The following is a 54,943-nucleotide window of genomic DNA, read 5'->3' on the forward strand; positions in this document are numbered from 1 at the left end:
CGCGCGTTCACGTACCTCAGGGGAAAACTTATTGTTCTTGCTCATGGCTCCATTCTCTCAAGAAATGAAGCCTCCTCAAAACCCGGTGTGATTCAACTATATTACTTGCCACAACACTTAACTCAGGCACACGAACCATGATTTACTTTGTCCAGGGCGAGCAAACTCGACGTATAAAAATCGGTTTTACGACGGGTTTCCTCCATAGTCGAATAAGAGCTCTTCAAACTGGGTCGCCAGACAGGTTGGTATTTATTGGCGCATGTCCCGGAAATAAAAAGACCGAAAATGAACTGCAATTCATGTTCAGAAAGTATCACTCCCACGGCGAATGGTTTCACGATTCTCCAGAGCTGAGTAACCATATCAAGAAATATTGTGTTCATGATATGGATGTAGCGCACGACATCGACTCGCTCGTTTCTAATGAGGGAGAAGCCTATGAATTTCTGCTGACCCTTGATTACCAAGAAATAAAGAATCGGCACATATGCTACCTGGTTAAAAAGCTTGAACAAAGTGATCTTTCTCGTCGCCAAGTAGCAACCCTCAAGCGCATGGGCAAGAACTGAAGTCGCGCTAAAGGCCGAACGGTTTCCGAATAGAGCTACGTTCCAAAACAGCTTCAGCGAAGCTGACCGCTTTCTGACTATTGCGACGCTCCCCCTTGCATCACAAAGCAGTTGATATGCCGACAGTCCTGTCCACCACTTCAGGCAATCCGGTTCCAAAAGAGCCGACGCGGCACGCTGCCGCGCAGCCTCGGCTATCTGTGTGCCAGCTCTTCGCGGTCAACGCCCCCTCATCGGGTTGGGAAGATGCCCTAAGCCAGCTTACGGCTCCCTGCTCGTTTTTATTCATTGGGACGTTGGTCTCTATCGTACCGCCCATGGATTGAGAATCGTCACCCCAGATGATTGAAAATCAGCCACGTTTCGCGTTACTAAAATCATGCCATGAACGAGTGCTGTTGCGGCAATCAAGCTATCCATAGCTGGACCTGGGTCTGGTACATGAAGCGCTGCGCAACGCTGCGCGACTGCCGTATCAACCGGCAGGATGCGACCGGCGAAGGCTGGCAAAACATGGCTCTCGAGCCAGGTCCGAAAAATAGCACCTTGTGCGGAGTCGCGACGCTCAACCAGTAATACGCCGAGTTCTAGCTCCTGCACGGTGATTGCCGACAAGTAGAGATCTACGGCATCAACACTGTCGGCCCACTGCGCCACATTTTTATCGGCTCGGCCAAGGCGAATTTTGCGCAGCTCCGAGACCACATTGGTATCAAGAAGGAACATCAGGAGAAGTCCACGGGTTTCGCAAGGTCACGCGAGCGAGGTGTCTCAAAATCAGCGTCAGCGATACCCGGCATTGCCAGCAAATCAGCAATCTTCTTGTGGCTTCCGGTAATACGCTGGTAAAGCTCGATGCTCATAAGCACATGAGCCGGCCGACCTCGATCAGTGATGAACACCGGCCCATTATTAGCGGCTCGCTTTGCCTCACTCGCCCCTTGGTTGAACTCGCGGCTTGATATGGTCGTGACAGTCATAGCGGCACCTCGGCGAACACGGAAAATGTAGACATGTTACTACATTAAGTGCACCAGGCGCAAGCTCAGCAGCACCTTTCCGGTGGAGAATTGATGGTGAAAGCGCGTCACAAACACCGCATTAAATGCGGCGAATATGTTTGATAATCGCCGTATCGTCTAGATAATCAAGACGATACTTACCTTTCCAGCCACTTCCCAGCCACAGAGTTCATCATGCATATAAATGTTATGCGCCGATGTAATACTGACCCACTGAGGATGCGGATATCGTGCATCACCCTAGCAGAGCTTTTGACGACCGTTAATCAGGAGACTCGTTAATAAACTGGCTTAACTAATGACACATACGAATTCACCAACAACACGATAACGGTACCCGAGCGTTGTCGTGGCAGTCTGGACCTGAGCTAGGCTCAGCGTATGGTTATGCTCGCCCAGTCGCGCGACTTGACAACCAACACCAAATAGAACATCATAAGTTACATGAAACGTGATAGCCGTCTTTCATCCGTCCTGCACGCTTTGCTCCATATGGCCGAGCAAGATGGGGCCATGACCTCCGACGCCTTGGCCCAGTGTCTAGGCACCAACCCGGTCGTCGTTCGACGCACGATGGCGTATTTACGAAAGGCGGGGCTGGTGACATCGGATCGCGGCCATGCCGGCGGATGGCGCATCAACGCGGACCTGTCAACCATTACCCTTCGCCAGTTGCACGAGGCCCTAGGCGAACCAGCCATCTTTGCCATTGGCAACCGCAACGAGTCACCGGGCTGCCTGGTGGAGCAGTCCGTGAATGCAGCACTTGAAAATGCATTTGCCGACGCCGAGGCTCTGTTGCTGGCGCGGTTCTCGGAGATCACCCTCGCCGATCTGGCCGCTGATTTTGCACGGCGGCATGAGCAGAGCCGAAACGCAAAAAGGAATTGACCATGTTCTATGATGTAATCGTTATCGAAGGCAGCTATGCGGGAATGGCCGCGGCCCTGCTGCTTGTCAGGGCCCGATGTCGGTCCACCAAGCCAGGCTGCCCGCCGAATGGGGCGATGGCCGGCATGCAACTGCACCGTTCGCTGGTGTGGCCTGACGCAAGCGTGTGACGGGAAACCAGAATGTCGCCCTTCTCTGATCCAAAGACCATCGATTCCTACGCGAAAATGGCGGAACGCAATGTGCCCGGCCTGCACGATCTCCATCGGATGGTGGGTTTACTGCTTGCGGAGAAGGTGCCGGCCGATGGCCGCGTGCTCGTTTTGGGCGCTGGCGGCGGACTGGAACTGCGTGCCCTAGCCGGAATGCATCCAGGCTGGCACTTCGACGGCGTTGATCCTTCCACGCAGATGCTCGATCAAGCACGCATCACCGCGAGCGACTTCGCAGACCGCATCAGGCTTCACGAAGGCTATATCGAAGACGCGCCCGAAGGTCCTTTCGATGGTGCGACCTGCCTTCTGACGCTGCACTTCCTTGCGCAGGAAGAGCGGGCTCGCACTTTGAAAGAGTTATATCGGCGGCTCAAACCCGGCGCTCCTCTCGTGACCGTCCACCACAGCTTCCCAAACGATGACGCGGGCAAAGACAAGTGGCTCGCGCGCTTCGCTGCCTATGCCGCAGCGTTTGAGATCGGCGGCGTGCAGCCCGGTCTGAATATCCAGGCCATGAAGGAGCGATTGCCTGTCCTTTCGCCCGAGCAGGACGTCTCGGCCCTGCACGAGGCGGGGTTCTCTCAGGTGGAACTTTACTACGCCGCCTTTACATTCAAAGGCTGGGTGGCATACAGGAATTAGCGGCACCACGCCAAATCAAAGCCCTACCCCATTAATGTGCCGCGGGCTTTGCCGGCTGTTCCAGAACAATTTCCACACGCCGATTGCTTGCTCGGCCTTGCTCGGTGTTGTTACTGGCCAGAGCCCGGGTATCGGCATAGCCAATGGCGCTCAGGCGCGTGCTCTGTACGCCGTTGGCCACCAGGTATCGAACCACTCTGCCGGCCCGGGCGCCCGACAGCTCCCAATTGGAAGGATATTGCCCTCTGCGTATAGGCAAGGCGTCGGTATGGCCTTCGACGGTAATGGAATACTCGGTGCTTTTAAGTACGGGAAGGAGCTTCTGCAGAACTGCAAGGCCTTCCAGGCTAAGGTCGGCTTTGGCGGAGCTGTACAGGATCTCGCTGTTGATCCGAAAGCTGATGGATTCCTTCTTGCGGATGATCTCGATGTCGTCGCCTAGTTCGGGCAATGCCAGCAAGTCCATACCTTCCGTCGCCGGCTCGGGTGCGGCGGGCGTCGAAGCGATGGGTGCCGGCGCGCTTCCCGCAACTTCTATGACCTGCGACAAGACGGCATCTGAGTCTGTCGCGGCCAGGAAGTAAGAGGGTGGATCGACGAAAGGAGTGGCTTGCTGGACATCTGGGTCGGCCAAGCTAGGCGCCGAGGTCGGCGGTCCCAACTCGGTATTCGCAACTACGGCCGGCAATGAGTCGTCTTCAAAGGACGCCGGGGTCAGTGAATCGATGGCAGGCGTAGCGTGCACCGGCGTCTCGGGCGCTGGAATAGCCTGAAGAACGTCGGGTGCGGGCTCGCCCGGCAATGAACCGTCATGAGCCGGTAGCTGGCTGGATGTCGCCAATGCAGGTGGCTGTTTGGTCGCCTGCCCCGATAAAGCCAGCATAACCACAAGCAGCACCAGCAACAAGGTAATCAAATCCAGGTAGTTTAATAACCAACCTTCGGTTTCTTCATCGGGCACCGGCTCGACATACCACTTGTTCTGATGCAGCACGCTCATGCTTGCCTGGTCTGCGACTTGGCCTTGGGCTTCGATCGGAGCCCTGCCCGCGCCATTCTTGCCGGCTGGGTCTGTTGCTGTTTGGCCCGCCTGCCCTGGTGGTCGTTGATGTCGTCTTCATGCTCTTCCATGAAGGAGTTCAGGGTCGCGCGCATTAAGGAAGGGCTACGTTTTTTGCACATCATGGAAATGCCTTGCATGATCATGCTCATGACGATCACGCGCTGTTCGGTGCGCCGTTCTAGCTTGACCGCCACAGGCTTCAGAAGCAAGTTGGCGAACAAAATACCGTAGAAGGTCGTCATCAAGGCCAGCGCCATCTGCTGGCCGATGGCGGCCATATCGCCGTCCCCCAGCAGGAAAAGCAGATTCACCAGCCCCACCAGCGTTCCCAGCATGCCGAACGCTGGCGCAAAGCCGGCCATTGTCCGAAACAGTTGCGCTTCCGCGCGCTCCCGGGCACGCAGCCGAGATACGCGCCATTGCATAAGATCAACGATGTCTTGTTCGGGCGCATTGTCGATAACCAACTGCACGCCGGTTTTAAGGAAGGGATTGGAAACGTTTTCCAATGCGCTCTCGACCTTGCGGATGTCGTCATTCATCCATAGCCGGGAAATGGAAATGAGGTCGTCGATATCCTGCTCGGTATGCAGACGTTCGTTGCGCAGCACGGTTCCAATCAAGCGGAAGACGCGCAGCACTTCCCTAAGCGGATAACTGATGAAGGTTGCCGCCAGGGTGCCAATCACCACAATGCCCAGGCTGGGCATGTCGACGAACGTGCTGGCGTCCTCGGCGGAAAAGACCAGCACCGCACCCAGCAGGAGCACGCTTGCGACGATACCAATAAGGGTAGAAGGATTCATAGGCCAGCATTATACGTGCCATCGTCCTGCGGCAAGGTAGTCGTTATCTGGCCTCGGTGAGGGGGTTGATATGCGCTTCTCGCAGGTATGTGTGCAGCGCTACGGGCGCGCTATGGCGGTCCCACCATATACGGACGCGGCGTCGATCTTGACGTCTATTACCAATGGCCGCTTGCGGTCGCGCGCGGCCACAGCGGCCATCGCGGCCTGCAGTTCGGCGCTGCTGGTCACGGTCAACGCATTGCAGCCGAAAGCCTCGGCGATGCGTGCGAAATCACGCGACGGCAGCAGCGATATGCCCGGGTCCATGTTGTGCATGGTCAGGGCAATGTGCTCTGCGCCGTAGCTGCCATCGTTGGCGACGATCACCACCAGGTCCAGCTGCTCGGCCACGGCAGTGGCCAGTTCGCTAAGGCCGCTAAGCATGAAGCCGCCATCACCGGTTACAAGCAGGGTCGGCCGGTCTCCGGCCGCTCTGGCGGCGCCCATGGCAGTGGCCTCGCCAAGACCGATGGAGGAGAAGCCGTTGCCGTCGACATAAGAGCGCGGATTCGGCACCGAAATCACGTTCCAGAACGCGAACATGAAACGCCCGGAGCCGGTGACGAACACACGGTCCTTCGGCAGCGCCTCTTCCAGTGCGAAGGCCACCTCGTAAAGGTCGACGGTTCCGGCTGGCGTCGAACGCACGAGTTTCTTCTGCGCGTTCTTGTGATAGGTCTTGAGTTCCTCGAGCAGGTGATCGCTGCGCGCGCCAGAGCCAGGGATCTCGGCTTCGTCCAACCACTTGACCATGGCATCGGCCGTCAAGCCAGGATCACCGACCAGGCCGACGGTCACTGGCGTCCAGCGTCCGAGTTCGCTCGCCAGCGGGTTGATCTGGATAATGCGCTTGCCGCGGGTCAGGCCCCGCTCTCCCGATGTGTATTTGTTCAGGCTGGCGCCAAACGCGATCAAGCAGTCGCTGCGGCCAATGACGTCCAGTGCCACCTCATGGGCAACGGTTCCGGAGATACCGAGGTGGAATGGATCATCGTTAAAAAGACCTTTTCCACGCGCCGAGGTTGCCACTGGCGCCTCGATGCGACGCGCAAAACGCAATACTGCAGCCTCGGCTTCCGGGTCGTTCACCCCGCGCCCGGCGATAACGACCGGCAGGTGCGACGAGGCGATGATGCCGATGGCGTCGTCCATGTCCTTGCTGCTTGCAATGGCGCTGCGCGTCTCGGGCAGACGCAGGTAGGGTTTCTGGTATTCGACTTCCTGCCATTGGAACTCCACCGGCATGTTGAACACGATTGGTCGATGCTCGCAGTGCGCGCGATAAAACGCACGCGCCAAATCCTCGGCCACGGTTTCTGGGCCGCGCAGCATCTCGAAGCCTGCGCCCGTCTCTGCCACCAGCCCCGGCTGGTTTACGTTCTGGGCGTGTTCGCGGTCGATCACCGGGGTATCACCGACAAGCAGCACCATGGAGGTGCCTGCCTTGACGCCTTCGACCAGCGCCGTGATGGTGTTCGTCAACCCGGGACCGTGGGTAACCGCAGCCACACCAACCTTCCCGGCCACACGCGCCCAACCTTGTGCCATCAACACGGCACCGCCCTCATGAACTGCCGCTACATAATGCCCGTTGCAGTCACGGCGAAAGCTGTCGATGACGTACACACAACCGTCTCCAAGCACTCCAAACAGCTCCGTACAACCCAGGTCCGACAATCCGCGGGCAATGGCTTCATAGACTTTCATAATTGCTCCTCAATTATTCAAATTCAACCGAATCTGTTGGCGTCGCTCTACCTTGGTTAAAGTCTAAACCCCCTGCGGGATATTGTTACTATTGACCTTGCAGAGAACGTAAGTTCCCGTGCGAACGCGGAAGGTAGGCAAAGTGTGATATCCGAAATTCTGGCAGGCCGCAGAATGCCCAACACACGTCAGATTGCCGCCTTGGTCGAGCGCTTTCATATTAGCGCTGATGCGTTCATAGAACGTCGCGGCGCACATTAACCAATGTCATGAACACCACACAAGAAACCATTGCCCTGTTCTTGCAACGCTGGACCAGCGAGAAAATGCACTTGCCGATTGATGGCGCCGTAAGAGAGGCAATCGACAAACACCTTGAGACACTTCCGATTCTTTCATTGAAATCATGCTGAACACCCTTGACAACGACGGCGTGCGCACGCTGCATTTTGGCTCGGCTGCCGTACAGGGCGCCATGCGCATCGACCAGCCGGACGATATTGAACTGGAGTATGTCCAGCAAATGATGATGTGGCTGCTGTTTCGCGGCGAAGCCGCGCATATTGCGCAACTGGGCCTGGGCGCGGCGGCGCTGACGAAGTTCTGCTACCGCCGCCTGGCGCCGGCCAAGGTCACCGCGGTCGAGCTTGATGCCGAAGTCGTCGACGTCTGCCGCAGCCACTTCGCGCTGCCGCCTGATGATGAGCGCCTAAGCGTGCTGAACATGAATGCCCTGGATTATGTAATGGACTTCTCGCGGCGGCGTTCAATCGACGTTCTGCAAGTTGATTTGTACGATGCGCAGGCCAAAGGCCCCTTGCTAAGCACCGACGCGTTCTATGCCGCCTGCGCCAACTGCCTGACCGCCAAGGGGATGATGACGGTGAATTTGTATTGCGACTGGCCGGATCATCTGCATCATATCCAGATGATGGCGAATGCCTTCGACGCGGTGGCGTGGCTGCCTGAAGTGCATGACGGCAACATGGTGGCCATTGCATTCAAGCAGTCGCCGTCGGTGGATTTTGACGACTTGTATGCGCGCGCCGCGGAAATACGCGCAACGCTGGGCCTTCCCGCGGAAACTTGGGTCGAAGGCCTGCATAGCTGGATGAGTCACGACACGGAAAGCTTTTGAAGGTCTGGATTTCGCCGGCGGCGCAGCTTTGCTTCGAACCGGGTCTGCACTGCGTACTCAAGCAAACCCGCCATTGGCGCGGACCACCTGGGCATTGACCCACGCGCCATCGTCGCTTAGCAGGAACGACACGACGCGGGCGATATCGTCGGGCTGCCCCAGGCGCTCCAGCGGGACCATGTTTGCCATCTGCAAGATCTGCTCTTCGGTTTTGCCTTCCAGAAACAACTCCGTGGCAACCGGGCCCGGCGCTACCGCATTGACAGTGATGTCCCGGCCCCGCAGTTCGTTGGCCAACACGCGCACTAGGCCCTCTACACCAGCCTTGGAGGCGATATAGGCCCCGTACTGAGGAAAGGATTTGGCGATCACGCTTGTCGAAATGGCGACGATCCGTCCGCCCGCCGCCACGTGCCGTCCGGCATGGCCCAACACCAGGAATGCACCACGCAAATTGGTAGCAATGCTGCGGTCGAAGGCTTCGATGCTTTCAGGCGCTATCGGCGCCAAGGGCATTATGCCGGCGCTGTGCACGACGGCATTGATGGTTCCGAAGGCGTCGAGCGCCGTCGAAAATAGCCGTTGCACGTCTTCGGTTTTGGACACGTCCGCCTGCACCGCAATGGCCTGCCCGCCCTCGGCATGGATGGCAGCAACAACCTCCTGGGCCTTGGCGGAATTGCCGGAATAATTCACAACGACTTTGAAGCCGTCAGCGGCCAGGCGTAGCGAAATGGCGCGGCCGATACCTCTGGCGGCTCCGGTGACGATGGCGGTCGGCACAGATGACGGTATCGAAGAAGGATTGCGAGCGTTCATGTTGACTCCTATAGAGAAGAGATGACAGGAAGATATGATGACACTTGACGATTTATGAATAAATGATGTGAAATTGGCTTCTTAATTCAATAATCATCAACAATTGGGTTGCCATGGACCGTTTCGATGCTTTGCAGCTCTTTACCCGCATCGTCGAGCTTGGCAGCTTTACCCAAGCGGCAAGTGTGCTGAATGTTCCGCGCGCAACGGCAACGCATGCCATCAAGCAGTTAGAGAAACGGCTGGGGGCTCGCCTATTGGATCGCACCACGCGCCAGGTCAAGCCCACGCTGGACGGACAGGCGTTCTACGAACGCAGCAAGCGGGTCTTGGCGGAACTGGAAGACGCGGAGACATCCTTAAGCACCCATGTCGCCAGTCCCCGCGGGACGCTGCGGCTGGATTTACATGGAGCCCACGCAACTGCAATCATTCTGCCGCGCATCGGCGAATTCAGGAAGAACTACCCGCAAATCGATGTCGTTATCAGCAGCGGTGACCGCCTGGTCGACTTGATCAAAGAAGATGTCGATTGTGTGGTTCGCGCCGGCCAACCGCGTGATTCATCGCTTATCGTCAAAAAATTGGCCAACATGCCGCAAATCATATGCGCCAGTCCCGAATACCTGGCGCGCTACGGAACGCCGCAGCATCCGCGCGACCTGGAGCGGCATCAGGGCATCGGCTTTTTTTCTCGCGGCAGCGATTACCGCTATCCGTTTTCAGTCACGGTAGACGGAAGCGTTCAGGAGTTCAAGGCCAGCGGCTGGATGTCCGTCAATGATGCCGAATGCTATACAAGCGCTGCCCTGGCTGGCTGTGGGCTGATCCAGGTGCCGCGTTTCCGGTTGGAAGAGCACCTGGCAGCTGGCAGGCTGGTCCGGGTTTTGACAGAATGGGCTTGCCCCGATTTACCCGTCTGCGCCCTCTATCCGTTCCATCGCCAACTCTCGCCGCGCGTTCGCGTCTTCATCGACTGGGCCCGCGATATATATGTCCAGAAATTCGGCGCGTTGAACCATTAGCGGCCGATGGCCAAGCTGTAAATGGCGGCCTGCACAGCAGGATGAGTCACGACACGAAAAGCTTTTGAAGGTCGCGATAAAAATAAAACAATAGCCCCGTAATCACCAGCACGGTGCCGATGATGATATTGATGCGGAATGGTTCGTCGTTAAGCAAGATGCCAAAGCCTATGGCAAGCATGGGCGTCAGCACGGTTGCAAGCGAAAGCGTGGTGGCCGAGACGTTTTGCATAAGCTTGAAGTAGCAGAACATGCCCACCACCGAAGAGGCCAGCACCAGGTAGCCGATGGCCAGCATCGATCTTGGCCCGGGCATGGCATGGGGAATGTCCGCCCAGATGAACGGCAGAAAGCACAGGGCTATGGTCGCCGACACGAATATCGAACCCGAGGCTTGCGCGATGGGCGCGATGCGGGCGTTGATATGCTTCACCCAGAAGATGGATGCGGCATAGGTCAAGATGGCGCAAAACATCAGTACCAGTCCAATAAGGTCCGGCCTGGCTTGCCCGTCGGCCATGGTGTTCATGTACAGGCCCAGAATGGCTATCGCCATTCCCAGCCACTGGATGCCCGAAAGCCTTTGCCTGTACAGGATGTAGGCTATCAGGCCGGCCACGACAGGCGCAAAGCCGAACATCAGCGCTATCATGCCCGACGAAAGATAGCTGGTAGCCTGGTAGGTAAAGGTTTGCGAAACGATAAGGCTGAAGGAGCCCGCCAGGTAGCTGTGCAAGGCTGTTGGGGTAAGGGGCAGCTTGACTCTAAGTGTCGCCAAGACGACGGCGATAATTGGCGCGGCCAAGCAGAAGCGCAGCACTAGCGACCAGAACTTGGGGATCTCCGCAACGCTCCAGACAATGGCCAGAGGGGTCAGCGCCCAGATCATGACAAGCGATGCGTATACCGGTACTACAGTCCTTATCCTTGAATCCATGAAGCGTGGCTTGCCCGTTGCGGTCGAAACTGTGAGTGTACGACACAGCGAATTTAGCCTGACCGCGGTCAACTGATGGACGCAGCGTCATGCACTTGATATAATTAGGATACTAACTATATTGAGGCAAACCCAATGTCCCGCACCCGACGCCCTTCCCCTGCCCGCGAACGTTTCGGTGTTCAATTCGTTGAACTGGCCCGGCGCTGGCGGCGGGCGCTGGACTACAGCCTGGCGCGGACCGGCCTGACCGACGCCACCTGGGCGCCTTTGGTTCGCCTGCATGACGCCGGCGACGGCATTCAGCAAAAAGACCTGGCTTTGCGGCTGGGGCTGCGTGAACCAAGCCTGGTGCGGCTGCTGGATATCCTGCAGGAAGGCGGGTTGATCGAAAGGCGCTCCGACGAAACGGACCGCCGCGCCAAGCTGATTTTTCTTACGGACGCGGGGCGCGCATCGGTGGCGCAGATCCGCAAGATCCTGGTCCGAGTCGAGACCGAGATTCTGGCCGATCTTGGCGATGGCGACATCGAGTCCATACTGAAGGCCTTTGACCTTATCGGCAAGCGCATTCAGCCTATCCTCGACGGCAAGGACGGCAAGCCATGAAGCTTGCGCCATTGCTTGCCAGATGGGGGTTCGACACCGCGCGGCTGCAATTTACGTTGCGTACCGCGCTGGCCTGCTGCCTGGCGGTGCTGGTGGCATGGCTGCTGGGGCTGGAGCATCCGCATTGGGCGGGGATGACGGTATGGGCGGCCTCGATGCCTGTGCGCGACCACATGATGGAGAAGAGCTTTTTCCGTATTCTCGGAACCATCGTCGGCACGCTTGTGGGCGTGCTGCTGGTTGCCCTGGTGGGCCAGCAGCCTTGGTGGCTGGTCATTGGCCTGGCTGTCTGGCTGGGGCTTTGTTCGGGCCTGGGGAATTTACAGCGCAGCTTCGTGTCCTACGGCACGATGCTGGCGGGTTACTCGGCCGTCATGGTGGCAATGCTGGGCACACCCAGCCCCGACCATCTGTTCAGCCTGGGCGCAGACCGCTTGCTGACGGCCCTGCTTGGGGTCGTGGCGGCCCTGGCTGTGGGCTGGTTCTATGCGCAATGGCAAACAACTGTGCCCGTTGCCGAAAGACTGCGGCAGCTTTCGGGCGATATTCTCGACCATATGGCAAAAAGGCTTAGCGGCGAACCAGCACAGCCGGCGCATGCAACCGAGGCCATGCTGTCGGAAATTGCCGACATCGACGAGTCGCTGGACCCGCTGGGCACGGGCTCGGTGCGGGCGCGCCAGTCAATACGCCCGTTACGCGCGATGCTGTCGTCGCAGGTCTCGGCGCTGCTTTGGCTGAAACGCAACCAGACCGTTCAGCCCGACGAAGTCCTGGCGGCCCAATTGAAGCGGGCCGCGCTTGCGCTGCGCTCGTCCGATCCTTTGCCGTCGACGCCTTCGGCCATGGCGCGGGCGATCGAGCTCTCGGCCGGCCAGACCTCATTGAACGATGCGCTACGCAATTTGCAGGCGGCGCTGGAAGGCTTGTTCAGCGCCCCCGATACGCAAACACCGGTCCGCCCCCGTGCCGCCGTGCTGCACCTGGACTGGGTTGGTGCCGCGCAAGCCATGCTGCGTGCGGCCGTCACCATTCTTATCATCGGCTTGATCTGGGTGACGACAGGCTGGAGCGGCGGCCCTTACATGATGATCGGCGCCTCGGTGATGATCTCGATCTTCTCGGCCTTCGACAATCCCGCAAAGATGATGCGTACCGTGGTCCTTAGGGGCCAGGTGCTGGGCGTGATTGCCGCCCTGGCTTGCCACTGGCTGGTCTGGCCTTTCGCTCAAAGCGAGCTTGGCATGGTCTTGCTGATGATGCCCTTCATTCTTTCCGGCGGTCTGGTGGCCGGGTACCGGCGCACGATGGCAAGCAGCTATGACTACAACATGATCATGCTGATTCTGCTGCAGCCGGTTTACCCTTTAAGCGGCACATTCGCGGGCTCGCTGGGCAATGCCATCGCGGTCTTGCTTGCGCCGGTGGTGGCCTATGTGGCCTTCCGGCTTATCTACCCGCCCACCGCCAGAAACCGCATGAACACGCTCATAGGCGTGATGCTGCGTGAACTGCAAGGCATGGCTTCCGACCATATCGCGCCGGCCCGCCAGGAGGTCTTGCGCAGAAGGCTTTACCACCGCCTGCTGAAGCTGGTGCGCTGGATCGATAAAGCCGGCGAACACAGGATCTCGGCATTGGGCGGCAGCCTGGCCGTATTGGACCTGGGCGACGTCGCCTTGCGAGCGCAGCAGTTGCTGCACGAACCCGACATAACGCCCGCGACGGCCCGGCGCCTTCAAGCCACGCTGCGGCGCATAAGCAATGTCCGGCAAGAACCGCAACGTGTCGTGCGGGCTCTTGAACTGGCGGCCACGCAGCTTGCCCGCGAGTCGCGCCAGGAAGCGGCATTGCTGCGCGTAGCGGCCAGGTCCATGGCCGACAACCAGGCGTTTTTCGAGCGCCCGCAAAATGCAGCGGCCTCGTTAGGCTGAAGACTACCGCCCGGCGCACGAGATGTGCGGGTCGAGCAATACAATCAAGCCAGTGTGCTTTTGTATATCTTGCCGTCTTTCATGATCAAGCGAAGATTCGCGTCCGGATCGGTCAGAAAATCAAGGTTCACCGCAGGATCCCCGTCGGCTATCAGGATATCGGCCAGCGAACCGGCAGCAATGGTGCCCAATGCGCCCTCATACGGATTGCGCAATCCCGACATCATCAGCAACTGGCCATTCTGGCCGGTGGCCATCCGCAATAAATCAAGCGGTTGGTAAAAACGTGTCAGCTTGGCCAGCATGCGCCCCTGATGCGGCAGGTTCTGGGGAGTAAACAGAATATCGGTGCCCCAGGCAGTCTGCACGTTGAACTTCTGGGCCATTTCATAGGCCCTCACCGTTCCTTCGGCCACTCGCACTTGATTCGCCCTGGCTGCCGGATCAGCCAGCTTGTTCGCGTCCTCATCCGCCAGGAAGGGCTGCAAGCTCCACCAGATGCCTTTGTCCGCCATCATACGGACGACTTCTTCGTCGGCCAGTTGCCCATGTTCGATGGACTGCACGCCGGCCCGAACCGCCCGCTCAATGCCTTTGGCGGTATAGACGTGCACCATCACATAGGTGCCCCAGTCGCTTGCCGCGGCCACGCCTGCGCGCAGTTCCGCCTCGGTGAATTGCACGCTGTCCAGAGGATCATAGGGCGAGGTCACGCCTCCTCCCCCCATCAACTTTATCTGGGACGCCCCCAGCATCAGTTCTTCACGCGCCCGGCGCAGCACTTCGGATTCGCCGTCGGCTATCGACGACATGCCGGCGCGCATGGTATGCGTGATGTCGCCATCAGCGCGCGGAATCTCGTAGCGCATCCGGAAATCGCCATGGCCCGAGGTTTGCGTGATCATGGCGCCCGACGGATAGATGCGCGGCCCGTGGGCGATGCCTTCATCGATCGCCCGCTTCAGCGCAAAGCTGGGACCGCCCGCGTCGCGCGTGGTGGTGAATCCGCGCATCAAGGTGCGCTGCGCTTCGTGTGCGGCCAACAAATGAATATAGGGCACGTCCGCCGTCATCGCCTGCATTTGCGACAGACCGCACAAGGTTGAATGCCAATGCGCGTCTATCAGCCCCGGCATGGCCAGCCGCCCGCCGCAGTCGATGATCTCCACGTCGCCCGGGAGCTCGCCCGCTGCTGGAAGATCGACGACTTTGTTGCCCTCTATCCGAATATTCCTGCCCTTCTGCACGACGCTTGTGATTCCGTCGAATAAGCGCAGGTTGGTCAGAAGTATTGGGCGCTTAGATTCTTTTGCCTGCTGCGCAAACGCGCTGTCTGATTTAAAGCCCAGGAATGGCAATACCGCGGCCGCCATGCCACCAAGAAACATACGGCGCGTCAGATCAGCAGACACGCGCCGATGCAGCGCCCGGACCACGGGGCTTGCACACTGGCAGCCGCAAGTGGCTGAGTGCACATGCCTGAATGGTGCATACCGTGAAGGCTGCCCGCTATCCGATTCGAGTCGTTGCATACCGCTTCCTATGTAAAAGATATGTGAACCTTGCCAGGATGATGGCTGCCGCTTCCATAGATATCGCTCCGGGCCAACGGAGTACCTGGGACCCCGTCGCGCTTGGAGCCCCGCTGCAATTTAGCATAGGCTGGCGCCACCGCGCCGGCATCGAGCCCAAAGCGACGATACCGCCCTACCGCTGTTCAGCGGATCTGCTTGAGTTACTTGCATCACATCTGTACTATTTGCGGTATGCGTTGCGCACGGCAACGCATCCTGCCACGCAGGACTGCACTGATCAACGCTTTTTTCCACTTGTCAGCCGGTTGTACTTTACGGAGCGGTGTATGAAAAACTTAGCAAGCAGTGACCCCGCCTTACCCAAACCCCATAGCCCCGAAGCCCTGCAAGAGCAGGAACGCCAATTTCTGGAGGCAGAACAGCGCGACCCCGCTTCGCCCTACTATCGGGGCTCGGAACCGCAAGCTCAGGCGCAGGCCGCGCCCGCCCGCAGGCGGTTCATGCTGGGCGCCATGGCGGCCGTTGGCACCGCCGGCGTGCCTGGCATGGCCGCCGCGGCGACCCCCGGCGCCAAGGAACGTACGGTTCCGCCCGACGCCACCAAGGTCCAGGGGGTTGGCGTGGCGGTCGACGATGGCGGCTACGGCTTGCGCTCCCAGTTCGAAACCGAAGTACGTACGCGCTACCCCACCAAGACCACCGAATCCTCCTGGAGCTTCACCCCCCTGCAAAACAGCATAGGCATGGTCACGCCCTCGGGCCTGCACTACGAACGGCATCATGGCGGCATAGCCACCATCGACCCGTCCAAGCACATGCTATATGTGCACGGCATGGTCAAGCAGGCCAAGAAGTTCTCCATGGCCGACCTCAAGCGCTTTCCGGCGCTGTCGCGGCTGATGTTCCTGGAGTGCTCGGGCAACGGCCTTACCGAATGGGCAAAGCCCACGCTTAAAACGGTGCAGGGCACTCATGGCCTTACATCCACTTCTGAATGGGTCGGCGTACCCTTGTCCACCATCCTTAATGAGGCGGGGCTGAAGCCCGGGGCCAAATGGCTGCTGGCTGAAGGCGGCGACGCGGCCGTCATGACGCGCAGCATTCCCATTGAAAAAGCCATGAAGGACTGCTTGCTGGCCTATGGCCAGAACGGCGAAGCGATCCGGCCGGAACAAGGCTATCCAATACGCCTGTTCGTGTCGGGGTATGAAGGCAATATGTCGATCAAGTGGCTGCGCCGCCTGGAGGTTTCCGACATGCCTTTCATGACGCGCGAAGAAACCTCGAAATACACGGACCTGATGCCGGACGGCACCGCGCTGCAGTTTTCCTTCCTGATGGAGGCCAAGTCGGTCATTACCTACCCATCCGGCGAAATGCTGCTGCAAAAGCCCGGCTTCTACGAGATCTCCGGCCTGGCCTGGTCGGGGCGCGGCTCGATAAAGCGCGTCGAGGTATCAGTCGACGGCGGAAAGAGTTGGCGCGATGCGACGCTGCACGGGCCGGTATTGCCTATTTGCCACACCCGCTTCACCCTGCCCTGGGAATGGGACGGCAAAGAAGCCATATTGCAAAGCCGCTGCACTGATGACACGGGCTATGTCCAGCCCACCATCAAGGCGCTGGTCGACGAGCGCGGCCTGTCGTCGGTTTACCACCTGAACGGTATTCAAAGTTGGAAAGTCGCTGCCAGCGGGGAGGTGTCAAATGTCCATCATTACTAAGCAAACGCTTGTTGCCCTGGCGGCGGGCCTGGCCTGTGCGGGCGGCGCCGCTTGGGCGCAAACCTCCGGCGCGCCCTCGGCATCCGCCGCAACGGAATCCCCCCATCATTATGGGTTCGGCAGCAACGCCAGTGCAGACGATCTCAAGCAATTCGTTTCGCCCTTGCCCGACGGCCGCGGCTTGCCCAAGGGCTCGGGCACAGTGATGCAAGGCGAAAAAATCTACATGCAGCAGTGCCTTGCCTGCCACGGAGCCAAACTGGAGGGCGGCATAGGCGACCGGCTTATCGGCGGGCGCGGCACGCTGGCCAAGAAGACCGACTCCGGACCAGCCATTAAAACAGTGGAAAGCTACTGGCCCTACGCAACAACCTTGTTCGACTATATCAAGCGGGCCATGCCGTTCACCTCGCCCAACAGCATGTCCAACGACGACGTTTACGCGGTTACGGCGTATATATTGTCCAAGGCGAATATTGTTCCGCAAGACGCCACCCTGGACCAGGACTCGCTGGCCAAGGTAGAAATGCCCAACCGCAACGGCTTCAAGCCAGCCGACCGCTAGCGTAGCCGCACGGCAGCAAGCCCGGCCGCAAGAATCCAAGTTTGCGGCCGGGCTTTTTTGCTTCTTGCTTCTTGCCTTGGGCGCAGCCGCGCGGAGGCCGCGTGCCCTTCAAGCCGGATAATGACGCTGGTATAGTTGCGCGCCCATGGCCTCGATCTGCTGTTCGACAAGAACTTCGAACGGCTTCAGCACCGGCTCGAAATCATGCTCGGGCTCCAGTATGGACAATGTACGGACTATGGCCTCTATGGTGGACACCGCGGCCGGTTCGCGCGCTTTGCGCACACGGTATCGGGAAGGTTCACCCGCGGGCAGGCTGATATGCGGCAAAGCGCCGAGCACGGGGTTCGCATAAACGATCTTGCGCGCCTTGCGCCAGGTGCCGTCTGGCACGATAAGCAGTGCCGGCATGCCCTGCGGGGTGGCGGCCAGCGGCTGCAACTGGGCCCCATCCTTGGCCGGGAACAACAGGCTGGCGGAGCCAGCCGCCGCAATAATCCCGCTTAGTTGCGGAAAATGTTCGCCAACCAGCAATTCGGCGCGCTGCAATCCCAACACGGCCAGCCGTGCTGTATTCAGGGGGTGCTTTTTTTCGTCCGGATGCTGCAGTATCAAGATACGAGTGCGGTTCGGCACCACGGTAATATAGGCGCACAGACAATGCGACGCCGGCCTTGCACAGCGGGCACAACGGGGTCTGGCTGGCGGTTCGTGTTCTGGCATGGCTGCGATAATACTACCGGCAGCGTGCAATGGGGGAACCTATTGCCGGCGCCATGGTCTGCAATACATGTCGTGAACGCAGCCGGTACGGCCCTGCGGTTTACATTATGTAATTACTTTACTCAAGGTCTTATCTATGTCCATTCAGCAGTTATTGCAACAAGTCCTTCAATCCGGCCAGGGCCTGGTCCAGGGCGCCGCTTCCGGCGTCAAGCAAAACGACGGCTTGGCTTCCAAGCTAGGAGGCTTTGGCGGCGGCGCATTGGCGGGCGGCGCATTGGGGCTGTTGCTGGGCAATAAGAAAATGCGCAAAATGGGCGGCAAGTTTGCCGCCTACGGCGGTGCGGCGGCGCTGGGCGCTTTGGCGCTCAAGACTTATCAGGACTGGCAACAACAGTCTTCCGGCCAACCGGCTGCAGCGGCGGGGCAAAATGCGGCGGCCGCTCCGGCCAATTCACCACCCGCCCTGCCGGCAAGCCAACTGGAAGAACATTCACGCATTATCCTTGCAGCCATGATTGCCGCCTCGAAAGCCGACGGACATATTGGCGTGGAAGAACGGCAACTGCTGGACGCAGAGATCGCCAAGCTCAGCAGCCACCCGCAAGACCTGGCGTGGTTCGAAGCCCAGTTGGCCAAGCCCGTAGACCCGGCCGATGCCGCTGCGCTTGCCAGCACTCCTGAAATCGCCGCCGAGGTCTATCTGGCCAGCCTGCTTGTCATCGACGAGCAAAGCTATATGGAACGAGCCTATCTGGACGAGCTTGCACGCCGCCTGCCCATGCCCGAAGGCCTGAAGGCCGAACTCGAGGCGAAGGTCCGCAGCCTGGCCTGAGGCGCATATGGTCAATCCAGAGTCTATCTTCCAAACCGCGCCACACGCCCGCCGCCGCCACGCGCTGGCCTGGATATTCGAGGCTCTGGAGCGCGATTCGAGCTATATCGAAACCCGGATGTTCGGCTGCAATGCCGCCTACATCGACGGCCTGCTGTGCCTGGTCATCGCCGACCGCGGCGCACCCTGGAGCGGCCTGCTGGTATGCACGTCGCACGAACGCCACGCGCCGCTTATAGAAGAGATGCCGGCCCTAGGCCCGCACCCCGTGCTGGGCAAGTGGCTTTACATTGCGCAAGAGCATCCAGACTTTGAAGCCATTGCCGAAAGAATGACGGCCCTGGTGCTGGCGCGCGACCCTCGCGTGGGCGTCGAACCCAAGCCGCGCAAACGGCGTTGACCTGTATCCAGGCAAGAATTGGACGCGGCCGTTTATGCGGCCTTCAATATCTGACGGGCACGGCACAACCTGCATCACAAAAAAGCATCGGCTGAAAAAGGCGCTTCACTTTTTCTTTTCGGCCAGCGCGGCCAGCATGTCGAGCAGTTCGTTCATTGGAACCGGCTTGTACAACTGCTCGGTGAAACCTGCCGCCGCCGCTTTCTCGCTTCTTCCGTATCCGGACAATGCTACGGCCGGGATGTCCGCGTTGCGTGCGCTTTTGCGCAGCCTCTTTAACAACTCATATCCGTCCATGGCGGGCATGCCGATATCCGAAATAAGAATGTCGAAATCCTTTTCTGCCAGCAGGTCAAGCGCCGCCTGCCCATGCAGGGCGGTAGCCACATCGACGCCTTCCATTTCGCACAAGGTGCCAAGCATTTCCAGAATTTCTTCGGAGTCGTCAACAAGCAACACCCGTAGCCCTTGTAGCCTTTTCATAGACATTTGCATGGATTCTTTAGAGTCCTCTTGATCGGCGCCGTCTGCCAAAGGCAGCCAAAGGCTGAACGTCGATCCATGGCCTTCGCCTTTGGAAGCGGCCGATACCCGGCCGCCATGCGCCCGGGCCAGTTGGTCGACCAGCGCCAGGCCTATGCCCAGCCCATGTTGGCGGCGCCGGCCGACTTGCCGCTCGATCTGGCCGAACATAGTGAATACTTTTTCCAGCGAGTCGGCGGCTATGCCGATGCCGGTGTCGGTCACGTCAAGACGGGCTTCATTGCGTTCGCGCGCCAAGGCGACGGTAATGGTTCCCCCGGAAGGCGTGAACTTGACGGCGTTGTTCAACAGGTTCCAGACAATTTGTTCAATGCGCATCGCGTCGCCGTCCACGATCAGCGCGTCTTCGCCGTCCTCTTCGAGGCCTTTGGTCCGCAGTGTGATGTGTTCCTGCAAGGCCTGGGCGCTGACTGCTTCGACGATAGAGCGTACCGACGGAGCCAGCCGTATCAACGAACGTTCGAGCTTCAGCTTGCCAGTCTGTACGCGGGAAAAGTCGAGCAAATCCGCGATGATTTGCGACTGGCTGCGCACCGAGCGGTGGACTGCTTCGATAGCTTTTATCGCCTTGTGCGAACCCTTCAATTCCGGCGTGCGCGACAGAAACTCCATGTTCAGCTCGATCAGGTTCAAAGGGTGGCGAAGCTCGTGCGACATGATCGCAAGGAATTCGTCCTTCAACAAATTGTTGGCTTTGGAGCGTTCCAGATTCAGTTCCCGTTCTTCTTCTTCGATGCGCTTCTCGGTCAGGTCGCGGGCGATTTTTGCATAGCCGCGCAGCGCGCCGTCGATCATCGGGAATATGACGCCGCTGCAAAAGAACCGGGAACCGTCCTTGCGCAAATGCCAGCGCTCGTCTTGCCCATGGCCGTATTCGCGAGCGGTCTGGAGTTCGCGCGCGGGTATGCCTTCTGCGCGGTCCTCGGGCGTGAATATGAGATCCAGCGACTGCCCCTGGACTTCGCTGGCCGTATACCCGAATATCACTTCAGCCGCCAGGTTCCAGCCGGTAATATGCCCCGCTTCGTCCATGGTGATAATGGCGTAGTCCTTGGTGCTTTCGGCCACCAGACGCAGGCGCTCCAGCCCTTCGTGCAGGCGTTGCTCGGCGACCTTGCGGGCGGTGATGTCCACGAAATTGAGCACAGCCCCTTCTATCCGGTCTTCAGTTGTGCGATACGGCAGGATCTTGGCCAGGTACCAATGGTTGTCGACGCTGCGCACCTCGTGTTCAATGTGGCGCAATGCGCCGAAAGACTCCTTGGCGTCGGCGATCATTGTCGGATAATCAAGGCGGTGCGTAATGTCGCTTAGCGTGCGGCCCCGGTCTTCGTTGATCAGGCTGAACAACGTAACGGCTTTGGGGGTAAACCACTTCACCCTCATGTTTCTATCTACGAATATCGTGGCGATATCGCTCGATGAAATCAAATTCTGCAAATCGCTGTTGATTTTGCCGGTTTCTTCGACCTTGGTCTTGAGCTCGTCGTTGACGGTGATGAGCTCTTCGTTGATGGATTCGAGCTCTTCTTTGCTGGTTTCCAACTCTTCAGTGGCCGAACGCAGCTCTTCGTTGATAGCCTGGAATTCCTCATTCGAGGTCTTCAGTTCGTCGGTAGTGCGTGTAAAGCGTTCAATCGTATGCTGCAGCTGTTTTCCCAACGCCTGGTTATCCGCTTCCAGCCGATTGATGATGGCGTCGCTGGACATGCCGGCCGGAACTTCGGCGGGTGGGATGGACGATAACGCGAATTCTTCGAAGACTACCAGCAATAATTGTTCGTCGGTGCCCTCGACGGTAAACGGCGAAACGGTAATCTTGACTTCGCGCTGCGCTTCTTTCGAAGGCAGGCGGCGGCTTTGAACCGGACGGCCCGTTTCTATGGCCTCCAGTACCGCCGTCTGCAGGTCTACCCGTAATTCGGGCTTGATAAGCGCCAACAGGCTATGCGAAGGTTCGCCGCTTACATGGCGCAAGAATTGCCCGGCGCGCTGGGACACATGGACCATGCGGAAGCTTTGGTCCATAAGCACCGTAGGCGGCCCATACTTTTCGAGGGCGAATTGATGCAGGGCAGAATATGTGGCGGGCTTGTCGTCGTGCAAGGGGCGGTCCGGAATATGGGGAGGAGGGGTGCGCGTTATGCCTTTTCCCATGGCAATCAAAGGCGAGGGGAGCGCACGGGCGACCGGAGCAGCCCTATAGATACGATTTTTCTTGTCCACTGTCGTGAACAGCTTGTCCGCCGCATCCACTGTTTCCGATGTTCCGAGAAACAGGTAACCACCCGGGTTCAGCACCGAATGGAACAGGCGCAAGACCTGCTGCTGCGCGCGCCGGTCAAGGTAAATCAATAGATTCCGGCACGTTATTAGTTGAAGACGCGAAAACGGCGGGTCTCTTAAGATATTGTGCGAAGCAAATACGACCATATCCCGAATTCTTTTTATTATGTGGTACTGGTTTGCCTCTTTACTGAAAAATTGCCGCAGGTAGGCCGGAGGCACATCGGTGACGATGGCCTCGGGATATACGCCTCGGCGGGCCTCGGCTATGGCCTGCTCGTCCACATCTGTGGCGAAAACCTGCAGTCTTGCGCCTGACTGCCGGCGCAGCGCCTCGTCGGCCATTACCATTGCTACAGAGTAAGCCTCTTCGCCGGTGGAGCAGGCCACTGTCCAGACCCGTATTTCTTTCTGGCCTTCGCCGCGGGCCTGTTCGAAGACAGCGGGCATGACTTCGCGTTCCAAAGCCTCGAAAGCCTCGCGATCCCGAAAGAAGTTCGTAATGCCAATAAGCATGTCGGCCAGCAATGCCTTGGTTTCGTCGGGCTTTTGCCGCAGGCGCGCCAGGTATTGAGGTATGTCGCTGACGCCATTGACCTGCATGCGTCTTTCGATGCGGCGAAGCACCGTTGCGCGCTTGTAGTGCTTGAAGTCGTGCCCGGTACTTACCGACAGCAGCTTCAGGACTTCGACCAGCGCCGCCTCGGCCTCTTGCGCCTTTCTCCAGTTTGCGGGGGCCTTTGCGGGAACGGAACTGTCTTCGCCTTTAGGTAGCTCGATACGGTCGGCATTGTGCCAAAGGTCAAGCAGCTTCTGCGGCATATCGGCTACGGGCAACACGAAGTCGACCACATTGCTTTCGATGGCGCTGCATGGCATTCCGTCGAACTGGGCCTCTTTGGGAATCTGGACCAGATTGACGCCACCCTGCTCTTTTATGCGCGCCATCCCCAGGGAACCGTCGGCGCCAGTGCCCGACAGGACGATTGCAACCGCACGGCTTCCGTGCGCGTCGGCCAGCGTTCGAAAAAATACGTCGATCACACCAGGGCTGTCGCGAGATTGGCCGGCGACCGCCTGCAAATGGCCGTCACTCATTTTCAGGCTCATTGCGGGCGAGATGACATACACGTGGCCTTTCTCGATAGGCACAGTAGCGCTGACCTGGACCACCGGCATCCGCGTGGCGCGCTGAAGTATTTGGTCGACATGGCTTTCGTGCTTGGGCGATAAATGCACGACAACCACGAACGCCATGCCGCTGTCGCGCGGCATGCCCTCGAAAAGTTGAACGAGGGCTTGTATCCCGCCAGCGGACGCGCCAATGCCCACCACGGGAAAGTCCAGGCAGTCGGGAGGAACATCCTTTTCGTTTTTGCCCAAGGGCAATGCGCTTTCGCGGTCCATGGCGGGATCCCAATGGCGGCCGGTCGACCTTAATGGCTTATTTTAGACCAATCGTTCTTGACAACCTACCGCGTAAACAGCCTTTTACCGATTGCTTACGCCAGGCTGTCATTGGTGCCGGTCGGCGAATACATGACGACCAGGGCTGTTGCGCCGCCCGACAGACTATGGCCGCGATGCGGCATTCTTGCGTCGAAGTGCACCGTGTCGCCGGGACCGAGTTCGTACTTGTGCATGCCCACCTGCCACTCGATGCGGCCGGTCAAGACATGGAGGATCTCCTCGCCCTCGTGCTCGAAGAAAACGTATTTGTCTATGGCCTCGGGAAACGAAAACAGGAAAGCCTGCAGCACTTGCGAGGTGCCGGCGTTGCTCAGGGCGAAATAGTCGTAGCCAAAAGCGCTGCCGCCCAGAATAGTGGGCCGCTTCTCGCCATGGCGGACGACGCTGACGCCGCGCCAGGCGGACTTGCGGCCGCCCGGCTCGGACAACAGGCTTGCCACCTCGATGCCCAGCGGGCCCGCCAGACGCGCCAAAGTGGCAATGGGAGGTACTTTCTTGCCGTTCTCGATGCGCGACAAATAGCCTTTGTTGAAGCCGCTGAGGCCGGCCAGCTTCTCCAGGGTCAGGCCTGCCGCCAGGCGATGCTTGCGCAGCCTTTTACCAAGATCCTGCAGCACGACAGGCGACATGGGGCCGGCGTCCTCTTCATCCCGAGTTTTGGGCTCGCTATTTTTTTTCATATTGCGGTTTCAGCTACGACTCATGTTCGAATGCGCCGGCTACGGCGCCGGAACAGGCCCTTTCGCAAGACGCAAGGGCTATTCTAGCAAACCGCCTCCCGCCGATTCTTGAGCGTCATCAGCGATCTTGTCGTTTGCGGCCCTTCAGCTCCGACAATGTGTCGCCGGCAACAATCGGCAGCCGTGCCACATTGGCGGCGTAAGCCGCCTTGTATTCCATGATCCGCGCAATTTCCTGCGCGGCCGCTTCGCCGTAGCGCTTGGCTATCAGATAGAACGTCGTGTCGATGCAAAGCGACACCCCGCCGCCGGTAATGATCGAGCCATTGTCCACCAGCAGCGCATGGGTACTGCGCACATCCGGGTATTCCCGGCCGAGCTCTTCCAGCGGCGACTCTTCAGGCGGCACCACGACGCATTTGGTGGTCGCCGCCAAGCCGTCGAGCACGCCCGCCGCAGCCAGAATCATCGACCCGGTGCACAAGGAACATAGCGTGGCGGACGGCGCCCATTTGCGTATGAAGGCGATCAAGTCGGCGTCCTGCGCCGCATCCTTCCAACCCGGTCCGCCAGGTACCATCAGCACATCCACCGTGTCGACTTCCTCCAGAGCCATATCAGGCAACAAATTTAAACCATTGGACAACTTTATTGCATTGTTGCCCACAGCAACGGTACGGTAAGAAAGCTCGGGGACGATTCTTCGGCCCATGGAGAATACACCTAATGGGGCTAGATCTATTGGCTCCACCCCAGGGTAAAGCAGATATGTCAATTGCATTGCATGTCCTTTTTTCCAGATAGCCTGATGGCCGGTAGGTGAAATCCCTTAGTTGTCTTTTAGGCAACTCAATCCTACTATTTGTCTTAATGCGGGTCAAGATTCGCTGCCTTGTGTTATCCGCACAAACGGCGGTTTATCCAGCATGCACTGAATCCACAATGTTGCACACCTAGGGAGTTTCTTATGTCCGACCAAGCCACTGAACATTTTTCAGAGCGTCTTACCGGCCAACTCGAGCCCACCCAGGGCGGTTCCGTCTATGTCAGGCCGCAAGATATGGAATGGAAGCCGTCCCAATTTGAAGGCGTCGAAATCAAGGTGCTGTACGAGAACAAGGCCGCAGGGGAACTGACCTGCCTGCTGCGCTGGGCTCCGGGCACCACCCTGCCCTTTCACAAGCATCCGGAAATAGAGCAAAGCTACGTCATCGAGGGCTCGTTCTCCGATCACGACGGCATCTGCCGCGCGGGCGAATATGTGTACCGGGTTCCCGGTTCGATGCACGAGACGCATAGCGCCGAAGGTTGCACGATTCTTGCGATCTACCGCAAGCCCAACATTTTTCGCAATAGCGCCGGCTACGACATCGAAGACAAAAAGCAGATCCAGACGCAGCACCAGCCAAAAACCTTCGAGGCCAAGCAGTGACTCCCGTGCCGCAGGTCCGCCGGATTCAACCATCAGGCTGAATTACACGAAAAGAAGTACAGGCTAGCGCAGATTGATTTTTTCGCCGGCACCGCAGTTCGTTTCAACAAGCAGCAATCAGCAATCCAGCGTGACTTTTACTGAAGCACATAGGAGACAAATGATGATTACTCAACCGGAAACGCAAACTTCTGGCCAAGCAGTTTCAATGCGCAAAGTCGTGGCCGCCAGCGCCATTGGCACAACTATCGAATGGTACGACTTTCTTATTTATGCCACTGCGGCATCGCTGGTCCTCAATACCTTGTTCTTTCCGACCCACGATCCGCTGGTCGGCAAACTGCTTTCCATCGGTACCATCGGTGTAGGATTCTTTGCGCGCCCGCTCGGGGCGATTATTCTCAGCCACTTTGGCGACAGGCTGGGGCGCAAGTCCATGCTTATTCTTACGCTGGTCAGCATGGGCGTTGCCACCATGCTTATCGGCCTGCTTCCCACCTACGAAACCATTGGGATTGCCGCGCCGATTCTTTTGGTGGTGTGCCGGCTGGTGCAAGGCATTGCCGTCGGCGGTGAATGGGGCGGCGCAGTGCTGATGGCGATCGAGCATTCGCCCCCGAACAGGCGCGGCTTCTATGGCAGCATCGTGCAGATAGGCTTTCCGCTGGGTATGGCGCTGGGCACCGTGTCGTTCTTTGCCTTGGCCTACTTGAACGAAGCACAATTCATGGCATGGGGCTGGAGGATTCCGTTCTTGGCCAGTGCCCTGCTGGTAGCGATTGGAACCTATATTCGGCTGCACATTGACGAAACACCCGACTTCAAGCAAAACGTGCGTGAAGGCAAGATCGAACGTTTTCCAGTTCTTGAAACAGTGCGGCGCCACCCAAAGGACCTGCTCATAGGGCTTGGGGCGCGGATCACCGAGATCTCGTGGATCTATGTGATAACGATTTTCGGCTTGAGTTATGCGGTGACCAACCTGGGGCTGCCGCGAACGCTGGTGCTGGGCGCGATTGCACTGGGCGCGGCGGTGGAGCTGATCACGATTCCGCTCTTCGGCGCGCTTTCAGACCGCATAGGGCGCCGCCCAGTGTATATGCTGGGATGCCTGGCGGCCATAGCGCTGGCCTTCCCGATCTTCTGGGGCATTGAAACCAAAGACCCGTCCATGGTGATTCTGGCGTTCGTCGTCGGTATGTCGGTGGGCCACGGCATCATGTATGGCGTGCAGGCCAGCTTTCTTAGCGAGATGTTCCCGTCCAACCTGCGCTATAGCGGTGCTTCGCTGGGGTATCAATTGGCAGCGCCGATTGGCGGAGGCCTTGTTCCCGTGGCCGCAGCCGCCATGGTTGGCGTATCGGGCGGCAGCACGTGGTCGGTTTCGCTGCTGATGATAGCCATTGCGCTGGCAACCATAGTAGCGGTGTTCTACGCAAAAGAAACCGCGCCCGCGGTGATAAAGGGCTATGGCCGGGCCAGCCGGGTGCCCGAGCCTCTAGTCAGTAAATAAAACGCAGAACTGCAGTTTTGTATGCGGGGCACATGGCTTTCCATTGTGCCCCGTGTGACCTGGGCAGCATAAACATGCAGATCCTGGACGCAATGCCTATGAATTTGGGCTGCCAACGTTGGACAGCCACGAAGGAATATCACGTTTCGCATGCAATACGCGCCAAACGTCAATATGATCTGCCGCCAGCATATAAAAGACCACATAAGGATAGGAACTTATTGGCCATGCACACAAGCCGGGCAGGTTCAGTTCATAGGCATAGCGGCTCGAACCCGTCTCGGGAAAGCGCGAAAGATGCGCATAGGCTTGTTCCAACTCATCCAAAAAGCCCATGGCGACTTTTTCGGATGCTTCAGCCAGATAGTAGGTCAGTGCGTCTTGCACATCTTGTATGGCCCGCGCCCGCGCAATAACTGGCTTGTGCGTCACTTTCTGGAGTAATGACGGCGCACACGGTCACGCAGTTCGTCGAAATACGCCGTGCGTACGGGCTCGCCAAGAGGCGACGCCGCGCCTTCCAGCAAAAGATTGCGCAATTGACTTCGATCCTGATCTTTGCGGATCAGTTCCCGAACATATTCGCTATGCGTGCCAAAACCACGCTGGGCGATCTGATCGTCCACATACGCTTTCAAGCTGTCCGGTAAAGAGATGTTCATGGTTCCCATGACGATAGCTTAGGTGTTTTGGCAGAAATTGGCAAGAATGCCTTTAACCGGTCGAACCCGCATCGTCTACAGGTTTCTGGTGCTTGACGCGCTCAGCTTCGGAAGTGTCGGCTGTTCCTTCGGCGTGTACGGCGGCGGAATCGCCTTGGCCGGGACGCTGGCCGCTGGCGGCGTCCCTGTTGGCAGCTGCAACGCCTTTGTCAAAAGACGGCTTGGCGCGTGGCTGCCCCGGAGGCGGCGTGTCCATGGTGGGCTTGCGTTCGTCGTCGCTGGACTGATGCGCTGGCCGCGGTGCGCCGGCGTTTGGGTCTGGCGTCTGCCCTTGCCGGGGCGCATCAGCTTTTGGATCGGGCGTCTTCATTTGACCTCCATATTGGCGTTGCCTTGCGCGGAACTTTGCAAGGCGCAAGTCAACATAGCCAGCAAGCCTTGTGCCAAAACGCAGGCCGGTAACAGCAGCTTTCATTCGACGGGTTTTCGCGCACCCTTTAGGGCATTACTATAGGACTACCTGCCATCAAACCGTTTGGGAGTTGCCATGAGCGAATTTGCCAAGATGACCGAGGCCAAGTACGAAGAAGGGTATATCCGCTTCGTCTGGAACAACAACGATGAGAAGCGGCGCTATGAGATTTCAGCCGACGCGTTGCAACAATTCTTCGGCGCGCAAGGCGCAACAGGCAGCGAACTGCTCGACGCTTTCGAGCGTGGGCGCGACAAGATTACCAGCGCGGTGCGCCAATCGCTGAATATGCCCACCGACGGCGTCACCGAGTTGGGCAGCGGCGATTTCGAACCGAACGACTAAAAGTCCACGAAGCTATATGTGTAGCTGAGGTTGCCATCGGCATCGGCGCGGCTTAGGCGCCCGGCGGTTGGCGCGGGAAAGTGCGACGGGAACAGCAAAGTGCCCTGCTCTGCATGCTTGGCCATGAACGCCAGGCGCGTGGCGCGAGCTTGTTCCGAGTCGGTGCAAAAACGCGTGCTCCATTGCGGGAAGCAGCACTGCAGCGGGTGATGAAGCAAGTCGCCGGTAATCATGGCGCCCTGCCCTTCGCTGTTGATTTCAACACAGGCATGCCCGGGCGTATGGCCCGGCGTGGGCACCAGGCGCAGACTGGCGTCAATGCGGTGGTCGGGCTCGACCAAGTCGGCCAGGCCGGCGTCGAACACGGGCTGCACGCTGTCTTCGATGTAGTCGCCGGTGCGCTCCAGCGCGGTCTTGCCCACTTCGCTGCGCCAGTAGGCGTATTCGGGCTTTACGAATAGGTAGCGCGCATTGGGGAAAGTAGGCACCCAATTGCCGTCGACCAAGCGGGTATGCCAGCCGACATGGTCGACATGCAGGTGCGTTGAAAGCACGATGTCGATCTGTTCGGGCGCAACGCCCGCTTCTTGAAGCCGCGACAGCCAGCCCCATTCGGCACGGTCGAAGTCGCTGCGCACGCGCCGCTTGCAGTCGCCAACGCAGGTGTCCACCAGAATGGTCTTGCCGCCGCTGTGCAACAGAAAGCTTTGCATCGCCAGCACTAGCCGGTCGCTTGCTGCGTCGTACAGATGCGGCCTCAGCCAATTGCCTTGGGCTGCGATTATCTCTGGCGTGGAGTCGGGGTAAAGTTCGGCCGGATGCAATAAGGGGCCGGAGGACTCGACCAAAACCGTTACCGTAACGGCGCCAATGCGAAAACTGCGTGGGGTGTTATTCATACGTGGTTCTTTACGTTTGCCATAGTAACGGCCGAATCGGGCAAAGGCGCGGCTGGCCCCGTGCGATTGCCCGATCAAGTTCGGTGGTCCAATACGATGATTCTATCGTATGAAGCCCCGCAAACTCACGTGTTAGCGTTTAAGCCTTGCCGCGTCCAGGCTCAAGGGGCCCGCACCCAGTGCCGAGATCAGGAACAGGCCGCCGGCAACCGAGAGGTTCTTCATGAAAAGCAGTTGAGTCACAAACTGCTGGTCCGCAGGAGCCGCCCAATAGGCATGGAAGGCCACGCTGGCGACAAGGGTGAACAAGCCAAGCAGGACGCCGGCAAGCCTTACCCTGAAGCCAATAACCAACGCGATGCCGCCGAACAGTTCCAGCAGCCCGGCCAGCAAGGCCAACGCTATAGGGAACGGCAGGCCGCCGCTGGCCACGTAGGCGGCGGTGCCCTGAAGATCGGCCAGCTTGCCGAAGCCCGAAGTAATGAACATCAGAGCCAGCAAAATGCGGCCTATCAGGGACAGCGTGGATTTGTAAGAGTCGGTCATTGCTTTGTTTCCTAAAAAGAGTGGTGGTATTTAAAACGGGGTTATAAAAAAATCAGTCGCGCGTAATGTCGAAGACCAGCACTTCGGCGTCACGGCCGCCGCTCAGCGTCAATTCGGCCTCGCCGTCCAGCAACGCGCCGTCACCGCCTGAAAGCGGTAATCCGTTCACGGTCAATTCGCCGCGAGCCAGATGCACATAGGTCTGCCGCGCGGTGTCCAGCGTCTTGGAATACGACTCAGCGCCGTCGAACAGGCCGGCTTCGATCGCCGCGTCGGCGTTCATGCCGACGGACCCGTCGGCTCCGGTGGCGGACGCTACCAGAACCAGGCGGCCCCGCTTCTGTTCCGCGGTGAAATGCTTTTGCTCGTATCCTGGCCTGATGCCGGTCAACTTAGGTTTGATCCATATTTGCAAAAAATGCGTGTTGCGATCAGCCAGGTTGTTGAATTCGCTGTGCTGCACGCCGGTGCCCGCGCTCATGCGCTGCACATCTCCGGGGCGCACCACGCCTGCGTTGGCCGATTCGGCCGTGCCGTTGCCCATGCTGTCTTTGTGAGCCAGTTCGCCCTCCAGCACATAGCTGATAATTTCCATATCGCGGTGGCCGTGGGTACCGAAGCCTTTGCTGGGCGCGATGGTGTCATCGTTGATCACCAGCAAATTGCCGTGGCCCTGGTGCGCAATGTCGAAATAGCTTCCGAACGAAAACGTGTGGTGGCTGCGCAGCCAGCCATGGTCGGCGCGGCCCCGGTCTGCTGATTTGCGAATCTTGATCATCTGAAGCTCCTGAAAGAGAGAATATGGGATGAACTATATAATTTCTTATGGAGTTGATAAATATCAAAATAATCCATATAGTGTTTCTAAAATAGAAACAATACCAATTCCCTGGCCCCGGCTGGTAGGCAGCGGCTTGAAGCCACGCAGTAAAAGCTTTCAGCCGAAGCCAGGGCTGCAATACGTTTCCAAAGGCACCTAATGGACCGATTACTTTCAATGCGCGCTTTTGAACGTGTCGTCGATGAGGGCGGCTTTGCGGCCGCGGCGCGCGCCCTCGATATATCGGCGCCCGTCGTAACCCGTCTGGTCGCCGACCTGGAAGAACACCTGGGCACCCGGCTGCTGCAACGGACCACGCGGCGGCTGGCTTTGACCGACGCGGGCCGTACTTACCTGCAGCGTGTGCGCAATATCCTGCAAGACATCGACGAGGCCGAAGCCGTCACTAGTTCGCAGACCCAGGAATTGGCGGGCGTGCTACGCGTGCATGCGCCGCCTGTTTTGGCCAGCCACGTGATTGGCCCGCTGCTGGGAAAATTCCATCAGTCCTACCCCAAAATCCTGCTGGATATCGAGGTCGAAACAGCCAAAGAACCTCCCATCGAAGATTTCGACATCACGCTGCTGGGCGCCGATGCCGGCTTCAATGCCGACGTCGTGGCACGCAAGATTGTGGAAGCGGAGACCATCCTGGCCGCCTCGCCCGACTACTTAAGTCGGCGCGGTGCGCCGCAAGTGCCGGCCGACTTGGCGCGGCACGACTGCCTTAAGCTGAAAACGCCCACGGCTCATCCCCGTTATTGGAATATGTGGCGCACCGACAAACCCAAGAAGATGGCCGAAGTGGAGATCACGCCTGTTCTGCTGGCCAACCACACCGATACCTTGCTGCAAGCCGCGCTGGACGGGGGGGGAATTACCTCGGTGTCGCTGGACGTCGTAGCGCCTTACCTGACTGAAGGGCGCCTGGTGCGCGTGCTGGCTCCGTGGATTACGGGGCGCCTGGCCATGTATGCCGCCCTGCCCAGCCGAAAGTTCATTCCCCAGCGCACCAATATCTTTCTGGACTATTTAGTCGACGAAACACGGCGGCAGATTTCCAAAGCGCTGGAGGCCTGCGCATAGAACCCAAAGCGCGCTGCCGCGGCAGCTTTGCCATAAAGGCCTGGCCACCAAGCGCAACGCTGTAATGCACATACTTTCATGCATCAATGGGCTCTGCGCCGACAAAACGGGCTCGCGGACGAAGCATGAATCCCTGCGTGCGTTGCTCCAGCGCATGTGCAATCCATCCCGCGGATCTGCTTAATGTCCACAGCGCCAAGGCGCCGCCCGGCGACATTCCCAGCAATCTTGCAAATACCCATGTGTGTTGATTATTTTAATCAATATTGATAGCCGGTTCTGCGCATTATAAAGTGGCTGGAAGGCAGGCTGTAGCCGGCCGCCGGCCACAAGCCTGCCGGCGCAGCAGCGCCATAAACCGTTTTTACACTAGAGAGATGAAAGATGAACGCACCCACCAAGCAAGACGCCCATCCGGCCGCGCAGAAGGCGGCGCCCATAACCTGGCATGTCGACGATGTTGAATGGACTCCGCTCACCGGCTTGTTCATCCGCCAAGCCGGCTATAAAACAGTTGTGCCGCCTGAATTCACCAACGACGCCTACAGCATTGAACTGACGACCGTAGGCGCGGGAGGCTCTTCGCCGGCACATGTAGAGCCCTGGGCCCATGTGTTTTACGTGTTGTCCGGCAGCGGCGAGGTAACGGTCGAAGGCGAGGTCACGCAAGTACGCGCCGGCTCGGTAAGCCCGATCGCGGCAGGTCAGTCGCACTCTTTTCGAAACACCGGCACGGACTCTCTTGAAATGCTGGTTATCTACCATCCGCCCCGCAAGCGCAATGCCGCCCGCGCATAAACGTTTTGCGGTTTCAAAACCAGCCGGCGGCATGCTATGCGAACAGCGACTGCCTGCAATGCGAAGCAGCCGCTGGGCTCTTTCTTTTTACTTGACCTCTTCGATGCTCTGGACGTCGGACGAGTTCATCTTGACTTTCCGGCCGTCTTTATCGTACGTGATAAAGCCATCCTGCCGATTGATTTCGGGTTTGTCCGCCGTCATGATCTTCTGGCCGTCCCGGGTGGTAATTTCGGTAGGCGTGGAACATGCGACAAGACCGCCGCAACCCAAGATCATCAACGCACACAGGAATTTCTTCGAAATCATAATGCTGCTCCCAGAGGTGATTGAAAAACCAGAGTAACAAAGCAGCTCCAGGGGTATTGTGAGGTTTTGTCAGGGCAAGCCACAAAAACCTACGCCCGCATGGAGCGCGGGGGACAAGCGCCGCGAGGCTTACATGACTGGAAGAAGCCTGTGAACCAACCACCGCGGCGCCTTAACCTCATTACCGCATTCCAAGCAGTGACCTGCCGCCTACTCGCCGTCCAGCTCAGGATAATAGCGGAACATGCCATCGCCGAATGGCAGGCGGCGGGGACTGGCGAAATAGTCTTGCAGCTCGGGCAAGGCCCCTACCCGCTTGTGCAAGCCCGACAGGCATGGATAGTCGGAAATCACTGCGGCCATGCGCTTGGGGAAGGCATGCAGCAGGCCGTCCACCAATTGGAACAAAGACAAATCCGCATAAGACCAGTGTGTGCCGGCGGTAAGCCAGCCTTCATGCGGGATCAGCACGCGTTCAAAATAATGCAGGAACTTGGGAATACGGGTCTCGCGAAAGACTTGCGCGCGACGCAGGGATTCGGCCTTTTGCTCTTCGTAGTGCAGGCTGGACGCAATGGGGTGATGAACGTCGTGCGCTTCAACCACCATGTCGGCGATGGTCAGCTGAATTTGGTTCACCCACAAGCGGCCGGCGGTATCGGCCGGAGCAAGGCTGTGCTTTTCGCCCAGAAACAGCAAGATGTTGGCTGTTTGGGAAATGACCATGCGGTCCACCACCAGGTAAGGCGGCGCAAACGGCGGGTATTCGCGCACGCGGTTCATGTCTTCAAGCAGCCGCTCTTGGCCCGCACCGGGTTCACGTGTGCAATCCCTATAAGGTGTCTTCGCCGCTTCAAGCGCCAGCCGAACAAACTCGCCCCGACCAGGGATGCCATTCCAGTACCAAAGTTCGTAAGTCATTCGTTGTCCTTTTCCATGGGTTCGTCCAGACGATATGAATCGAACCGGGGCGCCATCACATTCCCCGGGTTCGATAATCATAATCCTCAAATCCCGCGGATTTCCACCCTAAGGAAGCGCCAGTTGCCCTTCCAGTTGAATCCGGTCGAAATCGGAAATGAATATGTCCAGCCGCAAAGTCCAGTGCTGCAGCTTGGGCAAGCGCAGCGAGCGCACTTCCCAATGGCCCGGCCCGACCTGAGTCGCCCGGCGCAGCAAGGGCTCCATGCCGCTTGAAGCATTCAAGAAAGACACATCGACGGCAATGGGCAGCAAGGGGGCCGACTGCGCATCGGTAAGTGTCAATTGCAATGTTCCCGCCTGGCCGGATCCGGCGGCTTGCGCATACACGGCCTGGACCATGGCCGACGCACCATGAAGATGGGCGGAAACCACCACCGGCGCGCCAGCGGACATGACGCGCGCAGGCGGCGTAAAACGCCACAGCGCGACTACGCCCAGCACGCACAAAGCCAGGACAATCTCGGCCGTGATAATGCGGCCCAACGCCCGACGTGCCGCCTCTTTGCCTTCAAGCACCGCAGCAGTCAGGCGATAACGGTTCCAGGCAGCCAACAAGAACAAAGCGGCCACCAGCGCCAGCTTGCACAATAGTATCTGCCCATACGCGGTGCGCCACAACGCTGTCACATGATCAAGCTGCAAGACGGCCAGCAGCAGCCCGCTGGCCAGCAATACAGCCACCACCCAGCGAATATGATACGAGAACCGAGTCAACGCAGGCAGCAGTTGGACGCCGTTGTTGCGGACCAGGCCAAGCAAAGGAATAAGCGCTCCCAGCCATGCCGTCACGGCAACGACATGCAGCCACACGGCGGGGCGGGCCAGCCACTGCGGCGGAGCCACGCTGGCATGGCCGCTGGCGGCAAAGGCCGCCCCCAGCAGTACAACAGCCGTAATGGCGCCCAGGCGAATGCGGCCCGGGCTTGCGCTGGTCAGCAACGCATCCCACGCCGCCAGCAAGGCCAAGAGCGCCAGCGCCAGTGTGATCGAATACGTGGTGCCCAGCGCGGTAAGCCAGACCTGCGCGCCAGCCAGGGCGGACCACGACGCATTCAAGGCGTCCAGCCCTTGCAGCGCCAATGAAACCGGGATGGCAATCAGGCCAAGGCCTATCGCCATCCGCGCGCAACAGACCGGGCTGTTTGCGCCGAGCGGCGAGCAAGCCCGGAACAGGGCTGCGCCCACTCCAAAGAACAGGCCGATATACAAAGCCAGCCTGGCCAGCCAGATAGCGGACTGGCGCACTATCAACGTACTGCCGGGCTCGATGGCCGGAGCGGCGCCGGCAACGCCCAGCGAGAACACAACGGCTCCGCCCACCGGGTGGCCGTCTGCCGAAATTACGCGCCAACTTAGCGCATAGGTGCCTGTCTGGCGCTGCATAGGCAAATCGATGCGCAATTTATTATCGACTGCCCTGACATGACCCAGGACTTGCGACGTACCATTGGGCAAGACCAGGCGAAAGACCAGCGGCGATACCGGTTCGTCAAAAGTCAATACAGCCTGTGGCGGCATGGCTGCAAGCACGATGCCGTCGGCCGGTGCCGCAGCGACCAGCGCGGCATGCGCATGCGCCGCGCGCCCGACGGCCAGCAGAGACAACAAAAGAAGGACCTGTCCCATGAACAGCCCGGCACGCCGGCAAGGCCGCAAGCCGAAAATTCCCAGAATCATCAAGACCCGCTCCGCCCATAATGGCATTCAGCAAGCAACGACGGGCAGGTATGCATGACGTTGTATGAGGTCCGGTCAGTGAACAAAGCCAAGCTGGGCCATCCGGCCGGCTATGGCTTGGGCAGCAACTTCAGGCTGGGCGCGGGCTTGTCGCTGGGGCTGGCGGTTTCTATCCAGCGCTCTACCCCTTTCTCGCACTCCTGCACCACCGGAAAGTAAAGGACCTGGCCCGGCTTCAAGGTGGGTTCGGCCAAGTAGGCCTGAAATACGAACTCATCGTAGTTGTCGTCCAGCAGCTTGCCGCTCCAACTGACTTCCTTCACGCCGGATGTGATCTGTGCGCCATGGACAGTATACGGTTGCGCATACGAGCCCTTGATGGTTTCAAGCGTCCAGCCGGGCTTGGGCTGCGGCTTGATCGAAATGACGCCCTCGGGAACACGTACCCGCACTTTCAAGGTGGGCGACCCGGCGCAACCGTGCGGTACGCGAAAAACGGCTTTGTAGTAGCTGCCGACAGGCGCTTGCTTCGTTTCGAGCGTCACATGGGCGAAGGCGGGCATCGCGGCCAATGCCGCGAGAATGGCAGCCGCCTTGGCGGCACGAAGGACAAGACGATTCATTGAAGACTCCAGCGTCATGAAGAGGACCGGCCTTCTTGCCGGGGCTCTTCGTCGTTTTTCATGGGACCCATACACCCCAGGGAATGAATCCCTGGGCCAGAGCGGCCCGCTCGGGGCGAGTTTTGCGCGATGGCTACGACGCGGGGTCGGCCACCTTATCCCGCATGGTTACGAACTCTTCGGCCGCGGTGGGGTGTATGCCCACGGTACGGTCGAACTGCTTTTTGGTGGCGCCACACTGCATCGCAATGGCAAGGCCTTGCATGATCTCGGCGGCGTCCGGGCCGACCATGTGGCAGCCAAGCACGCGGTCGCTTTCGCGGTCGACCACGAGCTTCATAAGGGTTTTTTCCTTGCGCCCGCTTAGCGTGTTGTGCATGGGGCGGAATATGCTTCGGTAGATATCGACCGGCTTGCCGCCTTCGCGAGCCTGATGCTCGGCCAGACCGACCGTTGCCACGGGAGGCTGGCTGAACACCGCCGTCGAAATGAGGTGAGGGTCGAATTTTGTGGGGTTGTCGTTATACAAGGTCTCGGCCAGGGCCCGCGCTTCGGCAATCGCGACGGGCGTCAGGTTATGCTTGTCGGTGACGTCGCCTACCGCATAAATGTTTTCTACCGACGTACGCGACCACTCGTCGACCAGCACAGCCCCGACATCGTCGGTTTTGACGCCCACTTCCTGCAAGCCCAGGTTGCGGGTATTAGGCACACGGCCAGTGGCATACAAGATCTGATCGCAGGAAATTACCTGGCCGTCATTAAGCGTGACATGCAGGCCGCCGGCGGCCTTCGCTATGCTTTCAACCAGCGTACCGTTAAGGATGCGCATGCCGCGCTCGGTCAGTTCCTGCGCCAAATGCTGGCGCACGTCCATGTCGAACCCCCTAAGCGGTATGTCGCCGCGCAATACCAGGGTAACCTCGGCGCCCAGCGTCAGGAAAATACCGGCAAATTCCACCGCAATATAACCGGCGCCTACCACTACGACACGCTTGGGCAGCTCGGCAAGCTCCAGGGCCTCGTTGGACGTAATGGCATGCTCGATGCCCGGTGTATCGGGCATGACAGGATGGCCCCCGGTCGCTATCAGGATGCGTTCGGCGGTTACCCTGCGCCCGCCGATGTCCACGGTATGGGCGTCGACCATGCGGCCTTCGCCGGTAATCAGCTCGACGCCCGCATCGGCCAGCATCTTGATATAAATGCCATTAAGACGGTCGATTTCGCGATTCTTGTTGGCAATAAGAGTGGGCCAGCTGAATGTAGCCTGACCAATATCCCAGCCGTAGCCGCGCGCATCGGCAATTTCGTCGGCAACCTGCGCGCCATACACCAGCAACTTTTTTGGAACGCAGCCCCGGATGACGCATGTGCCGCCCACCCGGCTGTTCTCGCAGATACCGACCTTCGCCCCATAAGCCGCGGCGCGGCGCGACCCCGCAACGCCCCCCGAACCCGCGCCAATCGTAAAGAGGTCAAAATCGTACTTGCTGTTTCGAGCCTGAGCCATGCTGTCGTTCCGTCCTTATTTTGGATCAAATTTTATGTGCAATACCGTAATCATGCCCTGATTAAGCCTTCCGGCACAAATCGGGCTAGAGCTCGGTTGAAAAGCCACGCTATGCCTGCCGCATCAGCCTGGCGGAGATTTCTTTGGAAGCCTGTACCAGCTGGGGCAGGTGTTTCTTGACTATCTGAGGCACTGTGGCCACCTTGTGCATCCATGTCAGGTTGATGATGGCGACGACTTCGTCGCCAGCCCACACCGGCACGGCTATCGAGTCGCGCTGGTCGTCCGATTCGCGGCGGGTCTTGTCGAAGTGGCCGCCGAAGTCGTCTGCGCGCACACCATAACCCTTGCGGCGGGTGTCGTCCAGAATCCGCTGCACAAGCTCGGGCTGGTTCGCCATGAAATTGCCATGTTCGTTGCTCGCGGCCAGGCGCAGCAATACAGCCTTGCGCTCGGCTTCGCTGCAGAAAGCAATATAGGCGCGCCCCGTGGCCGAGCGCAGCATATTGATTCGAAAGCCGACCGGCCCCAGCGGGATATGCGAAAAATACGACTTGGGGCTGTTGGTTTCGATGACCTCCATGTGGTCAAGGCGCGGTACGGCAAGAATGGAAGGCCAGTTCACCTTTTGGCATAGGCGGCCAAGAATCGGGGAGGCGACCTCGACGAGGAAGTTTTCATCGTTGATTTGCGGCGGACGCGGCTGATAGGTATGGCTGGCCATGAATGCGCCATCGGCAAGCCGCTGCCACACCAGCCCGCGCTCTTTCAGCGTGGCCAGTATCCGAGTCAATGTTGCCTTGGGCAGGCCGGTGGCCAGGTAAAGGTCGTGCAGACTGGCGTTGCGCGCTGTATGCAAATAGCCCAAGACCTCCAGGCCCCGGTCCAGCGCTCGAATCGTCTTTACTTTGTATTCGCGCATATCCTCACAGCTTTTCACCAGATGAAAACCAATCGAATGATACTAGCATTTGCCGCTGCGCCTGAGCAACACTCAATGCAACGATCAGAACCGCGGCATCAAACCCTGCAAGGGAATATTGGAATCTTAGCCATGAGCCTCAACTATGAAGACGTCCAGCGCATCATCCAGTTGCTCAACACTTCGCACTTCGATGAACTGCACCTGGAAGCGGACGGCATCAAGCTGGACTTGAAGCGCCACGGATTCGCCAACGGCGCCCTTCCCGCCGGCGCGGCTGGGCAAGAAAGCGCAGCACTGTCGCCTCCCGCCGCGAAACCAGATCGACAAGACGACGCGCCAACCTCCAAGCCGGCTCAGCACCCGCCCGCTTCCAATACAACGCTCTCCGATGCAGCGCTGCTGGAAATCCGCGCACCCATGCTGGGCGCCTTCTACTGTTCGCCCAAACCGGGCGCTGCGCCTTTTGTCTCGATAGGAAGCAAAGTTTCGTCTCACACCATCATCGGCATTATCGAAGTCATGAAGCTTATGAACTCGGTCGCTGCGGACATCTCGGGCGAAGTCGTCGAAATACTGGCCAAAGACGGCGACCTGGTCGAATACGACCAAGTACTGCTGCGCGTTCGCCCAGCCTGAATGAAAACCCCGGCCATGGACAAAGCTCAAACAGACAGCGGCACCACGAAGATTCGGCGCGTCCTGGTTGCCAACCGCGGCGAGATCGCGCTGCGCATCATCCGCAGCCTGAAGCGGCTGGACATTGAGTCCGTGCTGGCGGTCTCCACCGCGGACCGCGACAGCATGGGGGCCAGGATGGCCGATCGCACCGTGTGCATAGGCCCAGGCCGCGCCGCCGACAGTTATCTGAAAATCGGCACGCTGGTTCAAGCCGCCCTGAGTACCGGCGCGCAAGCCATACATCCAGGCTATGGGTTTCTTTCAGAACGCTCGGAGTTTGCCCGTGCATGCGAAGACAACGGCCTGGTGTTCATCGGGCCCACGGCCGAACAGATAGAAAGAATGGGCAACAAGCTGCAAGCGCGCGAGATCGCACAAATGGCCAAGGTGCCCATCACTCCGGGCGGGCCGGTAGAGTCGCTTGGACAAGCCTTGCAAGCGGCCGATGAAATCGGCTTCCCCGTGCTTATCAAGGCGGTGGGCGGAGGCGGCGGGCGCGGCCTGAAGCGCGCCAACACGCGCGAAGAACTGAGCAAGCTGTTCGATCTTGCCAGCGCAGAAGCTTTGGCCGCGTTCGGCGATGGACGCGTCTATATCGAATGCTTCGTGACCCAGGGCCGGCACATCGAAGTCCAAATCCTGGGCGACGGCAAGCAAGTCGTCCATCTTGGCGACCGCGACTGCTCGGTCCAGCGGCGCTATCAGAAGCTGATAGAAGAAGCTCCCGCTCCGGACTTTCCCGACGACATGCGCCGCGAGGTGCAGGCGGCCGCGGTACGTTTTGCGCAACATATCGGCTATCGCAGCGCCGGCACCGTCGAATTCTTGATCGACGTGCAGCGCAAGCAGTTCTATTTTCTTGAAATGAACGCGCGCATTCAGGTAGAACACCCCGTAACCGAATTGATAACCGGCCTGGATATCGTGGCCGAACAGCTGCACATAGCCCAGGGAAATTCATTGCGGCTGTCGCAGCAAGACATCCACATGAAAGGCCATGCCATCGAATGCCGCATCAATGCCGAGGATGTTGAAAACGATTTCCAGCCTTGTCCCGGCAGAATCAACGAGGTGCAATTTCCCGCCATGGACGGCCTGCGTATCGACACCTATATCGAAGCAGGAACCATGGTGCCGCCTTTCTATGATTCCATGGTGGCCAAGATCATTGCGGTGGCGGACACGCGCGATGAAGCGCGCCGACGCCTGCTCGACGCCCTGGCCAAAGTTCGCATCGGCGGCGTCAAGACCAATATCCGTCTTCACCAGGCCATCCTGCGCACACCGGAATTTTCAGCTGGCGGCGTAGATACGGGTTTTCTGGGACGCTACCTGGCGCAAAGTGCCGCGGCAGACGCCGAACACAAGGAAACGAGCCCAACATGACGCACTCTTCATTGCAGTTTATCGACACCACATTGCGGGACGGCAATCAAAGCCTGTGGGGCGCCACGGGCCTGCGAACAGCAATGATGCTGCAAGTGGCGCCGCTGCTGGACCAAGTCGGCTACCATGCGCTGGATTTCAGTACCAGCACGCATATGGCGGTAACGGTCCGGTTCCATAAAGAAAACCCCTGGGAACGCCTAAGGCTGATGAAAGCGCACACGCCGCGAACACAACTGAGCTTTCTTTCCACCGGCATGCGTTTCATTTCGTGGGAAACCGCGCATCCCGAACTCATGGCTCTGTCGTACCGCTTGCTGGTAAACAACGGCATCGAGCGCTTCATGGTAATGGACCCCATGAACAATGCCACGGCTGTTATCGAGAACTGCCGGGCCATCAAAAAGGCCGGCGCATCGGAGATCGTCGGCGCCTTGGTTTACACCGTCAGCCCGATTCACGACGACGAGTTTTTTGCGGCGATGGCCAGGACGCTTGCCGCGGAAGCCGCTATAGATCGCATTTACCTGAAGGACCCGGGCGGCCTGCTTACGCTGGACCGGGCCCGCACGCTACTGCCCCAGCTGCGGCTTGCGGCCGGCGGCAAGCCGCTGGAACTGCATTCGCATTGCACCATCGGCCTGGCTCCGTTCACCTATGCCGAAGCGCCGTCGCTGGGCGTGGACGCATTGCACACGGCCGCACGGCCGCTGGGCAACGGCACCAGCCAGCCCGCGGTGGAAAACGTGGTCAGCAACCTGCAAGGCCAAGGCGTTTCCACCGGCCTGGACATGGAGGCCGCGGCCCGCGTCAGCAAGTATTTCACCACGCTGGCCGGCGCCGAAGGCCTTCCTGTGGGTGTGCCCCAGGAATATGATTCGCGCTATTTCGGCCATCAGCTTCCCGGCGGCATGATAGGCACCATGCGGCGCCAATTGCGCGAAATGCGCCAGGAACATCGCCTGCCCGAAGTCTACGAAGAGGTCGAGCGCGTACGCGGCGAGCTGGGCTACCCGATTATGGTGACGCCGTTTTCGCAGGTCGTGGGCACCATGGCCGTGATGAACGTGCTGGCGCCCCACCGCTACGCCAACGTACCGGACGAGGTCATTCGCTATGTCATAGGCCGCTTCGGCACTCCCCCCGCCCCCATGGACCCCGACGTCCGCGACCGCATCGAGCAATTGCCCCGCGCAAAAGAACTTGCGGCGCAGGCTCCCATGCCGCCATTGAATGAATTGCGCAAGCGCTTCGGCCCCGGCCTTTCCGATGAAGAATTCCTGCTGCGCGCCGTCATGCCCGCCGAGCAGGTGGACGCCATGGTCGCCGCGGGCCCATGCCGCCAAAGCTACAACCCCATCCTGAGCCCCGCCGAAAAGCTCCTGGAAGAACTGTCCCGTCGCCCGGACATTGCCCACGCCCGCATTGAAAAAGACGGTTTCTTAATGACACTGCACAGCGCCAGCCCCGCCACCGGAGATTCAAAATGAACCGACCATCCACCGCCCGCCATATCGAAGGCGTTCGCGGCTTCATTTTCGATATCGACGGCACGCTGGCGCTTGGCGACCGGCTGCTGAACGGCTACCAGGCCCTGCCCGGCGCAATCGAGCTCATCGACCTTCTGACCCAACGCAATATTCCATTCGTTGCTTTCACCAACGGTTCCACCAAGACGCCTGCCCAGCTGTCCGCGGCGTTGGGGCAAGCGGGGATCCACATCGACGCATCGCGCGCAATCACGCCCCCAAGGGTCGCCGTTTCGCTGTTCCAGCAAGAAAAATACAAGCGCATCCTGGTGCTGGGCACGCCTGGCGTCTGGCAGCCGCTGGCCGACGCCGGCTTCGATGTCGTGGTGTCCCCCGAAAAAGCCAACGATGTCGACGCGGTGTTCATCGGCTGGTATCCCGAGTTCCGCCTTGCCGACATAGAAGCGGCCGCCCAGGCCGTCTGGGGCGGAGCCAAGCTTTACACCGTGTCCACCGCGCCATTTCTGGCTACCAAAGAAGGCCGTTCGATCGGCATTTCGCATGCCATCACCGCCGCGGTGCAAAGCGTCACCAACGCTCCGGTGTCGATCGTGGGCAAGCCATCGCCTCATGCCTTCGAGCTTGCCCGCTCCTTATTGAACATGGACGCTGCGCAAATCGCGATAGTGGGCGACGACCTTACGCTTGAACATGCCATGGCTTTGCAAGAAGGCGCGCTTTCCATCGCCGTCCACAGCGGCCTGGCGTCCATATCCGAAATTGAAAAACTGGCGCCCGGCCAGCAGCCGCATTTATCGCTGGCGGGAGTAGAACAACTGCTGGAGATACTGCGCTGACCCCAAGATTCCTGCCAAGCGCAAGCAGTAATTAGAACAACCCGAAGGAGACAAAAAAATGAGCAGCAAACCCAAAGTCCTTATGATAGTTACTCTCGACACCAAAGCAGTCGAGGCGCAGTTCCTGCGGCAAACGCTGGAGTCGCATGGGGTCGAAGTCGTCCATCTGGACCCCAGCATCCGCAAGTCGGTGATGCCTGCGGCCGAGATCACACCCGAGCAGGTTGCCGGCGGCGCCGGAAAAACAATTCAAGAAGTCCGCGACCTGAACCATGAAGGCAAATGCCAGGAAGTCATGACCCAGGGCGCGGTCAAATGCGCCCTGGATCTTCACGCAAGGACACCCATCAGCGGCATCGTCGCGCTTGGCGGCTCCATGGGCAGTTCGCTGGGCAGCGTGGTCATGCAGGCCTTCCCCTATGGAATGCCGAAGGTGCTGGTTTCCACGATGGCCTCTGGATTCACGCTGCCTTTCGTCAGGGCCAAGGACATCATCATGTTCAACCCGGTGTGCGACATCGCCGGCCTGAACAGCATTACCCGCGACGTATTCCGCAACGCGGCCATCGCCGCCGCCGCCATGGCCAAAGAGTATTCGCCAATAAAGACAGAACCCAAGCCGCTGATTGCCATGGGCACGCTGGGCACCATCGACCGCTGCACGGTGCGGGTACGCAAGGCACTGGAGGAAAAAGGCTACGAAGTCATGGTGTTCCATACGCTGGGCACGGGCGGGATGGCGCTGGACCAAATCGTCAGCGAACGCAATGTCGTCGCCGTCATAGATTCCTCGCTGGTCGAGCACAACGACTTCCTGAACAATGGCCTGTGCAGCGCGGGGCCGGATCGGTCCAAGGCCGCATTGAAAAAGGGCATCCCGGTCCTGTTCGCTCCGGGCAATGCGGACTTCATGGTAGCCGGCCCCATCGAAATGGCTGAAAAGCAGTTTCCGGGCAAGCGCTATCACAAGCACAACCTGGCCTTGACCGCCGTACGCACCGAAGCGCCCGAGCTTGGCAACCTGGCCAGGCACCTGGCGGGCCTGATCGCCGACGCCAAAGGCCCAGTTTCGTTCTTCGTGCCCTTGAAGGGGTTCTCGCACCACGACAGCCCCGAAGGCCACCTGCACGACCCTTCGTTGTGCCCGGTGCTGTATGAAGCCCTGGCCGCCAACTTGCCGTCATGGGTGACGCTATCGAAGTTCGATTGCCATATCAATGACGAACAATTTGCCGATGCGTTGGTGGACGAAGTCCTTCGCCTTACCGCTCCATGCACGGCAACCGCGACCTGACACAAGGTCCCGCATGATCGCGTCATGCCAAAGGACCGGGGGCTGGAGTTTTTTAATGGCATGCTCATATAATGTTGCTGAATATTGCAACCCCGGACACATGTGCGCATCGCAAATCAATCGCTTACCCTATTCCGCTGGCTTGCGCTGAGCGGCTTCCTTGGCCTGCTGGCGGGCTGCGCCAGCATGTCGCCCGAAGAATGCCGCACGGCCAACTGGCGTGAACAGGGCATGCGTGATGGCCAGAATGGCCAGCCGCGCTCGTACCTTGAAGAGCACCGGGAAGCTTGCGGCAAGGTCGGCGTTACCCCCGACGCACGCAGCTACGAGGCCGGCCGCGCCATAGGCATCAGGCAATACTGCACCCCGGCGAATGGGCTGGAACAGGGACGGTACGGCCACACATACCGCAACTCGTGCCCGCCGGAACTTGAACGCGCTTTCCTGGACCGGTATCGGGCCGGCTACCGCGTCTACGAGGCCCAACGCCGAGTCGAGAACCTCACATCCGAGCAGCGCTCCAAGCAATACAACCTCGATAGAGCAAAGGACGACAAGACTCGTGACTCGCTACGACGTCAGTTGCGCGACCTGGACTACAGCCTGCGCCGGGCACGCGACGATCTTTACTACGAGGAACAACGCTTGCGTCCATAGCCGGCACCGAGTCGGAATGGCTTGCTGCCGGCCAGGGCTGCAGCCGTCAGAACAATAAGCGCCATCCCGTAATAATTGCTGGCCGCGGTCAGGCCCAGGGCATTGGCAAGAACGCCAGCAAGAATAGCGGGCAGGCAGAAAGCCAGATAGCTCATGATGTAGAAAGCGGCCATCAAGCCCGCACGTTCATGGGGCTGCGCCATTGGCAGCAGGCGGCGCAAGGCGCCCAGGAACCCAAGGCCAAAACCGATTCCCGACAAAAGAGTGCCCACAAAGAATAATAGTGCCGCACTGCTGTCCACGCCGCCCAAGGTAATCGCAACGCCAAGCATCAAGGTCGCGGCGCCCACTGCCAGCATGCGCTGCGGTTCCCATGAACGAAGCAGCAATACGGAAGCTGCCGCCGCCATGGTCAATACGAAAACCATCAAGCCTCCGATCACCGGAGCGTGCAGACCCGTTACTTGCGCTATCAAGGTCGGCCCCAGCGAGAAGTAAAAGCCGCCCAGCGCCCACGCAGCGACGTTCATGGGGGCAATCGCCAACAATCCGCGCCAAGCGCTGCGGGGCACTGTGACGGTGGGCAGCATTGCCGCCCAAACTCCAGGGCGGCCAACTGCCGTTTCGGGCAGGAAGCATGCCACCAGCGCCAGGCCAATCAGCACAACCAGCAACACGGCATACACCAACTGAAGGGGCGCCGGCGCAAACTGAACAAGAATGCTGGCACCCAATGCCCCCACGGCAAGGCCGACCATGGGCGCCACGCTATTGATCATTGGGCTGCGCTTGTTGTCAAGATCCATCAGCCCGGCCGCCAGCACACTGGTCGCCGCGCCTGTGGCGATTCCCTGTATCAGACGGGCCACAATCAACAGGGGAACTGAGCTTGCCGTGATGAAGACGACCATCGAGGCGGCATTAAGCAGCAACGCGCCGACAATGACAGGCCGGCGACCGATATGGTCCGATACCGACCCAAGGACAAGCAGCGCCAGCAACAGAAAAATGGCATAGATGCCGAAAACCACTGTCAGCGTCATGGCAGAAAATCCCCACTGGCCACGATAGATGCTATACAGCGGCGTCGGCGCGCTGGACGCCGCCATGAAAGTGACCAGGATCAGCGCTTGCAACCAAAGTGCCGCCGGCCGGCTCAATTGCACAGACTGACGCATTTGGGCCCGGGAGGCGAGAGAGAATCGATTAGTAGCCATTTCACTTTTCCATAAACGCAAAGAATTTGCTTTAAAGAATTGTGCGCCTAAAAATTCCTTAACGCAAATAATTTGTGTTAACGTAATGCCATGAGTGTTCGAGAATGCATCCGCCCTGGCGGGCGTAGCGCCCGCGTCCAGGAGTCCGTACATAAAGCTGTACGCGAATTGGCCGCCGAAGTCGGACGGTCCAACCTTACCGTGCCCATGATTGCGGCCAGGGCAGGCGTTACCCCGTCGACGATTTATCGGCGCTGGGGCGATTTGTCCGAACTCTTGGCCGATGTCGCCCTGGAACGCCTGCGGCCGGACGCCGAGCCCGCCGATACCGGCTCCGTCGGCACTGACTTGCATGCCTGGGGAGAACAGTTTTTCGACGAGATGACATCCGAGCCAGGCAAGGCAATGGTGCGTGCTGTACTGGCATCCGCCATAAACAACGAATGGGAAAGCCCCTGCGCGGTATACACGCGCGAACAAATTCAAACCATGCTGAGCCGCGCCGAACAGCGCGGCGAAAAGGCGCCGGATGCGGACACCATCATGGACCGCTACGTCGCGCCGATTATGTACAGAAATATATTTTCAGGCGTACAAATGAGCGCTGATCAGGCCCGGGCGCTGCTGCAATCCTGCCTGGACGAAATGAAAGCACGCGAAAAATCGCACTGAAGATCCAACGCACAGTACCGCCGGCACGCCAGTCGTCTTACACTGTACGAACGAAGCACTTCACTACTAAGGAGCTGACATGGGCAAGAAAGCATCGGCAGTCTGGCAAGGCAGCATCAAGGAAGGCGGCGGCACCATTTCCACTGAAACAGGCGTATTGAACGAAGCGCCATACGGGTTCAAGTCGCGCTTCGAGAACGGCAAGGGCACCAATCCCGAAGAGTTGATCGCGGCGGCGCATGCGGGCTGCTTTTCCATGGCGTTTTCATTGATGCTGGGCGAAGCGGGCTTTACGCCCGACAAGATCGACACGCAGGCTGAAGTTACCTTGGTCTCGAACGCCGGCGGCTTCCAGATTACGGCAAGCCATCTAACGGTTACGGCCAAGGTCCCCGGCATCGAAAACGGCCGGTTCCAGGAAATCGCGGCTCACGCCAAGGCGGGCTGCCCCGTCTCTAAAGTGTTGAATGCCACCATTACCATGGACGCGAAACTGGAAGCCTGAAAGGCTGGCCTGGCGTCCGGCACCGACTGCACCGCCTGTGCTTAAGGCTGCGGCAGTCAATTTCTTGTGCCGAACGCCGACGCCACCCGGCCCAAGCCGCTCCTTGATATGACACTGGACCTCTTCCCTTGCGAAAGCACCACCACAGGCCTTGAAGCAATAGGACCTGGCGCTTTTGTGTTGCGGGGCTTTGCGCTGGCGCAATCGGCCGAGCTGATCGCCGCCATCACCGAGCTGGAGCGGCGCGCGCCGTTTCGCCACATGACAACGCCGGGCGGCTTCCGGATGTCGGTCGCGCTGACGAACTGCGGCACTTTGGGATGGACGACCGACCTGCAAGGCTATCGCTACACAACGCTTGACCCGCAAACAGGGCAGCCCTGGCCGGACATGCCCGACGCATTCATGGGCCTGGCCCGCGAAGCGGCAGCGGCTGCGGGTTTTTCCGGATTCGTGCCGGATGCCTGCCTTATCAATCGCTATGTGCCCGGTGCGCGCATGTCGCTGCATCAGGACAAGAACGAACGCGACTTCAGCGCGCCCATAGTTTCCGTATCGCTGGGCATGCCGGCCGTGTTTCTTTTCGGCGGCCATGCGCGCGGGGACAAAGCCGCCCGCATACCTTTGCTGCACGGCGACGCCGTTGTGTGGGGCGGCCAGGACAGGATGCGCTACCACGGCGTATTGCCGCTGAAAGACAGACCGCATCCCGTATTGGGCAGTCAGCGCATCAATTTCACGTTTCGTAAAGCCGGGTAGTGAACACAGGAGGGTCTGCATGACGCCGCTATACACACCGCAATCAACCAGCGAGGCTACGGTCATAGCCGCGCTTCTGGACGCCCATAGCGTCCGCTATATTATGCAAGGCGCAGCCTTCAGTGCGATGTACCCCGGCTCGTTCTCGACCGCTCTTAATGAATGTACTTTACTGGTTGCCGAAGAGGACCTTGAGTTTGCGCGGCAATTGCTTGAACCGTTCATGCAGGACGCCCCATAGCGCAAATTGCTTAGAACGCGTCGACCTTCCATTCGTAGTCGACGGCCACCTCGCCCAGAATCCGCAGGCGTTCTTCGGGGTTTTTATCAAGGGCCTCGAGCAGGCGATTGTTGAAGCCTTCCAGCGTTGCCTTGGCGCGGTCCGCGAATTCAGGATCGACCGCCTGGTCTTCGTATTTGATGACGTAGGTTTGCGCCGCAACGCCCACAACAAAATACAGGCCTGCATTAAGCGGGTCGGCCTTCATCAATTCGAACACGTCTTTATAGAAAAACTTGAAAGAATCGCTACCGGATTCCGAGTGTTCAAAACGTTGTGATATTTCTTTAAACGTCATTTTCGCGACAGCTCCACATCGAAACGAAATTGAATTGCCGACAAGCCCCTAAAGCGGACTTGCAAGGCAATCCCTAATGGTATCGAAATACCCAAAAAAACACAGTAACACAAGCCGTTAGCGCCGCCAAACCAAAGCATGGGCGGACGCCCCCATCGGCACCGCGGCCGTTCAAGCCGGGGGCCTGACACACCAGCACCTAATACCGCGCCAACAATGCCCGCAAGCGCGAAGCGCCGATCTTGCCTTTATAAGCGTTGGACCAGAGCCTGGCTATCATCCCTTCGTATACCTTCACCGCTTCGGGCGCCGCCGTGATGGTGGCAATGCCATTGCGCACATTAGGCAGTTCGCCCATGTGAAAAGGACTGACTGCCAATATCTTGTGCTTGGCGCCGACAAAAATCTGGTACGTGGAGGAAGGCATGGAATCGTCGACCAGGCCAATTTGCACATTCAAGGGCTCGCTTTCCATAAGGTCGGCCATGCGACTTACCTCATGGCGGGCGGCCTTCTGGCGTTCGGCCCGCACGCTGGCCGGCAAGTCGGTGCGCCCCACCAGGCCGACTTGCATGAAGTGCTCGAGCTCGCGCAGGCCGATCAGGCTTAGCACATGCGGGTGGCGCGCTTCGAACGAATGCTTGCGCTCGATAATCAGGCGAATGATCTCATCGACCTCCTTGGACTTGAGCACTCCGCCGACCTGGGCCGGCGTGGCCTCGAGCAGCATGGTACGCAAATGGTCCAGATAGCCGTCGGAAGTCAATAACAGGGAGATAGGCTCAAAATGGGCGAAAATTCGGTCCGATGCGCGCTCGATCTGATGCATGCGCTCGAAAAAGCCCCAGGCGTTGGCGTAGTATTCGACCTCGACACCCAGCAGCGATGCCATCGAAGTACCCAGCAGCTGGGCCAGCCTTTCAAGCATCTCGATCTTGACGATCTCGCCCTTTTCCATGCGGTACACCGCCGCCCGGGAAACGCCAAGGCGCTCGGCGACTTCTTCGGCCTGCAACGAGGCGCCGACGCGATAAGCACGCAAGCGGTCGCCCAGAGCGGCGTAATCGATCGACGATTTAAAGATATCAACACCGGCGTTCATTGTTCTTGCAGTCCCCGCGGTTAATCGCCCCAAGTGCGCTCAAGAATTATCTTTCCGCGCCCATGGCGCCAATCCCGCCATGATCCCGCGACCAGCGCGCAGGGTCCTCCAGAAATTCGGCCAGTTCTTCAAGCGCCCGTGGATTCAAGTCGCCGCGCTCGCGGGCAACGGCCAGAACGTCATGCCAGGTTGCCAGAGCATGAACGCGCACATTGAGCGCCTCCAGTGCCGGGTGCGGAGGGAACGCGCCGTAGTTGAAGATGACGAACAGGTCTTCGACCTTGGCCCCGGCGGCCGTCAGCGCCTTGCAGAATCCAACTTTGGACTGCCCCGCCGCCATCATGTCGTCCACCAGCAGCACCTTGTCGCCCGGTTTAAGCACCCCGACGATACGGCTTTGGCCCGCCTGCTTTTTACGCACATATTGCAACGGCAGATCCAGCGCTTCAGCCATCCAGGCGGCCAGCGCTATACCGCTGGCTTCCCCGCCCGCCACCGAGGCCACGCCGGGCACCACTTTTCGGTCGCGCAGCAACTGCAAGCCCTTGGCGATGAAGTCGCGGCGCACTTGCGGAAAGGAAATAAGGCGGCGGCAATCGATATATACAGGACTGGCCCAGCCCGAAGGCAGTCGAAAAGGCTCGTCGGTGCGCGCTGCCACGCAGCCTGTATCCAGCAGCGCCGTAGCGACAGCCCGGGCGCATGCATCCGGTATATACGATTCGGTCATGATCAGAGTTTCTCCGTAGACGGCGTTGCAGGCGGTTCAGACGTTAAATGCTCGATGTTGTAGGCCCACGGCTGGGTCAGGACTTCGTGGCGCAGCGCCTGGTCAAGCTGCACCGGCGTCATCAACTTGCGCGCCAGCACGACTTCGCGCACGCTCGTGCCGTTGGCATAGGCTTCGCTGGCCACCGATGTGGCGGCTTCGTAGCCGATATAAGGATTCAGGGCCGTAACCAGCGCGATCGAGTTTTCCATGTTCGCCAGCAGCTTGGCCGGGTTGGCGGTAATGCCTTTGATGCAAAGCTCGGCCAGCGTGTCGCAGCCGTTCGTCAGGTACTTGAAGCTGCGGAACAAGGCGCTGGCAATAATGGGCTCGAAAGCGTTGAGTTGCAATTGCCCGCCCTCGGCCGCAAAAGTTACCGTCAGGTCGTTGCCGAATACTTCGAAGGCAATCTGATTCACGACTTCGGGGATAACGGGATTGACCTTGCCCGGCATTATGGAAGAGCCCGCCTGCATGGCGGGCAAGTTGATCTCGCCGAAGCCGGCGCGCGGGCCGCTGGACAGCAGGCGCAAGTCGTTGCATATTTTCGACAACTTGACGGCAATGCGCTTGAGCACGCCCGACAGCTGCACGAAGTCGCCGCAGTCCTGGGTCGCTTCGATCAGGTTCGGTGCGGTAGACAAGTCGATGCCGGTAATTGTTCTAAGCGCGGCCAGGGCCTTGGCCGCATAGGCCGGGTGCGACGTAATGCCCGTGCCGATGGCGGTCGCGCCCAGGTTGATCTCGCGAATCAATAGCTCGGCCCGGCGCAGGCGCTCCATGTCCTCTTCCAGCATCAAGGCATAGGTAGAGAATTCTTGGCCCAAGGTCATGGGCACGGCGTCCTGCAACTGGGTGCGGCCGATTTTAAGCAGGCCGGCAAACTCGACCGCCTTGGCGGCGAATTCCGCGCGCAAATGATCCATGGCTTGCAGCAGGCGATGCACGCCCAGGCAGGTGGCAATGCGTATGGCGGTAGGATAGACGTCGTTGGTGCTCTGGGCCATGTTGACATCTTCGTTCGGGTGCAAATACTGGTATTCGCCTTTTTGATGCCCCAGGATTTCAAGCGCCCGGTTGCAGATGACCTCGTTGGCATTCATGTTGGTGGACGTTCCGGCCCCGCCCTGGATCACATCGACGACGAACTGGTCGTGCAATGCGCCCTTGCGCACTTCCTCGCAGGCAGCCGCAATGGCCTGGTATTTCTGTTCCGGCAAAAGGCCCAGCGCGTGGTTTGCCTCGGCGGCGGCCTGCTTGACGGCCGCCAGGGAAAAAATAAGTTCCGGGTACGTCGAAACGGTAATGCCGGAAATCTGGAAGTTCTCTTTTGCGCGCAATGTATGAACGCCGTAATACACGTCGGCAGGAACCTCTCGATACCCCAATAGGTCGTGCTCGGTGCGAAACAATGTCATATGGCCTCTTGTTGACTAGGTATTGTCGGGTTTTGTCCGGACATTCAGGTCCGGGCCCGCGGCAGCTCGTCCAGCGTATCGCTCAGGACCTGCACACCCAGCATGAAATCGTCGATTTCCATTGCTTCATGGGGATTGTGCGAACCGTTCTGGTTACGCACAAACAACATTCCGCTGGGAATACCGGCGTTGGCAAACAACGAGGCGTCATGGCCGGCGCCGCTGGGAATCACCTCGTAGGGGACATCCTGTGCGGCGCACGCATTTGACAATACCTTGCAGATGCCCTCGTCCATGGTGGCCGGGTCGCTGAGCAAACGGCGGTCGAACTCGAAGCGCACCCCGCGCTCGCGGCTTATCGCCGCGCATTCGGCATGCATTAATTGATAAAAGGCTTCGAGCGTATCGGTGCTTTTGCTGCGGGCTTCAAGGCTGAAGTTTACCCGACCGGGGATTCGCGAGATGGAATGCTCGGCCGGATCGGTGTTGACCATGCCCGTGGTCACGACCAGGTCGGTGCCTCTTTCGAGCAGTACGCGCCAGTGTTCGTCCAGCCGCATGATCAGGTCGGCCACGGCAAACATGGCATCGTGGCGCAGCCAGCGCGGCACCACGCCCGAGTGCTGCGCATCGCCCAGGCAGGCCACATGGTTGTGCCTCACATTGCCGCGTATGCCCGAAACCACCGCCAGCGGCAATTCGCGCGCCACCATCACGGGTCCCTGCTCGATGTGCAGTTCAAGGTAAGCCTTGATGCGAGACTTGTCGAACAGCACTTCGCCCGCGCGTATGGCCGCGACATCGGCCCCGGCTTTTTCCATGTAATTGGCCAGCGTGTCGCCGGTGGCGCGCTGGGTCAGTTCCAGATCGGCCGGCGTAAGCTTGCCCAACAAGGCGCTCGAGCCCATATAGGCTTTGCCGAACCAGGCGCTTTCTTCGCCCCGGAAGGCAATGGTCTCCAGCGGCAGGGCCTCGGTGCTGCCTTCGCGCTGGCGGGCGATCATGCACAGCAGCCCGGCCACGACGCCGGCCAAGCCGTCGTAATTGCCGCCCTGCGGCACGGAATCGATATGCGAGCCGACCCAGACGGCGGGGCCATCGGCCGCAGCGCCTGGCCGGCGGAAAAGCAGGTTGGCGGCGCGGTCGGCTTGCACTTCAAGCCCTTCGGACAAAGCCAGGTCGCGCAGATAGTCGCCGGCTGCCGATTCGCCGCGCCCGAAGCTTTCGCGCGTTACGCCCACGCCATCGAACGTCAGCTCGCGCACGTCGGCGAAGATTTTTTCGGCCAGGGATCGGAACTGAAGAAGATTCATGATGGTCGCTGGTAAAAGTGAAGTAACAGCCTTCGCGCCACTGGCAGGCGCCGGGCGCGAAGCCGGAATTCAGCCCGACTGCTGGGCGAAGCGCAGCCAGCGATCGGACAACTGGCGATCGAGTTTGACCTGGCCGGTGAGCTCATGGATGCTTTGAACACCCATTTCCTCGCAATAAGCCGTCAAGCCATCGATGATTTTCTGCATGATGCCCGGGTCGACGAACGAAGCCGTCCCGACCTGCACGGCGCTGGCGCCCGCCAGCATGAATTCAACCACGTCCTCGGCGGTGCAGATGCCGCCGCAGCCAATGATCGGTATGCGCACGCTGCGATAGCACTGATGCACCATGCGCAGGGCGATGGGCTTGATGGCCGGCCCCGAGAGCCCGCCCATGACGTTGCCCAGCTTGGGCTTGCGGGTACGCACGTCGATAGACATGCCCAAGACGGTATTGCCCATGACGATGGCGTCGGCACCGGCCTCTTCGGCCGCTTTGGCCACAGCCGCCACATGCGACGCATTGGGCGTCAACTTGGCCCAGAATGGATGATTCGTGCTGCGCCGGATGGCGCTGACCGCTTTATAGGTGGTCTCGGGGTCCATGGCGAACGCCATGCCGTCGGCCTCGAGATTGGGGCACGAGATATTGGCTTCGATGACGGCGACTTCGGGCAGCGACATTTCAGCAACCGCCTGGGCGAACTCGTCGACCGTGTCGGCCGAAATGGACACAACCACAGGCGTATCGAACTGGGTATACGGCGGCAGCACTTTGCTGCGGTAATAGGCCAGGCCCTTGCTGGGAATGCCGATGGAATTGAGCATGCCGCTGGGCGTCTCGGCGACGCGCGGCGTAGGATTGCCCGCACGGCTTTTGGGCGAAACGCTTTTAATTACCAGGGCGCCCAGGTTATTGAAATCGAGGGCTTCGGAATACTCGATGGCAAAACAGCCCGACGCGGGCATGACCGGGTTGCGCAGACTCAGCTCGCCAACCTTGACTTTCAAATTAGCCAAACTCCACCTCCCCAACCACATCGCGTATGGAAAATACCGGACCTTCGCGGCAGACGCGCAAGAATTGCTTGTCGCCTTCTATGTCGAACATGCGCACACAGGAAAGGCAAACGCCCATGCCGCAAGCCATGCGCTGTTCCATGGCGACCTCGCCGCGCGTTTGCGGGTAGTCGGCCAGCACGCGTTGAAGCAGCATCAGCAGGCGGTGCGAGCCGCAGGTATAGACAACGTCGTAGTGCTCCTGGTCCAGCAGGCGGCGCACCAGCGCCTCGACCGCTTCGACCGAGGACGTGCCGTCGCTGTCGTACACGCAATGCACTTGCGCCGGAGCGCCGCGCAGGAATTCCTCGCGCATCAAGTCCTTGGGCTCGCGCGCCGACATGATCGCGGTAATGCCTATGCCGGCCGCGGCGGCGTACTGTAATAGCGGCGCCATGGTGGCCAGGCCCACACCGCGGGCCA

The 54,943-nt window shown here is 59.3% G+C and carries 60 protein-coding genes (1 of these 60 cut by a window edge); 28 read left to right on the plus strand and 32 right to left on the minus strand.

What is annotated here, in order from left to right:
• Positions 1-137: 137 nt before the first annotated feature.
• Positions 138-572 (plus strand): GIY-YIG nuclease family protein, encoded by a 435-nt coding sequence (locus tag DFR37_RS19395; RefSeq protein ID WP_113934844.1) that lies wholly within the window; start codon positions 138-140, stop codon positions 570-572.
• Positions 573-875: 303 nt separating this feature from the next.
• Here DFR37_RS19395 and DFR37_RS19400 read toward each other — a convergent pair whose 3' ends face one another.
• Together DFR37_RS19400 and DFR37_RS19405 are read right to left on the minus strand one after the other, a co-directional pair.
• On the minus strand, positions 876-1,301 hold the full coding sequence (locus tag DFR37_RS19400; protein WP_211317298.1) for a type II toxin-antitoxin system VapC family toxin: 426 nt from the start codon (positions 1,299-1,301) through the stop codon (positions 876-878).
• The gene (locus DFR37_RS19405) at positions 1,298-1,552 is read right to left on the minus strand and encodes a type II toxin-antitoxin system Phd/YefM family antitoxin (protein ID WP_113934846.1); all 255 of its coding nucleotides are present in this window, start codon (positions 1,550-1,552) and stop codon (positions 1,298-1,300) included. The genes DFR37_RS19400 and DFR37_RS19405 overlap by 4 nt, the downstream gene beginning before the upstream one ends.
• Before the next feature lie 486 nt (positions 1,553-2,038).
• Between DFR37_RS19405 and DFR37_RS19410 the strand changes: the two genes are divergently transcribed.
• From DFR37_RS19410 to DFR37_RS19415, 3 genes are read left to right on the plus strand one after another with little or no spacing between them, the layout of a single operon-like run.
• Entirely contained in the window at positions 2,039-2,485 is a 447-nt protein-coding gene (locus DFR37_RS19410; protein ID WP_113934847.1) for an Rrf2 family transcriptional regulator, read from the plus strand.
• A 2-nt stretch (positions 2,486-2,487) separates the two neighbouring features.
• Positions 2,488-2,655 (plus strand): hypothetical protein, encoded by a 168-nt coding sequence (locus DFR37_RS23075; RefSeq protein WP_170139957.1) that lies wholly within the window; start codon positions 2,488-2,490, stop codon positions 2,653-2,655.
• A 12-nt stretch (positions 2,656-2,667) separates the two neighbouring features.
• On the plus strand, positions 2,668-3,342 hold the full coding sequence (locus DFR37_RS19415; RefSeq protein ID WP_113934848.1) for a class I SAM-dependent methyltransferase: 675 nt from the start codon (positions 2,668-2,670) through the stop codon (positions 3,340-3,342).
• Between the two features lie 31 nt (positions 3,343-3,373).
• Here DFR37_RS19415 and DFR37_RS23360 read toward each other — a convergent pair whose 3' ends face one another.
• The 3 genes from DFR37_RS23360 to DFR37_RS19435 all read right to left on the minus strand — a co-directional run bounded on the left by DFR37_RS23360 (position 3,374) and on the right by DFR37_RS19435 (position 6,960).
• Positions 3,374-4,342: an OmpA/MotB family protein gene (locus tag DFR37_RS23360; protein WP_242341917.1), complete on the minus strand. Its 969-nt coding sequence runs from the start codon at positions 4,340-4,342 to the stop codon at positions 3,374-3,376.
• Positions 4,339-5,211 carry a motility protein A gene (locus DFR37_RS19430; RefSeq protein ID WP_113934849.1) on the minus strand — a complete coding sequence of 291 codons (873 nt, stop codon included), beginning with the start codon at positions 5,209-5,211 and terminating at the stop codon, positions 4,339-4,341. Before DFR37_RS19430 ends, DFR37_RS23360 begins: the two co-directional genes overlap by 4 nt.
• A 99-nt stretch (positions 5,212-5,310) precedes the next feature.
• The gene (locus tag DFR37_RS19435) at positions 5,311-6,960 is read right to left on the minus strand and encodes a thiamine pyrophosphate-binding protein (protein ID WP_113934850.1); all 1,650 of its coding nucleotides are present in this window, start codon (positions 6,958-6,960) and stop codon (positions 5,311-5,313) included.
• A gap of 269 nt (positions 6,961-7,229) precedes the next feature.
• Between DFR37_RS19435 and DFR37_RS23080 the strand changes: the two genes are divergently transcribed.
• Together DFR37_RS23080 and DFR37_RS19440 are read left to right on the plus strand one after the other, a co-directional pair.
• On the plus strand, positions 7,230-7,373 hold the full coding sequence (locus tag DFR37_RS23080; RefSeq protein WP_170139958.1) for a hypothetical protein: 144 nt from the start codon (positions 7,230-7,232) through the stop codon (positions 7,371-7,373).
• Positions 7,367-8,098 (plus strand): spermine/spermidine synthase domain-containing protein, encoded by a 732-nt coding sequence (locus DFR37_RS19440; protein WP_113934851.1) that lies wholly within the window; start codon positions 7,367-7,369, stop codon positions 8,096-8,098. The genes DFR37_RS23080 and DFR37_RS19440 overlap by 7 nt, the downstream gene beginning before the upstream one ends.
• A 57-nt stretch (positions 8,099-8,155) precedes the next feature.
• Here the strand turns inward: DFR37_RS19440 and DFR37_RS19445 are convergent, their stop codons facing one another.
• On the minus strand, positions 8,156-8,917 hold the full coding sequence (locus tag DFR37_RS19445; RefSeq protein ID WP_113934852.1) for an SDR family oxidoreductase: 762 nt from the start codon (positions 8,915-8,917) through the stop codon (positions 8,156-8,158).
• Between the two features lie 113 nt (positions 8,918-9,030).
• On the opposite strand from DFR37_RS19445, the gene DFR37_RS19450 reads away from it, so the two are divergent.
• On the plus strand, positions 9,031-9,942 hold the full coding sequence (locus tag DFR37_RS19450) for a LysR family transcriptional regulator (protein ID WP_113934853.1): 912 nt from the start codon (positions 9,031-9,033) through the stop codon (positions 9,940-9,942).
• A gap of 46 nt (positions 9,943-9,988) precedes the next feature.
• On the opposite strand, the gene DFR37_RS19455 is transcribed toward DFR37_RS19450, so the two are convergent.
• Positions 9,989-10,831, minus strand: a complete 843-nt coding sequence (locus DFR37_RS19455; protein ID WP_211317292.1) for a DMT family transporter — start codon at positions 10,829-10,831, stop codon at positions 9,989-9,991.
• 183 nt (positions 10,832-11,014) lie between these two features.
• Here DFR37_RS19455 and DFR37_RS19460 point away from each other — a divergent pair, with 183 nt between their 5' ends.
• Together DFR37_RS19460 and DFR37_RS19465 are read left to right on the plus strand one after the other, a co-directional pair.
• Positions 11,015-11,488 carry a MarR family winged helix-turn-helix transcriptional regulator gene (locus DFR37_RS19460; protein WP_113934855.1) on the plus strand — a complete coding sequence of 158 codons (474 nt, stop codon included), beginning with the start codon at positions 11,015-11,017 and terminating at the stop codon, positions 11,486-11,488.
• A complete protein-coding gene (locus tag DFR37_RS19465; RefSeq protein ID WP_113934856.1) occupies positions 11,485-13,422 on the plus strand; it encodes an FUSC family protein in 1,938 nt (645 codons plus the stop codon). The genes DFR37_RS19460 and DFR37_RS19465 overlap by 4 nt, the downstream gene beginning before the upstream one ends.
• A 44-nt stretch (positions 13,423-13,466) precedes the next feature.
• Here DFR37_RS19465 and DFR37_RS19470 read toward each other — a convergent pair whose 3' ends face one another.
• Positions 13,467-14,954 carry a metal-dependent hydrolase family protein gene (locus DFR37_RS19470; protein ID WP_113934857.1) on the minus strand — a complete coding sequence of 496 codons (1,488 nt, stop codon included), beginning with the start codon at positions 14,952-14,954 and terminating at the stop codon, positions 13,467-13,469.
• A gap of 503 nt (positions 14,955-15,457) precedes the next feature.
• Between DFR37_RS19470 and soxC the strand changes: the two genes are divergently transcribed.
• A complete protein-coding gene (gene soxC, locus DFR37_RS19475) occupies positions 15,458-16,681 on the plus strand; it encodes a sulfite dehydrogenase (RefSeq protein WP_211317300.1) in 1,224 nt (407 codons plus the stop codon).
• Positions 16,665-17,246, plus strand: coding sequence for a c-type cytochrome (locus tag DFR37_RS19480; RefSeq protein WP_113934858.1), 582 nt, complete (start codon positions 16,665-16,667; stop codon positions 17,244-17,246). Before soxC ends, DFR37_RS19480 begins: the two co-directional genes overlap by 17 nt.
• A gap of 108 nt (positions 17,247-17,354) precedes the next feature.
• On the opposite strand, the gene DFR37_RS19485 is transcribed toward DFR37_RS19480, so the two are convergent.
• Complete coding sequence (locus DFR37_RS19485) at positions 17,355-17,969, minus strand: tRNA-uridine aminocarboxypropyltransferase (protein WP_113934859.1); 615 nt, start codon at positions 17,967-17,969, stop codon at positions 17,355-17,357.
• Between the two features lie 136 nt (positions 17,970-18,105).
• On the opposite strand from DFR37_RS19485, the gene DFR37_RS19490 reads away from it, so the two are divergent.
• Both DFR37_RS19490 and DFR37_RS19495 read left to right on the plus strand, forming a co-directional pair.
• A complete protein-coding gene (locus DFR37_RS19490; protein WP_113934860.1) occupies positions 18,106-18,804 on the plus strand; it encodes a tellurite resistance TerB family protein in 699 nt (232 codons plus the stop codon).
• 7 nt (positions 18,805-18,811) lie between these two features.
• Positions 18,812-19,204: a hypothetical protein gene (locus DFR37_RS19495; protein ID WP_113934861.1), complete on the plus strand. Its 393-nt coding sequence runs from the start codon at positions 18,812-18,814 to the stop codon at positions 19,202-19,204.
• A gap of 105 nt (positions 19,205-19,309) precedes the next feature.
• On the opposite strand, the gene DFR37_RS19500 is transcribed toward DFR37_RS19495, so the two are convergent.
• The 3 genes from DFR37_RS19500 to DFR37_RS19510 form a co-directional block, all read right to left on the minus strand.
• Positions 19,310-23,440 carry a CheR family methyltransferase gene (locus tag DFR37_RS19500; RefSeq protein WP_113934862.1) on the minus strand — a complete coding sequence of 1,377 codons (4,131 nt, stop codon included), beginning with the start codon at positions 23,438-23,440 and terminating at the stop codon, positions 19,310-19,312.
• Positions 23,441-23,535: 95 nt separating this feature from the next.
• A complete protein-coding gene (locus tag DFR37_RS19505; protein ID WP_113934863.1) occupies positions 23,536-24,183 on the minus strand; it encodes a helix-turn-helix domain-containing protein in 648 nt (215 codons plus the stop codon).
• A 118-nt stretch (positions 24,184-24,301) separates the two neighbouring features.
• Positions 24,302-24,895: a DJ-1/PfpI family protein gene (locus tag DFR37_RS19510; protein WP_242341916.1), complete on the minus strand. Its 594-nt coding sequence runs from the start codon at positions 24,893-24,895 to the stop codon at positions 24,302-24,304.
• A 255-nt stretch (positions 24,896-25,150) separates the two neighbouring features.
• On the opposite strand from DFR37_RS19510, the gene DFR37_RS19515 reads away from it, so the two are divergent.
• Together DFR37_RS19515 and DFR37_RS19520 are read left to right on the plus strand one after the other, a co-directional pair.
• Complete coding sequence (locus DFR37_RS19515; protein WP_113934865.1) at positions 25,151-25,615, plus strand: cupin domain-containing protein; 465 nt, start codon at positions 25,151-25,153, stop codon at positions 25,613-25,615.
• A gap of 208 nt (positions 25,616-25,823) precedes the next feature.
• A complete protein-coding gene (locus tag DFR37_RS19520; protein ID WP_244960420.1) occupies positions 25,824-27,128 on the plus strand; it encodes an MFS transporter in 1,305 nt (434 codons plus the stop codon).
• Between the two features lie 96 nt (positions 27,129-27,224).
• Here DFR37_RS19520 and DFR37_RS19525 read toward each other — a convergent pair whose 3' ends face one another.
• From DFR37_RS19525 to DFR37_RS19535, 3 genes are read right to left on the minus strand one after another with little or no spacing between them, the layout of a single operon-like run.
• A complete protein-coding gene (locus tag DFR37_RS19525; RefSeq protein WP_113934867.1) occupies positions 27,225-27,560 on the minus strand; it encodes a type II toxin-antitoxin system RelE/ParE family toxin in 336 nt (111 codons plus the stop codon).
• Positions 27,557-27,799 carry a ribbon-helix-helix domain-containing protein gene (locus DFR37_RS19530; protein WP_113934868.1) on the minus strand — a complete coding sequence of 81 codons (243 nt, stop codon included), beginning with the start codon at positions 27,797-27,799 and terminating at the stop codon, positions 27,557-27,559. Before DFR37_RS19530 ends, DFR37_RS19525 begins: the two co-directional genes overlap by 4 nt.
• 43 nt (positions 27,800-27,842) lie before the next feature.
• Positions 27,843-28,160, minus strand: coding sequence for a hypothetical protein (locus tag DFR37_RS19535; protein WP_113934869.1), 318 nt, complete (start codon positions 28,158-28,160; stop codon positions 27,843-27,845).
• A 177-nt stretch (positions 28,161-28,337) separates the two neighbouring features.
• On the opposite strand from DFR37_RS19535, the gene DFR37_RS19540 reads away from it, so the two are divergent.
• Entirely contained in the window at positions 28,338-28,607 is a 270-nt protein-coding gene (locus DFR37_RS19540; RefSeq protein WP_113934870.1) for a DUF1488 family protein, read from the plus strand.
• Here DFR37_RS19540 and DFR37_RS19545 read toward each other — a convergent pair.
• The 3 genes from DFR37_RS19545 to DFR37_RS19555 form a co-directional block, all read right to left on the minus strand.
• Positions 28,604-29,506: an MBL fold metallo-hydrolase gene (locus tag DFR37_RS19545; protein WP_113934871.1), complete on the minus strand. Its 903-nt coding sequence runs from the start codon at positions 29,504-29,506 to the stop codon at positions 28,604-28,606. The two genes, DFR37_RS19540 and DFR37_RS19545, sit on opposite strands and share 4 nt — an antisense overlap.
• 132 nt (positions 29,507-29,638) lie before the next feature.
• On the minus strand, positions 29,639-30,052 hold the full coding sequence (locus DFR37_RS19550) for a DoxX family protein (RefSeq protein WP_113934872.1): 414 nt from the start codon (positions 30,050-30,052) through the stop codon (positions 29,639-29,641).
• A gap of 52 nt (positions 30,053-30,104) precedes the next feature.
• Positions 30,105-30,830: a pirin family protein gene (locus tag DFR37_RS19555; protein ID WP_113934873.1), complete on the minus strand. Its 726-nt coding sequence runs from the start codon at positions 30,828-30,830 to the stop codon at positions 30,105-30,107.
• A gap of 219 nt (positions 30,831-31,049) precedes the next feature.
• On the opposite strand from DFR37_RS19555, the gene DFR37_RS19560 reads away from it, so the two are divergent.
• Entirely contained in the window at positions 31,050-31,958 is a 909-nt protein-coding gene (locus DFR37_RS19560) for a LysR family transcriptional regulator (protein ID WP_346724972.1), read from the plus strand.
• Positions 31,959-32,342: 384 nt separating this feature from the next.
• Entirely contained in the window at positions 32,343-32,756 is a 414-nt protein-coding gene (locus DFR37_RS19570) for a cupin domain-containing protein (RefSeq protein ID WP_113934876.1), read from the plus strand.
• 87 nt (positions 32,757-32,843) lie between these two features.
• Here the strand turns inward: DFR37_RS19570 and DFR37_RS19575 are convergent, their stop codons facing one another.
• The 6 genes from DFR37_RS19575 to DFR37_RS19600 form a co-directional block, all read right to left on the minus strand.
• Positions 32,844-33,065, minus strand: coding sequence for a YgdI/YgdR family lipoprotein (locus DFR37_RS19575; protein ID WP_113934877.1), 222 nt, complete (start codon positions 33,063-33,065; stop codon positions 32,844-32,846).
• Positions 33,066-33,275: 210 nt separating this feature from the next.
• The gene (locus DFR37_RS19580) at positions 33,276-33,986 is read right to left on the minus strand and encodes a glutathione S-transferase (protein ID WP_113934878.1); all 711 of its coding nucleotides are present in this window, start codon (positions 33,984-33,986) and stop codon (positions 33,276-33,278) included.
• 108 nt (positions 33,987-34,094) lie between these two features.
• On the minus strand, positions 34,095-35,726 hold the full coding sequence (locus tag DFR37_RS19585) for a copper resistance CopC/CopD family protein (RefSeq protein WP_242341920.1): 1,632 nt from the start codon (positions 35,724-35,726) through the stop codon (positions 34,095-34,097).
• Positions 35,727-35,836: 110 nt separating this feature from the next.
• Entirely contained in the window at positions 35,837-36,349 is a 513-nt protein-coding gene (locus DFR37_RS19590) for a YcnI family copper-binding membrane protein (protein WP_242341914.1), read from the minus strand.
• A 133-nt stretch (positions 36,350-36,482) separates the two neighbouring features.
• A complete protein-coding gene (gene gor / locus DFR37_RS19595) occupies positions 36,483-37,862 on the minus strand; it encodes a glutathione-disulfide reductase (protein ID WP_113934881.1) in 1,380 nt (459 codons plus the stop codon).
• 109 nt (positions 37,863-37,971) lie between these two features.
• Positions 37,972-38,784 carry a helix-turn-helix domain-containing protein gene (locus DFR37_RS19600; RefSeq protein ID WP_113934882.1) on the minus strand — a complete coding sequence of 271 codons (813 nt, stop codon included), beginning with the start codon at positions 38,782-38,784 and terminating at the stop codon, positions 37,972-37,974.
• Between the two features lie 132 nt (positions 38,785-38,916).
• Between DFR37_RS19600 and accB the strand changes: the two genes are divergently transcribed.
• From accB to DFR37_RS19630, 6 genes are all read left to right on the plus strand, one after another.
• A complete protein-coding gene (gene accB, locus DFR37_RS19605) occupies positions 38,917-39,423 on the plus strand; it encodes an acetyl-CoA carboxylase biotin carboxyl carrier protein (RefSeq protein ID WP_170139960.1) in 507 nt (168 codons plus the stop codon).
• 15 nt (positions 39,424-39,438) lie between these two features.
• Positions 39,439-40,851 carry an acetyl-CoA carboxylase biotin carboxylase subunit gene (locus DFR37_RS19610; protein WP_113934883.1) on the plus strand — a complete coding sequence of 471 codons (1,413 nt, stop codon included), beginning with the start codon at positions 39,439-39,441 and terminating at the stop codon, positions 40,849-40,851.
• Positions 40,848-42,341: a biotin carboxyl carrier protein gene (locus tag DFR37_RS19615; protein WP_113934884.1), complete on the plus strand. Its 1,494-nt coding sequence runs from the start codon at positions 40,848-40,850 to the stop codon at positions 42,339-42,341. Before DFR37_RS19610 ends, DFR37_RS19615 begins: the two co-directional genes overlap by 4 nt.
• Positions 42,338-43,177, plus strand: a complete 840-nt coding sequence (locus DFR37_RS19620) for an HAD-IIA family hydrolase (protein ID WP_113934885.1) — start codon at positions 42,338-42,340, stop codon at positions 43,175-43,177. The genes DFR37_RS19615 and DFR37_RS19620 overlap by 4 nt, the downstream gene beginning before the upstream one ends.
• Before the next feature lie 58 nt (positions 43,178-43,235).
• Positions 43,236-44,471, plus strand: a complete 1,236-nt coding sequence (locus DFR37_RS19625; protein WP_113934886.1) for a Tm-1-like ATP-binding domain-containing protein — start codon at positions 43,236-43,238, stop codon at positions 44,469-44,471.
• A 102-nt stretch (positions 44,472-44,573) separates the two neighbouring features.
• Positions 44,574-45,128 (plus strand): DUF2799 domain-containing protein, encoded by a 555-nt coding sequence (locus DFR37_RS19630; protein ID WP_113934887.1) that lies wholly within the window; start codon positions 44,574-44,576, stop codon positions 45,126-45,128.
• Here the strand turns inward: DFR37_RS19630 and DFR37_RS19635 are convergent.
• Positions 45,101-46,345, minus strand: coding sequence for an MFS transporter (locus tag DFR37_RS19635; RefSeq protein ID WP_242341913.1), 1,245 nt, complete (start codon positions 46,343-46,345; stop codon positions 45,101-45,103). The genes DFR37_RS19630 and DFR37_RS19635 overlap by 28 nt on opposite strands.
• Before the next feature lie 90 nt (positions 46,346-46,435).
• Here DFR37_RS19635 and DFR37_RS19640 point away from each other — a divergent pair, with 90 nt between their 5' ends.
• From DFR37_RS19640 to DFR37_RS19655, 4 genes are all read left to right on the plus strand, one after another.
• On the plus strand, positions 46,436-47,017 hold the full coding sequence (locus DFR37_RS19640; protein ID WP_113934889.1) for a TetR/AcrR family transcriptional regulator: 582 nt from the start codon (positions 46,436-46,438) through the stop codon (positions 47,015-47,017).
• Positions 47,018-47,096: 79 nt separating this feature from the next.
• The gene (locus tag DFR37_RS19645) at positions 47,097-47,522 is read left to right on the plus strand and encodes an OsmC family protein (protein ID WP_113934890.1); all 426 of its coding nucleotides are present in this window, start codon (positions 47,097-47,099) and stop codon (positions 47,520-47,522) included.
• Between the two features lie 108 nt (positions 47,523-47,630).
• Positions 47,631-48,281: a DNA oxidative demethylase AlkB gene (gene alkB / locus DFR37_RS19650; protein WP_113934891.1), complete on the plus strand. Its 651-nt coding sequence runs from the start codon at positions 47,631-47,633 to the stop codon at positions 48,279-48,281.
• 19 nt (positions 48,282-48,300) lie between these two features.
• Positions 48,301-48,522 (plus strand): putative signal transducing protein, encoded by a 222-nt coding sequence (locus DFR37_RS19655; protein ID WP_113934892.1) that lies wholly within the window; start codon positions 48,301-48,303, stop codon positions 48,520-48,522.
• Between the two features lie 10 nt (positions 48,523-48,532).
• Here DFR37_RS19655 and DFR37_RS19660 read toward each other — a convergent pair whose 3' ends face one another.
• The 7 genes from DFR37_RS19660 to DFR37_RS19690 form a co-directional block, all read right to left on the minus strand.
• Positions 48,533-48,859: a hypothetical protein gene (locus DFR37_RS19660; protein WP_113934893.1), complete on the minus strand. Its 327-nt coding sequence runs from the start codon at positions 48,857-48,859 to the stop codon at positions 48,533-48,535.
• A 199-nt stretch (positions 48,860-49,058) separates the two neighbouring features.
• Entirely contained in the window at positions 49,059-49,961 is a 903-nt protein-coding gene (locus DFR37_RS19665) for a helix-turn-helix domain-containing protein (RefSeq protein ID WP_113934894.1), read from the minus strand.
• Positions 49,962-50,007: 46 nt separating this feature from the next.
• The gene (locus DFR37_RS19670; RefSeq protein WP_113934895.1) at positions 50,008-50,691 is read right to left on the minus strand and encodes an orotate phosphoribosyltransferase; all 684 of its coding nucleotides are present in this window, start codon (positions 50,689-50,691) and stop codon (positions 50,008-50,010) included.
• Positions 50,692-50,693: 2 nt separating this feature from the next.
• A complete protein-coding gene (locus DFR37_RS19675) occupies positions 50,694-52,148 on the minus strand; it encodes an aspartate ammonia-lyase (protein WP_113934896.1) in 1,455 nt (484 codons plus the stop codon).
• 44 nt (positions 52,149-52,192) lie between these two features.
• Complete coding sequence (locus tag DFR37_RS19680) at positions 52,193-53,461, minus strand: Zn-dependent hydrolase (protein WP_113934897.1); 1,269 nt, start codon at positions 53,459-53,461, stop codon at positions 52,193-52,195.
• Between the two features lie 69 nt (positions 53,462-53,530).
• Positions 53,531-54,481 carry a dihydroorotate dehydrogenase gene (locus DFR37_RS19685; protein ID WP_113934898.1) on the minus strand — a complete coding sequence of 317 codons (951 nt, stop codon included), beginning with the start codon at positions 54,479-54,481 and terminating at the stop codon, positions 53,531-53,533.
• A protein-coding gene (locus DFR37_RS19690) for a dihydroorotate dehydrogenase electron transfer subunit (protein WP_113934899.1) crosses the window boundary here: on the minus strand, positions 54,474-54,943 show its 3' portion. 379 nt of this gene lie beyond the right edge of the window; the window shows 470 of its 849 coding nt (coding positions 380-849); its start codon lies off the right edge, out of view — the gene reads right to left on this strand; its stop codon occupies positions 54,474-54,476. The genes DFR37_RS19685 and DFR37_RS19690 overlap by 8 nt, the downstream gene beginning before the upstream one ends.

Origin of the sequence: Eoetvoesiella caeni, assembly GCF_003315175.1 — a bacterium.
Taxonomy (GTDB): Bacteria; Pseudomonadota; Gammaproteobacteria; order Burkholderiales; family Burkholderiaceae_B; genus Eoetvoesia; species Eoetvoesia caeni.

Coding starts and splice junctions, on each gene's coding strand:
- DFR37_RS19395 (WP_113934844.1), top strand. CDS start 138: ATGATTTACTTTGTCCAGGGCGAGCAAACTCGACGTATAAAAATCGGT.
- DFR37_RS19405 (WP_113934846.1), bottom strand. CDS start 1,552: ATGACTGTCACGACCATATCAAGCCGCGAGTTCAACCAAGGGGCGAGT.
- DFR37_RS19410 (WP_113934847.1), top strand. CDS start 2,039: ATGAAACGTGATAGCCGTCTTTCATCCGTCCTGCACGCTTTGCTCCAT.
- DFR37_RS23075 (WP_170139957.1), top strand. CDS start 2,488: ATGTTCTATGATGTAATCGTTATCGAAGGCAGCTATGCGGGAATGGCC.
- DFR37_RS19415 (WP_113934848.1), top strand. CDS start 2,668: ATGTCGCCCTTCTCTGATCCAAAGACCATCGATTCCTACGCGAAAATG.
- DFR37_RS23360 (WP_242341917.1), bottom strand. CDS start 4,342: ATGAGCGTGCTGCATCAGAACAAGTGGTATGTCGAGCCGGTGCCCGAT.
- DFR37_RS19430 (WP_113934849.1), bottom strand. CDS start 5,211: ATGAATCCTTCTACCCTTATTGGTATCGTCGCAAGCGTGCTCCTGCTG.
- DFR37_RS19435 (WP_113934850.1), bottom strand. CDS start 6,960: ATGAAAGTCTATGAAGCCATTGCCCGCGGATTGTCGGACCTGGGTTGT.
- DFR37_RS23080 (WP_170139958.1), top strand. CDS start 7,230: ATGAACACCACACAAGAAACCATTGCCCTGTTCTTGCAACGCTGGACC.
- DFR37_RS19440 (WP_113934851.1), top strand. CDS start 7,367: ATGCTGAACACCCTTGACAACGACGGCGTGCGCACGCTGCATTTTGGC.
- DFR37_RS19445 (WP_113934852.1), bottom strand. CDS start 8,917: ATGAACGCTCGCAATCCTTCTTCGATACCGTCATCTGTGCCGACCGCC.
- DFR37_RS19450 (WP_113934853.1), top strand. CDS start 9,031: ATGGACCGTTTCGATGCTTTGCAGCTCTTTACCCGCATCGTCGAGCTT.
- DFR37_RS19455 (WP_211317292.1), bottom strand. CDS start 10,831: ATGATCTGGGCGCTGACCCCTCTGGCCATTGTCTGGAGCGTTGCGGAG.
- DFR37_RS19460 (WP_113934855.1), top strand. CDS start 11,015: ATGTCCCGCACCCGACGCCCTTCCCCTGCCCGCGAACGTTTCGGTGTT.
- DFR37_RS19465 (WP_113934856.1), top strand. CDS start 11,485: ATGAAGCTTGCGCCATTGCTTGCCAGATGGGGGTTCGACACCGCGCGG.
- DFR37_RS19470 (WP_113934857.1), bottom strand. CDS start 14,954: ATGCAACGACTCGAATCGGATAGCGGGCAGCCTTCACGGTATGCACCA.
- soxC (WP_211317300.1), top strand. CDS start 15,458: ATGCTGGGCGCCATGGCGGCCGTTGGCACCGCCGGCGTGCCTGGCATG.
- DFR37_RS19480 (WP_113934858.1), top strand. CDS start 16,665: ATGTCCATCATTACTAAGCAAACGCTTGTTGCCCTGGCGGCGGGCCTG.
- DFR37_RS19485 (WP_113934859.1), bottom strand. CDS start 17,969: ATGCCAGAACACGAACCGCCAGCCAGACCCCGTTGTGCCCGCTGTGCA.
- DFR37_RS19490 (WP_113934860.1), top strand. CDS start 18,106: ATGTCCATTCAGCAGTTATTGCAACAAGTCCTTCAATCCGGCCAGGGC.
- DFR37_RS19495 (WP_113934861.1), top strand. CDS start 18,812: ATGGTCAATCCAGAGTCTATCTTCCAAACCGCGCCACACGCCCGCCGC.
- DFR37_RS19500 (WP_113934862.1), bottom strand. CDS start 23,440: ATGGACCGCGAAAGCGCATTGCCCTTGGGCAAAAACGAAAAGGATGTT.
- DFR37_RS19505 (WP_113934863.1), bottom strand. CDS start 24,183: ATGAAAAAAAATAGCGAGCCCAAAACTCGGGATGAAGAGGACGCCGGC.
- DFR37_RS19510 (WP_242341916.1), bottom strand. CDS start 24,895: ATGGGCCGAAGAATCGTCCCCGAGCTTTCTTACCGTACCGTTGCTGTG.
- DFR37_RS19515 (WP_113934865.1), top strand. CDS start 25,151: ATGTCCGACCAAGCCACTGAACATTTTTCAGAGCGTCTTACCGGCCAA.
- DFR37_RS19520 (WP_244960420.1), top strand. CDS start 25,824: ATGCGCAAAGTCGTGGCCGCCAGCGCCATTGGCACAACTATCGAATGG.
- DFR37_RS19530 (WP_113934868.1), bottom strand. CDS start 27,799: ATGGGAACCATGAACATCTCTTTACCGGACAGCTTGAAAGCGTATGTG.
- DFR37_RS19535 (WP_113934869.1), bottom strand. CDS start 28,160: ATGAAGACGCCCGATCCAAAAGCTGATGCGCCCCGGCAAGGGCAGACG.
- DFR37_RS19540 (WP_113934870.1), top strand. CDS start 28,338: ATGAGCGAATTTGCCAAGATGACCGAGGCCAAGTACGAAGAAGGGTAT.
- DFR37_RS19545 (WP_113934871.1), bottom strand. CDS start 29,506: ATGAATAACACCCCACGCAGTTTTCGCATTGGCGCCGTTACGGTAACG.
- DFR37_RS19550 (WP_113934872.1), bottom strand. CDS start 30,052: ATGACCGACTCTTACAAATCCACGCTGTCCCTGATAGGCCGCATTTTG.
- DFR37_RS19555 (WP_113934873.1), bottom strand. CDS start 30,830: ATGATCAAGATTCGCAAATCAGCAGACCGGGGCCGCGCCGACCATGGC.
- DFR37_RS19560 (WP_346724972.1), top strand. CDS start 31,050: ATGCGCGCTTTTGAACGTGTCGTCGATGAGGGCGGCTTTGCGGCCGCG.
- DFR37_RS19570 (WP_113934876.1), top strand. CDS start 32,343: ATGAACGCACCCACCAAGCAAGACGCCCATCCGGCCGCGCAGAAGGCG.
- DFR37_RS19575 (WP_113934877.1), bottom strand. CDS start 33,065: ATGATTTCGAAGAAATTCCTGTGTGCGTTGATGATCTTGGGTTGCGGC.
- DFR37_RS19580 (WP_113934878.1), bottom strand. CDS start 33,986: ATGACTTACGAACTTTGGTACTGGAATGGCATCCCTGGTCGGGGCGAG.
- DFR37_RS19585 (WP_242341920.1), bottom strand. CDS start 35,726: ATGATTCTGGGAATTTTCGGCTTGCGGCCTTGCCGGCGTGCCGGGCTG.
- DFR37_RS19590 (WP_242341914.1), bottom strand. CDS start 36,349: ATGAATCGTCTTGTCCTTCGTGCCGCCAAGGCGGCTGCCATTCTCGCG.
- gor (WP_113934881.1), bottom strand. CDS start 37,862: ATGGCTCAGGCTCGAAACAGCAAGTACGATTTTGACCTCTTTACGATT.
- DFR37_RS19600 (WP_113934882.1), bottom strand. CDS start 38,784: ATGCGCGAATACAAAGTAAAGACGATTCGAGCGCTGGACCGGGGCCTG.
- accB (WP_170139960.1), top strand. CDS start 38,917: ATGAGCCTCAACTATGAAGACGTCCAGCGCATCATCCAGTTGCTCAAC.
- DFR37_RS19610 (WP_113934883.1), top strand. CDS start 39,439: ATGGACAAAGCTCAAACAGACAGCGGCACCACGAAGATTCGGCGCGTC.
- DFR37_RS19615 (WP_113934884.1), top strand. CDS start 40,848: ATGACGCACTCTTCATTGCAGTTTATCGACACCACATTGCGGGACGGC.
- DFR37_RS19620 (WP_113934885.1), top strand. CDS start 42,338: ATGAACCGACCATCCACCGCCCGCCATATCGAAGGCGTTCGCGGCTTC.
- DFR37_RS19625 (WP_113934886.1), top strand. CDS start 43,236: ATGAGCAGCAAACCCAAAGTCCTTATGATAGTTACTCTCGACACCAAA.
- DFR37_RS19635 (WP_242341913.1), bottom strand. CDS start 46,345: ATGGCTACTAATCGATTCTCTCTCGCCTCCCGGGCCCAAATGCGTCAG.
- DFR37_RS19640 (WP_113934889.1), top strand. CDS start 46,436: ATGAGTGTTCGAGAATGCATCCGCCCTGGCGGGCGTAGCGCCCGCGTC.
- DFR37_RS19645 (WP_113934890.1), top strand. CDS start 47,097: ATGGGCAAGAAAGCATCGGCAGTCTGGCAAGGCAGCATCAAGGAAGGC.
- alkB (WP_113934891.1), top strand. CDS start 47,631: ATGACACTGGACCTCTTCCCTTGCGAAAGCACCACCACAGGCCTTGAA.
- DFR37_RS19655 (WP_113934892.1), top strand. CDS start 48,301: ATGACGCCGCTATACACACCGCAATCAACCAGCGAGGCTACGGTCATA.
- DFR37_RS19660 (WP_113934893.1), bottom strand. CDS start 48,859: ATGACGTTTAAAGAAATATCACAACGTTTTGAACACTCGGAATCCGGT.
- DFR37_RS19665 (WP_113934894.1), bottom strand. CDS start 49,961: ATGAACGCCGGTGTTGATATCTTTAAATCGTCGATCGATTACGCCGCT.
- DFR37_RS19670 (WP_113934895.1), bottom strand. CDS start 50,691: ATGACCGAATCGTATATACCGGATGCATGCGCCCGGGCTGTCGCTACG.
- DFR37_RS19675 (WP_113934896.1), bottom strand. CDS start 52,148: ATGACATTGTTTCGCACCGAGCACGACCTATTGGGGTATCGAGAGGTT.
- DFR37_RS19680 (WP_113934897.1), bottom strand. CDS start 53,461: ATGAATCTTCTTCAGTTCCGATCCCTGGCCGAAAAAATCTTCGCCGAC.